Here is a 57,671-nt window from a genome sequence, read left to right as displayed (position 1 = left end):
ATAAAATCAGCTTTTTATAATGAAAAAATTACTTTTCTCACATAGTCCAATTTCGCAAAACTTTGCACTACTTATACTCAGACTAAGTGCTGCTGGTATGATGATGGTTCATGGCTGGTCTAAAATCGCAAATTTCAGCGAGTACCTAACCAAATTCTCTGACCCTTTTGGCTTAGGCCCTGCCGTTTCTTTACAATTGGCTATTTTTGCAGAATTTTTCTGCGCCATCCTTTTAGCTCTTGGTTTCATGAGCAGATGGGTTTTGGTTCCATTGATCTTCACCATGACTACCGCAGCATTTATTGTGCATGGAGCTGATCCATTTAGTGTAAAAGAGAAATCACTGCTTTTCCTGGTAATGTATGTGGTATTGCTTTTTACAGGTCCTGGAAAAATCTCTATGGACGCTCAGATCAACAAGAAAAGCAGGTATCGATAATAAAAAAAAGTCCCGGTGATCACCGGGACTTTTTTTTATTATCATTATTTTTCACTCGACCTAGTGGATGAATTTAGGTTCATTAGCCGCTTATGATACCATTTCGTTTGCCTTTTTCTTGAAGCACTCCCTAAGATTTAATCCTGCCAAACCCGTCCGTCTTCAATGATATACCAGTTTTTATCTGAGACGATGGAAGGGCTCGAAATTTTAAACCTCGTTTTGCTTACCTCAAAATCAAATTGCTTTCCTTCAAGTTCATCTTGAAGAGACAGCTCTTTTAGTGTTTTAGCATAATGGCCATTTTTCTTGAAATAAGCTCTTTGTGAAAAATAAATCTTCCTCAAATCGTGCTTGACCTTTTCATCTTTATGTAGTTTGAACTCCGCTTTGCCTGAACCTACTGTCTTTTCAGAAAACTGTAAGTAGCCCCATTCCTCTGGCATATGCATGCTGATTTTCCCTTGCGGGGACCAGACCCAATTATTTTCCGGGAATGGCTTACCTGTTGCTGGATTGATTTTTTTGCTGTATGCTCCATCCTTTACTTCTAATTGCCACTGAACCCTGGAAAAGTTGATGCGCATTTGTTCACCATCTTTAGGAGCAGAATAGGAAGGACCCGCTTGAGATAAGGCTTTCCATGGTATGGCCAACTCCACGGTCCAGGATTCATCGATGTCCTCAGGATTGTTGAGCGTACCATTAAGCTGAATACCTTTTTCAAGTCCATTTATATTCCAACCATTTAAGGGGAGTCCACCATCTCTATAAGGTTTGGTCAGCATCAAGTCCCATTCGGTACCAAGGGCATTGATTTCCAATTCATAGTAATTATGTGTATCTCCCTTGGTATCAATAAATAGTTCAATGTCATTTTCATTGAAAATAACCGATTCCCTTTCTGTATAGGTTGCCCAAAGGTGCGGCTCTTCCATCCAGAAAGCGATATAAAGATGCTCTTCATCCCAAAGCATTTTCATTTTGCTACCATATAATGGCGCTGGCTTTTTATCTCCTTCAATGTCAACAAATAGATCAGACCATACTGCTGCTTGCCAATCACCCTCATTCAATTTGCCATCCATAACCAAATCCCCACCAGCTCGGTAGGCGATATAATGCTTTCTATCTGCTGCTTCTTGAGCAAAAAGATGTGCACTTGACAAAAAAGTCAATAGAAGGATTAAAAGCTTCTTCATTATTTAAATATTTTATAAATCAGTAAATTCTTTGCTAAGATATTTAATTATGTTTTGTCAGCCACAGCTTTTGCCCAAATTGTGTTGAATGGGAAATGCCTCTTTGGTTTTTTGGTCCATGTGATTTTATACTTAAATATCGCAAGATTTTTATTAGGGATCATTAATTTTGGACATGATGAACTGGGAACAGCTGCTCAGGGCTGGCAGATCAGACCTTAAAAAGAGGACTGCATCTAGCCCTGAACAATATAGAAGTGAATTTGAAAGGGATTATGATCGAATTATTTTTTCGGCTCCCTTTAGAAACTTACAGGATAAAACACAAGTATTTCCATTGCCAGAACTTGATTTTGTACACACCAGGCTTACGCATAGCTTGGAAGTCTCAAGCGTGGGGAGGTCTTTGGGAAAATCCGCTGGTAAATACTTATTACAAAAATATCCTGAACTTGAATCAAAGGGCATAACGTCCAGTGATATTGGGGCAATTGTGGCTGCTGCGGCCTTGACCCATGATATTGGCAATCCACCTTTTGGGCATTCTGGGGAAGATGCCATTTCTGACTTTTTCAAGTTCCATCCATGTGGACAGATGTGGAAACCCCATTTACACGAGGAGGAATGGGCTGATATGATCAGCTTTGAAGGAAATGCGCAGGGCTTTAGGATGCTTTTGGAGAAGGACAACGGGCTTCAGCTTTCCTTTGCCACTTTGGCAGCATTTACAAAATACCCCAGGCCTGCAAAGATCGAAAAGAAGGACAAAAATAGAAGAAGCCAAAAGAAATATGGTTTCTTCGCGGACCAAATTGGTCAGTATCATAATTTAGCAAAACTGTTAGGCATACCTGCTTCGGGCAAGGACACTTGGTACAGGCACCCCTTGGCATTTTTGGTGGAGGCTGCAGATGATATTTGTTATAGCATTATCGACTTAGAAGATGGCTGTACCCTGGGCCTGGTGCAGTTGGAAGAGGTGGTGACCTTATTGGCAGAGATTATTGGAGATCGCTTTAATGAAGAAAAGCTCAATTCCCTAAATTCCAAGTCCCAGAAATTGGCCATTTTGAGGGCCATGGCCATTGGTAGGCTGATTGAGGAATCAGTAGATTGCTTCAAAAAATATGAAGAGCAAATGCTCTCAGGTGAGTTTGATAGCGCATTAACAGACATGATCGATTCTGCGCATGTCTTGGAAAAGATTAGCAGGCTCTCTATCAATAAAATCTACAGGTCACAACCTGTTTTGGAGAAAGAAGCAGCAGGTTTCCAGGTTTTGGAAGGTTTGCTGGAAGTTTTCTCTAAAGCCCTGTACCATAAATATTACGATAGTGATAGGTTCTCTGGACAGGACAGAAGTATTTTGAGACTGTTGCCAGAAGAATTTAGAACTGATAAAGAGGCACTAATGCCTTATTTGCTACTGAGAAACCTCGTAGACTTTATCTCCGGGATGACCGATAAATACGCTCTTTCGCTATACAGAAAAGTAAAAGGGATTTCATTGCCAGGAGCTTAAAAATAAGCCAGGGGATTGACAAACTGTCAATGCACCCTGGCTATCTGCGGTTGATTTAACTCTACTATTTTTACAGCTATTTGCGTGCCAAACTTTTTATTTTCAAAATAAAATATAATTAATTTGCCTATAATAGTTTAGAAATGGAATAATCTTTACAGTTTTTATGTTTTTGTAAAATATATTATTTCAACAAGCCCTCACAAGTAAAAGTATAAACTCAATTGTTAGTCGCTTAGTTCCATATGGCCCTCCTAAACCTTCAGCCAAATATAAATTAGGCAGCAAAAGTTAAACTGACATCATTCTTAAACCATAGTAAATGAACCATAGATTTTCAGCAATAATGGTTTGCATCATTTACTTAATATTAAAATTAGGCAAATTTGATTTGGCTCCAGCAACTTGACCTTGTAAATCGCAGAAAAAAATTAGTTTTTACTATCGGTTTTCCAGACAAAATATCACCTAAGTTTAGCATATAAAATAGGCGAAAATGCACTATTGAGCTGTTTTTAAACGTTTATATCTCCTCTTAATACTAAGTCAAATTATAGTGGGCAAATCTATTCAGTCTCTATTTGCCAATAAAATTATTGACACAAAAATGAGCCAAATCCGTATTGGATAATAGGTCAAACAAAGCTAATCTCATGGCATACGTGGAGTCTGAGGTGTTTTGTCAATGCCTATAGATTTAATTGAAGTAGAATGGCTTTTCGTCAAAAAGCGAGTTTTTCTATTTTCTACATACATAAACCCTACTTTTCTATTAACTTTGTGCCTGCTTTTGAAAGGATTACAGGAATGCTGAATTGTTTCAGTCTACCGAAGTCCTTTGCAGCCAAATAATTGAATAAGAAGTAATAATATAGATATCGTGAAAAAATATCAGGAGTTCAAACAAGTAGATTATCCCGGAATAGGAGAAAGTGTACTGAGTTACTGGCAGGAGAACAAAATTTTTGAAAAGTCTGTAGAGAACCGTGAAGGAGCGGAGACCTTTACATTCTTCGAAGGACCACCATCTGCAAATGGTACTCCTGGCATTCACCATGTAATGGCCAGAACTCTAAAAGATATTTTTTGTAGGTATAAAACCCTAAAAGGCTTTCAGGTAAAAAGAAAAGGTGGTTGGGACACCCATGGCTTGCCTGTGGAATTACAGGTGGAAAAGGAATTGGGCATTACCAAAGAAGACATCGGTAAGAAGATCACGGTAGAGGAATACAATAAAAAATGCCGTGAGACGGTCATGCGCTTTAAGAATGAGTGGGATGACCTTACTGAAAAAATTGGCTACTGGGTAGATTTGGATGATCCATATATCACCTTTGACCCTAAATATATTGAATCACTATGGAGCTTGTTAAAGCGCCTATTTGAGAAAGACCTTCTTTATAAAGGCTATACCATTCAACCTTTTTCTCCTGCTGCTGGAACAGGGCTTTCTTCCCACGAACTTAACCAGCCAGGTTGTTACAGGGATGTGAAAGACACTTCTATTACTGCCCAGTTTAAAGTGAAAGGCCGAGAAAATGAGTATATCATTGCGTGGACCACTACACCATGGACCTTGCCTTCCAACTCAGCATTGGCCATTGGAGAAAAACTGGATTATGTAAAAGTAAAAACTTTTAACCCTTACACCTATCAGGAGCAAACGGTGATTTTGGCCAAAGCCAGAATGGGAGCTTTATTCAATAAAAAAGCAGAGGGATTAAAAATAGAGGACTATAAGCCAGGAGACAAATTGATTCCTTTTGAAATCGTTGAGGAATTCAAAGGGAAAGATATGCTAGGAATGGAATATGAGCCATTATTCCCAATTGAAGGAATAGCGCTCCCAAGTCCTGCATTCACCGTTATCTCTGCAGATTATGTAACCACAGAAGATGGTACTGGTATCGTACACCTTGCCAAGGCTTTTGGTGCGGATGACTTTAGAGCATTGGTTCAGGCTGGTGTCCCTGGCGTATTTGTAAAAGATGAGCAGGGAAATGAAATTCCTGTGGTAGATAAGCGTGGTAGATTCCTTCCAGTGATAGGAGAGTATTTGCAGGCTAAAATGAAAGAACATGAAATCACCGCCCATAAAGAATATGGTGTGGATGATTTCTATGTGAAGAATTACCTTAAGGAAGATGAGAACGCAGCGGATTATAAAAATACCGATGTGATCATCTCCATCATCCTAAAAAATGAAAACAAGGCCTTCAAGGTAGAAAAATACGAGCACAGTTATCCACATTGTTGGAGAACGGATATGCCAGTACTTTACTATCCTTTGGAAAGCTGGTTTATCAAAACCACTGCATGCAAGGATCGTTTGGTAGAATTAAACAAAACCATCAACTGGAAGCCAGAAGCAACCGGTACAGGTCGTTTTGGCAACTGGTTGGAAAACTTGGTGGACTGGAACCTGAGCCGTTCTCGTTTCTGGGGTACTCCACTGCCAGTTTGGAGAAATGAGGATGCTACCGAAACCAAATGCATTGGTTCTATAGCAGAGTTGAATGAAGAGATAGGAAAATCCATAGAAAAAGGTTTTATGACCGAATCACCTTTCAAGGGTGAAGAGGTGGACCTGCACAGACCTTATGTGGATGATGTCATCTTGGTAGATTCCAAGGGACAGAAAATGTTCCGTGAGCCAGATCTTATCGATGTTTGGTTTGACTCAGGAGCTATGCCTTATGCACAATGGCATTATCCATTTGAGAATGAAGAAATCTTCAAGGCCAATTATCCAGCTGATTATATTGCTGAAGGTGTTGACCAAACCAGAGGCTGGTTCTTTACTCTTCATGCCATTGCAGTTATGTTATTTGATAGCGTTGCTTTCAAAAACGTGATTGCCAATGGTCTTGTGCTGGATAAAAATGGCAACAAAATGTCCAAGCGACTGGGCAATGCTGTTGATCCATTCAAAACCTTGAAAGAATATGGACCGGATGCCTTGCGCTGGTACATGCTTTCCAATGCCAACCCTTGGGACAATTTGAAGTTTAACCTAGAAGGTGTTGCAGAAGTACAACGTAGGTTCTTCGGCACCCTTCAAAATACTTATAACTTTTTTGCGTTATATGCCAACCTCGATCACTTCACCTATGATGCCAGCAAGATGGTGTCTGTCAGTGAAAGACCTGAGTTGGATCGCTGGATCATTTCAAAGCTGCAGTCTCTAATTGGAGAAGTGGAAAACTCCATGGACAGTTACGATGCCACTAGAGCAACTAGGGCCATTATGAACTTTACCGTGGACCAATTGTCCAACTGGTATGTGAGATTGGCCAGGAAACGTTTCTGGAGAGGTGATATGAATGAAGACAAGCAGGCTGCTTACGAAACCCTGTATGAATGTCTTACAACTATCTGCCAGTTGATGTCTTCTTTTGCTCCATTCTATGCGGATTGGATGTACAAGAATTTGACAGATGGAGCCAAGGAAGCAGGCCAAGAAATAGCCGAGTCTGTTCACTTGACTGACTGGAATGCTGCTGATGAGACTCTGATCAACAAGGACTTAGAAACTAGCATGCAGTTGGCACAGGACATTTCTTCTTTGGTGCACAGTTTGAGGAAAAAGGACAAACTAAAAGTGCGCCAGCCATTGCAGAAAATCTTGATCCCTATCCTCAGTGAAAAGACCAGGGAGCAAATCCAACACGTAGAGGAATTGATCAAATCGGAAGTGAATATCAAAGGAGTAGAATATATTGATGATGCTTCAGGTATTTTGGTAAAAAGTGCCAAACCGAACTTCCCGCTATTAGGAAAGCGCTTTGGACCAAAAATGAAGTTGGTAGCAGCTGCTATTAACCAGTGGGGCCAGGAAGAAATTGCCAATATCGAAAGAAACGGATCAGTTGAAATTGATCTAGATGGGGAGAAGGCAGCACTTTCATTGGAGGAAGTACTGATTACTTCACAAGATATCCCAGGATGGTCAGTGGCCAGTGACAACGGAATCACTGTCGCCTTGGATGTTACTTTAACGAATGAGTTGAAGCAAGAGGGGATTGCCCGTGACTTAGTTAACAGAATCCAGAACCTTAGAAAAGATATGGGACTGGAGGTTCAGGATAAGATCACCATTAAAGTGGCCAAGTTGAATGAACAAGTAGATCAAGCATTGGTTAATTTCTCTGAATATATCCAATCCGAAACACAAGCCCTATCACTATCCGTGAACGGTGATGTGGCAGAGGGAACCGTATTGGATATGGATGATTTTGAACTTAAAGTAAAGGTGGAAAAAGTTTAAATGGCGCTCTTAGCACCATGCTTCTGCTGAAAATATAGCTATGAAATATTTAAAGTATTTTGGTATTACCTTACTGGTCATCATTATCGACCAAATAGTCAAATTGGTCGTAGATGCTAATATGCAGATGGGATCGGTTGGTCAGATCAAAATTATTGGGGACTGGTTTAAGTTGCATTATACCACCAACCCAGGCATGGCCTTTGGGATGGAACTGGGCTCAGAGTATGGCAAATTGATCCTGACCAGTTTCCGCTTGGTAGCCATGGTAGGTATAGGCTACTACCTTTACCATCTTATCGAAAAGAAAGTACATACAGGCTATATTGTCTGCATTGCCATGATCCTGGGAGGAGCCATCGGAAACTTGGTGGACAGTGTGTTTTATGGTGTTTGGTTAAACAACGCCCCTGCCAATGCCAGTACACCATGGTTTCATGGTCAAGTGGTAGACATGTTCTATTTTGACATTTGGGAGGGATGGATCCCTGAATGGGTGCCGCTGTGGGGCGGAAATTATACCGCGCTATGGCCTATATTCAATGTAGCAGATGCGTCCATATTTATAGGCGTAGTTATCATTTTACTTTTCCAAAAAAAATTCTTTGCAGAGACGGAGGATGAAATCCAAAAACAATTTATAGAAGAGCAATAAATGAAAGGCCCTGATTTAATCAGGGCCTTTTTTATGTAATACATTTCCCCCTACGTCATTTAATACAATTTCATTTTGTAGAATATGCATTTTCGCAGTATTATTGTTTGAGATTAACCCTACCTACCTTTTTACTATTTAATTCTTTAGGAATGCGTTATACCTTTCTAATCAGTCTGGCAATTATTGCATTTAGTTTGTTTTCATGTGAGCAGAAAAAACAACAAGCACCCAATATTGTATTTATTCTAGTAGATGATCTGGGCTGGGCTGATCTATCCTGTTATGGCAGCGAATTTTATGAAAGCCCCAATATAGATGCACTGGCCAAGGAGGGAATGCGATTTACCGCTGCCTATTCAGCATCTCCGGTTTGTTCTCCTACAAGAGCCTCTATCATGACTGGTAAATACCCAAGTAGTCTAAATATTACTGATTGGATTCCAGGGCAAAATCCTAAGGGACGGAAATTGTTGGGACCTCAGGACAGGAATGAATTGCCTTTGGAGGAACAGACCATAGCAGAGCTTTTGAAAGCTGAAGGCTACAGGACATTCTTTGCGGGCAAGTGGCATTTGGGAGACAAAGGCTTCTTTCCTGAAGATCAGGGTTTTGATGTCAATATTGGCGGAAACCATAAGGGAAGTCCAGCGAGCTATTACTCCCCATACCATAATCCCCAATTGGAGGACGGTCCCGAGGGAGAGTACTTGACTGATAGGCTTGTAGATGAGTCCATTGAGTTTTTGAAAGCTGCAAAGGAAGACCCATTCCTGCTTTATTTATCATTTTATAATGTGCACACCCCAATTCAGGCCAACAAAAAACATGTGGATCATTTTAGAGAGAAAGCTATAAAAATGGAAGAAATAGGCGATCAAGGATATAGAAATGAGCATGATGGCCTCACCAAGCTTAGACAGGACAACTTCGAATATGCTTCTATGATTGCGGCGATGGATGAAAATGTGGGCAGGTTAATGAGTAAATTAGAAGAACTTGGGTTGGATGAAAATACTTTGGTGGTATTTACTTCTGACAATGGCGGACTATCCACCTTGCAAAATAACCGAAAGGCCCCTACCTCCAATGAACCATTGAGAGCGGGGAAGGGCTGGTGTTACGAGGGAGGGATTAGGGTTCCCTTGATCATAAAAGGTCCAGATATTCAAGCTAATACTGAATCTGATGAACCTGTGATCAGTGTGGATTTTTATAATACCATTGCTGAGGCTGTGAAAGTATCCAAAAACAAAATACCCGAAAATGATGGGACTTCCTTGATGCCACTGTTGAAAGGTGGTACATCACTTGATCGTGAAGCACTTTATTTCCATTACCCCCATTATCATGGAAGTGCCTGGGAGCCAGGCGCAGCAGTTAGGAAAAGGGAATATGTGTATATAGAGTTTTATGATGATGAAAAAGTAGAATTGTACAATATAAAGGAGGACATTCAGGAAAAGATGAACTTGGCGCCCGAAATGCCAGAAAAGGTAGCAGAAATGAAAGGTGTTTTAAATGGATTCCATGAAAAAACAGGAGCTCATTTCCCAAAAAACAACCCCAAATTTGAAAAAGCAAGCCCTTGAGAGATCACCAATAAAAGAAAAAAGCAGCTAAATCAATAGCTGCTTTTTAATTGGTTGTTTGTGGTTAGATATTATTCTTCGATTATTTCATTGCCCTCAGCATCATATTTTTTTGTTACGGCATCTTCTTCCATTCCGAATTTAACTTCATAGGTCACAGTACCATCAATATTTAGCATTTTATATGCTTTTGTAATAGTAAGTGACTGGGTCTCCTCACTTTCTGTAATGGTATCTTTGACAGCTTGAGGAAGATCTTCTGCTTTAATTTCTTCCTTGTCTTGGAACGATTGTACTAGGTTAAATTCAGGATCGGTTGGGATGTTTGAAGCTTGAACTCCTGCAAATGTGAAGGTTCCTAGGGCTAATACTAATGCTAACTTTTTCATGGTTGTTAAATTTTAAATTGGTTAATTTAGTTTGTTTTAGATGGATTACTTTCTTGTAATCACTTGTCTACATTTGTTCAGCAATTATGCCAATACAGAAATGGCTTTAAAACCAATTTTAACAGGGTTGATGTATTTTTAATTGTGATATTAATGGTCAACCTGTAGAAATTATAGCGCTATATTTTATTTGGTATTAATATTGATTTGAAAAATAGTATTATTTATGGAGAACCTTCTTTATGATATAAAAGCGTGTACTCTTTGCAAGGAACATCTTCCCTTAGGACCAAATCCAGTTGTCCAAGGAAGTTTGGAGAGTAAAATAATGATAGTTGGTCAAGCGCCTGGAAAGATAGTTCATGAGACCGGAATACCTTGGAATGATAAAAGTGGGGATAACCTTAGACAGTGGTTAGGAATAGAAAAAGAAACTTTTTATGATGCATCCAAAATAGCATTGGTTCCCATGGGGTTTTGTTACCCTGGGAGGGGGAAGTCAGGAGATTTACCTCCACGGCCTGAATGCGCGCCGCTTTGGCACCCCAAACTTTTGGACTTTATGAATAAAGTAGCGTTCACTATTTTGGTAGGGAATTATGCACAGGCATATTACTTACAAGAAAAGCGAAAATTGACAGATACTGTAAGAGATTATAATAAGTATTTGCCAGATTATTTTCCTCTCCCACATCCATCACCAAGGAACAATATTTGGCAAGCGAAAAACCCTTGGTTTAAACAAGAAGTGCTGCCTGCTCTTCAAGAAAAAGTTGCTAAAATATTGGGCTAAAACAAATATTTATTTTATTTCCTTAGAAAGGATTCAGGCAATAAATCAATAATCATATCCCTTTTATACATTTTTTTCCTTATTTCGGGCATGGATTGGCAATGGATCATAGAAGGTTTTGTGGCAGGTCTGCAACAAATGACCTGGTTAGAAGGTGTTGCGGTATTTTTTGGTGTCGCTAGTGTGTATTTTTCCATGCGGGAAAATATCTGGGTCTATCCTACTGGAATCATCAGTACCCTGATTTATGTTTGGATTTGCTTGGAAGTGAAGCTCTATGCGGATATGGGGATCAATGCCTACTATTTTTCTATGTCTATATTTGGCTGGTACGTCTGGACCCACCCTAAGGAGGGCAAAGAAGTACTGCCAGTGACTTGGCTGAAATGGAAAGGCTGGCTATTCTCTATACTCCTTTTACTGGCTTCTTATGGGGTACTGTATTCTGTTCTTTCCAATTTTACGGACAGTGATGTCCCCTATTGGGACTCCTTTACCACATCTTCTGCCTTTGTGGGTATGTATTTGATGGCAAAGAAGAAGGTAGAAAACTGGATTGCATGGATCATCACTGATTTGGTGTCGGTGCCTTTATATTTTTATAAAGGACTGATTCTAACTTCTTTTCAGTTTTTATTTTTCACTGTTCTTGCTATTATTGGCTTAATAGCATGGATAAGATCAGCTAAACATTATGCAGGGGAAGCTTAAAAAAGTAGTCATTATTGGTCCTGAATCTACGGGAAAAAGCACGCTCTCAGAAGCCTTGGCAAAACATTATGGGGTGCCTTGGGTGCCGGAGTATGCCCGAGAGTATATTGAGAGCTTGGATCGAACATATCATTATGAGGATTTACTGGAAATTGCTCGCGGTCAGGTACAATTGGAAGATACCAAAGCCCAAGAGGCCAAAGAGCTACTTTTTTGTGACACAGATCTACATGTAATCCAAGTATGGAGTGAACACAAATTTAGAAAAACTTCTCCCTGGGTTATTGAGGAAATCCAAAAAAGAAATTATGATTTATACCTTTTGACGGATATCGATATTCCTTGGCAGGAAGATCCACAGCGTGAACATCCTGAACCTGATATGAGGCAATTTTTTTATGATTGGTATGAACGTTTGTTATTGGGCACAGGTGTTCCAGTAGTAAAGATTTCTGGTGATCTGGAGGAAAGATTGGACAAGTCTATAGTGGCAATAGAAGATGATTTCCTTAAAATTCGTTAAATATTTTCACCGCACCTTGTTTCAGAATTTTTAAAAAGTCCTTCAGTTCACCAATTAAAGTGGTTTTACGCCCGATGGCCTATAGAGTTGCAAAAATCGAAGTGGGGACTAATAATAATAGCAGTATCATTCCGTTTAAATTAATGTATCTTTGATAAAAGGTGTCTTGACTTGTCCCTCCTGAGGTTCCCGTTCAATTTCCCCTCATTAATTACCTATTTAATACCATTTTATGGCTACGCCAAAATTCTCAAGACCTGATATTTCATTTCACTTAGAATTGAAAAAAAGGATCAGTTCCTACTTCAAAGAGGTAGGCTATTCTCAAACAGGCAACTCTCAATTATTCATCAAAGCAAGCATTTTGGTGCTTGCCTTTCTATTGATATATATACACTTACTATTCTTTACTCCTCATTGGGCCATCGCCCTGCTTGAATGCGTAATCCTTGGAGCGTTAACAGCGTCCATAGGTTTCAACGTCATGCATGATGGTGCTCATGGAAGTTTTAGCAAATACCAGTGGCTCAATAAAGCTGCCGGCATGTCCATCAATTTCCTTGGAGCCAATGTCTTTATGTGGAAAACCAAACATAACGTGGTCCACCACTCCTATACCAATGTGGAGGGAGTGGACGATGATATGAATGCAAGGCCTTTTTTGCGGCTCTGTCCAGCACAGAAGCGGTATAAATTCCACCGTTTTCAGCATTATTACTTTATTCTAACTTATTCACTTTTGTATTTGTATTGGGTGTTTTTTACGGATTATAAAAAATATGTAACCAAGAAAGTAGGCCCCGTGCCAATTCAAAAAATGAAAACAATGGACCATTTATCTTTCTGGGGATTTAAATTGATCCATGCAGCTTTGTTTATTGCCCTGCCCATTTACTTATTAGGATTTTTGCCTTGGGTAATTGGTTTTACAGTATATGGCTTATTCGCTGGACTGATGTTAACAGTAGTTTTTCAGTTAGCACACAGTTTAGAAGAAACATCCTTCCCGATCCCCGATGTGCAAACCAATAAAATGGAGGATGAATGGGCTATTCATCAGTTGAAAACCACTGCCAACTTTGCCACCAATAATAAGGTGATTTCTTGGGTTTTGGGCGGTTTGAATTTTCAGGTTGAACACCACCTGTTCCCAAAAATTTCCCATATACATTATCCAGCAATAAGCAAGATCATCAAACAGGCATGTTTGGAATATAATATCCCATATTTGGAACATCCTAAAATGAGATTGGCCTTTGTTTCCCATGTTAAGCACCTGAGGGTTTTAGGAAGGGCATAAGGAACAATCAATATTTTTCAGAAAAAGCCGCAAGTTCTAATCATCTTTCGGCTTTTTTTATTCTCCTTAATAATTAACTGAAACAACCGTTATAACGGCCTTATCTTCAGCCATATTTAACCCAAGCTAAAGCCGTGTTTAACCCGTGTTTTAACCGTGTTTCTCTTATTTTAAAGCCCCTTGCTGATCTACAGTTTTTCAACATTACCAATGGTTTGCCATGTATCAGCTTACCTTGATATTCGGAAGGTGATTCAACATAACTCTTTACTAAACTTGACTGCTTGAAAAGTCTCGACTTCTTGGTAGTCATGGCTGCAAGTTTTTCTTTCTGCAATAAACCTTCTAACTTTGCCCTTGCAAATAGATCTAATAAGGGGTGCCCTAAATTAACGGGCTGAGATCATACCCATAATACCTGATTCGGGTAATGCCGACGAAGGGAAATGAGATTTCCACAGAGAGTGGATATTATGGTGAACATTTAAGGTAGCAGTCTCCCCTGGACTGCTTCGAAGTTTAACCAAATTAAAAATCAAAGATTATTATGAAACGCGTCTTTTTGACCACACTATGTTTGTTGGTCGGGCTTAGTGCTATGGCACAAAATCATGTTACCGGCCATATTGTGGATGTAGAAACCGGTGAGGAGCTCATAGGAGCCAATGTGATTTTAGAAGGAACAGGTAGAGGAAGCACTTCCGATTTGGAGGGAAACTTCTCTATTGAAAAGGTGCCCGCAGGAAAGTATCAACTAAGGGTCTCTTTTGTTGGCTACGAGACCCTAATTCGGGATATTGAAGCGCCAGTGACTGGTTTGAAGATTCTGTTAGAAAGGAATTCTCTACTTACTGAAGAATTTATTGTTTCTGCTACCCGTGCTTCAGCTACTACACCCACTACCTTTCAGACGATTGACAAGGAAGAATTGGCCAAAAATAATTTGGGGCAGGATATTCCTATCATGTTGAACTATACACCATCGGTGGTTACCCATTCTGATGCCGGTGCAGGTATTGGATATACCGGATTGAGAATTCGTGGATCTGATCAAAGCAGGATCAATGTAACCGTAAATGGTATCCCCATGAATGATGCAGAATCCCATGGTGTCTTTTGGGTAAATATGCCTGATTTTGCCAGTTCGGTGGACAATATTCAGATTCAGCGTGGGGTAGGAACTTCCACCAATGGAGCTGCCACCTTTGGTGCCAGCATGAATATTCAAACGGATACAAAAAAGGAGGAAGCCTATGCAGAAGTCGGTAATTCCTTCGGGTCTTTTAATTCTTGGAAACATACTGTCAAGGCGGGAACAGGATTATTGAATAACCGCTGGGCAGTGGATGCCAGGCTTTCAAAAATCACCTCTGATGGATATGTGGACAGGGCTTTCTCAGACTTAAAATCATATTTTGTATCTGGTGGATACTATGGAGATGACCATGTTTTTAAGATAAATATATTCTCAGGAAAAGAGCAAACTTATCAGTCTTGGTATGGCCTGCCTGAATCCAAATTGGAGAATGACAGGACCTTTAATTATTATACTTATGATAATGAGACTGATAATTATCAGCAGGATCATTATCAATTCATCTATACCGGTAAATTTGGCCAGAACTGGAAAGCCAATGGCGCCTTGCATTATACTTATGGCCGTGGCTATTATGAACAGTTTAGAGAGGAGGATAATTTTGCCAGCTATGGTTTGGAACCGATCATGATCGGTGGTGAGCTAATTGAAAGTACCGATATTATTAGAAGAAGATGGCTAGATAATGATTTCTATGGAGGGGTATTCTCCTTAAATTATGTATCTGACAATGGCCATTTGGACTTTTTGTTTGGTGGTGGAGCCAACCGTTATGACGGAGATCATTTTGGTGAAATCATCTGGGCAAGAATAGCAGGAAATACTGAAATTCGGGACCGCTATTATGATAATAATGCGGTAAAAGATGATAGAAATATTTATGCTAAAGCTACCTATGAAGTGGCTGATAGACTGTATTTGTTCGGAGACTTGCAATTCAGACAAATAGATTATCAATTCCAAGGTGTCAACGATGATCAAAGGGTGGTAGATGGAAACCAGCATTATGATTTCTTTAACCCTAAAATGGGTATCAGCTATGAAACAGGAAAAGGAGAAACTTGGTATGCTTCTTATGCTGTGGCCAACAGAGAACCCGTAAGAAGTGATTTCATAGATAATCCCATCACGGAAATACCAAAACCAGAAAGACTGAATAATCTGGAGGCCGGTATCAGGGCGCAAAAAGGAAACTTTAGCTATAATGCCAACTTCTATTATATGGACTATAAGGACCAGCTGATACTGACAGGGCAAATCAATGATGTAGGAGCTTATATCCGTGAGAATGTGGATAAGTCCTATAGAGCTGGGATTGAACTGGACGGAGCGGTTAGGCTTTCTCCAATGTGGACCTTGGGAGGAAATGTCGCCTTCAGCAGAAATAAGATAGAAGCATTTACAGAGTATATAGACGATTACGCTTCTGAACAGTTTCAGCAGATAGACTTTACCTATACGGATACTGATATTGCTTTTTCTCCAAATATTGTAGGTTCCGCCATTATCGATTTCAGACCAGTGAAAAACATGGAGATCAGTTGGATGACCAAGTATGTGGATGATCAGTATTTGGACAATACCCAAAATGAAGGTCGCAAGCTGGATGCTTACCTAACCAATGATATCCAATTAACCTATTCGGTCCGTCCTAGATTTGTAAAGGCTTTGGAGTTTAATATGAAAGTGAATAATGTTTTCAACGAAATGTATGAGCCAAATGGATATACCTTCAGCTATTTCGTTCCAGGGGAAACTGACCCTGAACTGGTAACAGAAAATTATTACTACCCAATGGCAGGAACCAATTTCATGCTTGGCGTAAATGTGAAGTTTTAGTTTGGATAATCATGGATAACAAAAAGGCCTTGGAAACATATTTCCAAGGCCTTTTTTATTTAATGCTGAAATTAGAAATTAAATCTTAAGCCTTTAAAAACTCCTTGACCAATCCTATGCTTTCCTTTTCTGCTTCAAACATACCCATATGGCCAGCATCTGAAAGTTCATGATAATAATCAACATATTCTTGATGTTGTCGGCTTGCATCGATTTTTACTGCACCATCCAACACCCCTGCTATCATTAACTTTTTGCCTTTGAAGTCCCTGAGGATATCCATTCGGTCTTTGCGGTCCCGCATGGCTTTGGTAAAGGAAATCAGCCCTTCAAAGCTAGTCGTTCGGGCAATTTCAACCACTTCTTGTATGCTGCTTTTCATACTTTCCCTATGTTCCTCAGTGAATAATGGTGGCACGAAGGAGTCTACAAATTTCCTGACCCCATGTTTTTTTACAAAAGTGATGGTGCGGTTTCTGACACCAATTTTCTCTTCATCATCAGCAAATGCTGTGGAATGAAAAAGCCCAATTCCTTCAAGCTCTTCTCCCATCATTTCTGCCAAAGCTAAGGTGACATATCCACCCAATGAATGGCCAATCACAGTGGGTTTTTCCAAATTTAGGTCTTTGATCCATGCTCGAAGCATTTCAGCAGCTTTTTCCAAGTTGATATTTTCCTCATACCAGCGAGTTTCTCCAAAACCAGGTAAATCTGGGCAAAGGATCCTATAATGGGAAGAAAGTTCTTCCTCAAACCTTTTCCACATTTCCTTGGCCTCACAAAATCCGTGAATAAATATTACTGGATTACCATGCCCTTGGTCAGTATATTCTATTTGATTGGTCATAAGAGAAAATTAATCAATGAATAGGATAAAAACAATGAAACCTACGTCGAACCCAACGGTTCCAAATACATTGAAAAAAGAAAGCAGGCGCAGATTAAGAAATCCTTAGAGTTCCTGCGTGGGCTCGGTAGTTCGAAAAAAATTGTCTTGTTTCTCAAACTTCAATCATCAAATTACCTGTGGCATAAAAAAATGCTAGCTCAAGTTTAATAATGCCGTTCCCAAAAATTCTCGTAATAAAAAAGAGCGGCCGACATTCTAAAGTCGGCCGCTCTTTTTTATACCATTCTCGCTGTCTCTATCAGATGGATTATTTCTTCGTAATTAATGTCCTTATAGTTTTGAGTAATTCGTGGATCACTCATTACCTTATCCATGATTTCATTCTGAAGCCGCCCTTGAGCATAGGCATCTGAATACTTCATATCTGAAAAGGTCACCATTGTGTAAAGAGGAACCCATTCATGAGGGTATAACTCATGAAGCTTTGCCTCTATTTTCTTACGGATGATGAACTTAGGATTAGCTACGCTGTCCCTCATTTCCACAAAATTATCCCTTGCCATCTGACTTATTGCGTCTGTATCGGGTTTTCTGATTTTTTGAAATTTCTCAAATACCAACTCCCAAGAAGTAGTACCGAATTTCTCAATGAGCTCATCCAAGATAAAACAATCTTCAAATCCACAATTCATTCCCTGACCGAAGAACGGAACCATAGCATGACAGGCATCCCCTATCAATAAAGACTTATTTTTCTGCCATGGAAAGCACTCTACATTGATCAATGAACTTGTGGGATTATTAAAAAACTCATCAGTAAGATTAGGCATCAATTCAAAAGCATCATTAAAGAAAGTCCTGAAAACACTTTCCAAGTCACTTTTATCATTGATTTTATCAAAACAGACCTTTTCACCCTCAAAGGGCAAAAACAAAGTACAAGTAAATGTCTTATCAGGATTGGGCAAAGCAATGAGCATAAACATACCTCTCGGCCAAATGTGCAAGGCTTTTGGATCCATCGCAAATTCCCCATCAGCAGTAGCAGGTATGGTCAATTCCTTATAACCATGAGAAATATATTCTTGCTTATAATTTAACCTTGTTTGTTTCTGCATGGCATCACGCAATGAAGAGTAAGCGCCATCAGCCCCAATGATCACATCGGACTCCTTCGAAAACTTTTGCCCATCTGCATAAGAAAAGCGCAAAGATGTTTTTGAAATATCTATTTCTTCACAGAGATGATCAAAAAATACATTTACCCCGGCACTTTCTGCTTCATTGATCAGCAATTCATTAAAGTCCCTTCGGGAAATAGAATAGATAGCTTGGTTTTCCTTGCCATAAGGCAAAAAGGATGTTTCCCCATGTTCATCATGGATACTTCTTCCATACATGGGCAAAGCCATAGGGGACACCTTTTCTCTCAGGCCAATTCTATCCAAGGCCTTCCAGCCACGGTCGCTCAAGGCCATATTGATGGACCTCCCTTCTGGAACATTATTTTTATCCCTGAGATCAGAGCGCTTTTCATATAAGCCGACTTCCAGTCCTTTTTTTCTCAGGTAAATTCCCAAAAGAGAACCAATCAATCCAGCCCCAATAATGCTTACATTATTATTCCTCATCGGTTCAAAATCAGTTTAATAGGTTTAGTAATATAGGTTCAATATTTATCTTCTTAAGCAAATTTTGCTAAAGATCGTTCCAATATCTGGGCAAAGCGAAAGACATCCTCAAAGCTATTATATAATGGTGCGGGAGCAAGTCTGATCACATTTGGATTTCTCCAATCTCCAACAATTCCATTTCTATAAAACTCATCAAAAACAGCCTTTCCTCCTTTATGGATCAGCAAGGACAGTTGGCTCCCTCTTGCTGTCGGGTCCTGCGGAGTAATAATCTCCAAAATGCCACTTTCTCCATTGATTCTTTGAATCAGGTACTCCAAATAGCCAGTCAACAGAAGACTCTTGGTTCTAAGGCGATCTATTCCAGCCTGCTCAAAAACATCCAAAGATGCTTGATGGGCAGCCATCCCCAGAACATTGCCGTTGGAGGTTTGCCAACCATCAGCACCATACATGGGTTTAAAACCCTTTTCCATCATGAACCGCTCTTTTTCATCATGTCCCCACCATCCAGCAAAACGATTCAAATCATTATTATTCGCATACTTTTTGTGAACATAGATCCCAGCCACATTACCAGGGCCAGAGTTCAAGTACTTATAGCTGCACCAAGCTGCAAAATCAACCTCCCAATCATGCAAAGCCAATGGATAATTGCCCGCTGCGTGCGCCAGATCAAAGCCCACCAAGGCACCAACACCATGCCCTGCTTCGGTTATGCGCTTCATATCAAAGACCTGACCGGTATAATATTGCAGACCTGCCATCATCACCAACGCAAGCTCATCTGCATGATCCGATATAGTGGCTAAAATATCCTCTGTTCTGAGCGTATGTTCTCCAGTTCTTGGTGCTATTTCTATAATTGCATCCTCTGGCGAATAGCCATGAAACTTTACTTGGCTCTCCAGCATATACATATCAGAAGGAAATGCACCGGCTTCCGTCAAAATTTTAAACCTTTTGCCTTCAGGTCGGTAAAAGGAAACCATTAAAGCATGAAGATTGCTGGTCAAACTATTCATGACCACGACTTCTTCTTCCTGCGCACCTACAATTTTGGCCAAAGTCTTTTTGGCGCGTGTATGAACAGAAAACCAAGGTTGGTCACCATCAAAATGTCCATCTACTGCCTTATCAGCCCAAGCATGAAGCTCTCTTTGCAAATATGCTTCGACCGTTTTAGGCTGCAAACCCAATGAGTTTCCACAGAAATATATAGCTGCTTGACCATCAATTTTTGGAAAAAGAAATTGGGATCGAAAATCCTTTAAAGGATCATCTGCATCCATCTTTTTGGCAAAGTCAAGGCTGTATTCGTAAGAAATCATGCTAATAGTCAATATTTCATATTATTTGGCTGTGGAACAAATCTTCCGACAAGCTACTTTTCCATCTTAGTCCCACACTGAGAACAAGTGGTGTGCTCCGGATTGCTCCAGAAACGCTCCATGATTGGGGGCAGCTGGTTGACGATATCAGTTACCTCGTGGTACTCTTCATAAAGCTTATTTCCACAATTTTCGCAATGCCAAATAAAGCCGTCCTTTTCGCCTTCTCTCCTGTATCTCTCTATTACCAAACCGATGGTATTGGCAGGTCTCCTTGGGCTATGAGGCACCTTTGGAGGAAGAAGAAAAATCTCCCCTTCTTTGATATGGATATCCTTTGGCTTGCCATCTTCTATCACCTTCAGAACGATATCCCCTTCCAGCTGATAGAAAAACTCTTCGCCTTCATTATAGTGATAGTCTTTACGGGAATTAGGACCACCCACTACCATCACAATAAAATCCTCATTGCCCTTATAAACTTGCTGATTACCGATTGGCGGTTTCAAAAGATGTCTATTATCGTCAATCCACTTTTTGAAGTTAAATGGCTTTGCTAATTTCATGGTAATTATGGTCTTTATTATTTATCAGAAATATAAACACTTCCTGAGTATCAATGTTTTTTATCAAAGGTGCTTTTGATGTCTTAAAAGTAAAAAAAAACTACCAGTTTATTGATTATTTCGCAAAATGGCTTTGCCTCTAAAAGACAATAATTATTAAGCTATAGCTGGTTGATTAAGTTTTGAGGAGAAGTGGTCTTTTCAAATAATTATTTTCTCCCAAACTGAAGTCAGGTTGTCAAAACAATATTGCGGTAATATTTTCCTATTTTAGCCCCATATTAGACGAAATATAAGTTTATCCATCTCTGCAACTAAATAATACATGTCTTCCCATCACTTTGTAAAAGAACAGCAAGAACCTGCCTTACTGATCCTAGACACGCAAGATTATAGATTTACTCAACTGTCCTCCTTATTGGAATGGGTGCCAACAGTTATAATTGCACAAGATGCCATTGAAACCGTTATTTCTTGGGGGATAAAAATTGATATTATTTTAGCTTCTCCTGAATACCAAAGAGAAAACCTGCATCTATTAGAGGAGCAGTATCCCATTAAATTTCTTACCGTTAAAAACGGTGATTTTCTAGACGAAGGTCTCCAATATTTAATAGCCTCTAAACATTCGGCAGTAAATATTATTGGCTATGACCATAAAAAAGCATTTGATCTCGAAGAAAAACTGGATTTTCTGAATATGGTCATCTTTGATGGTCCTATCCGGTATTTTCCTGTTAAGGAAAAGTCTTTTAAAAAATGGTTTCCAGTAAGCTCCTTGCAAATCCATGCTCCAGAAGACAGTTTGGTAGAAATGAAAACCACCAATGAAAGTCAATTGATAAAAATCAGCCATGCCACCTTTGTCGAAACAGAAGAAGGCATAGTGACCTTTAACGCTATGAAACCTTTTTGGATTGGGGAAATGATCTGAACGATACAGGGACTACAATTTCTTGACCACTTCTTTTTTGGGAATAGAGATGCTCCACATACCTCTCAGATCACCTACTTGATGATCCTTGGCCTTATCCTCAGGGTATAGTTCATCCAACTTGGACATAGTTTCTGCTGCAATGTCTGTGCCCGGTTCGCCATGACAGTTCAAGCAGAGTTTACCTGGGATCTTTATGGCTTTGGTGTATAAAAGCACTTCCCCGCCTGGCAATTCCTGTACATTTGGCTTACTTTCTATTTCGTGTTCTTCATTGTATTCATAAGCCTGCAAGAGCATTTCTTCCATCTCATCTGGCTGGTCTGTAGGATTTCTGTAATCATGGGATACTCTCCTAATTTTTACACCATATTCATCACTTACTTTTTTAAGGCTAGGCAGCGCCTCTACATTACAGAATGCCACTGCTTCAGCTGCTCCCTTTTCTTCAAGAGCCCTTGTCAGTTTGGTCATCAATTCTTCCTGTGCGCTGGCACTGATTTCTCCACCCCACTCCATGGCCTTATTGAGAATATCCACATCGCTTACCTTTTTGATCTCCATGGATTGATTTACTTCATCCAAAACCTGCTTGTCCACATGTTTTTCGGTATTACAGGCCGAGAAGCCCAATGCACATAAACCAAGTATCAAAAGTCTCTTCATCGTTTCTGCTAATTTATACTTAAAGTTAATTGATTTTTTTCTTCAATTAAATCTGAGCGCTGCTAACAGAAGAAAAACTAAAGCCCTATGGATAATAGATAGCCGCTTATCGATACTGGAATCCCACTTATTTTCTTAATTTTGGTGGTTGAAAAGATATTGAAACTATGCTTGATAAGTTAGAGCACATAAAAGACCGTTTTGAGGAAGTTGGACAGCTGATCATCCAGCCCGATGCCATGGCGGATATGAGCAAATACACTAAGCTCACCAAAGAATATAAGGACCTGGAAAAAATAGTCGCAGTTTATGACGAGTATAAATTGGTCCTAGAAAATATAGAAAGTTCAAAGGAGATACTAGAGAATGAAAAGGATCCTGACTTTAGGGACATGGCCAAGGCTGAACTGGATGAATTAAAAGACAGACAAGTAGTATTGGAAAAGGACCTTAAGCAAATGCTTATCCCTAAAGACCCCAATGACTCTAAAGATTGTATCCTTGAGATCAGGAGTGGTACAGGAGGAGATGAAGCTGCTATTTTTGCAGGCGACCTTTTCAGAATGTACCAGCGATTTGCTGAAAAACAAAACTGGAATCTGACCATTCTCGATTTGACCTTCGGTTCAGCTGGAGGGTATAAGGAAATTATCAGTACCGTGTCTGGGGCAGACGTATATGGAATGCTCAAATATGAATCAGGTGTTCATCGTGTACAAAGGGTGCCGGCCACAGAGACTCAGGGTAGGGTACACACCTCTGCAGCTACTGTTGCTGTCTTACCTGAAATGGAAGATGTAGATGTGCAGATAGACATGAATGATGTACGTAAGGACACTTACTGTTCCTCTGGGCCAGGAGGTCAGTCTGTAAACACTACCTATTCTGCAGTTAGGCTAACACACGAGCCAACTGGAATAGTTGTAACTTGCCAAGATCAAAAATCCCAGATCAAAAACTTTGAAAAGGCCTTGAAGGTACTAAGATCAAGGATTTATGAAATTGAGCTGGCCAAGCACAATGAGGCCGTTGGTGCTCAAAGAAAATCTATGGTAGGCAGCGGTGACCGTTCTGACAAGATTAGAACGTATAACTATCCGCAAAGCAGAGTTACCGATCATAGGATCAACAAAACTGTTTACAATCTTCCCGATGTGGTAGAAGGAAATATCGAGGAATTTATCAGTGCGCTGCGATTTGCAGAAAACGCTGAAAGACTCAAAAATAGTGGCATGGAGGATTGATCTCCATGCCTTTTTTTTGCTTTAACACCCCTTTTTTTCATCGATAGTTATTATTTTCTAGTCTCTACTTGATTTTCAGTCCAATTAATCATTTTTGGGTATGATATATGTGGTGTTTCCCAATTATTCTGAACACTATATAATCTACTATTCACCTAATATGAAAATTGAAGGAGACAAAGGCATAGCATTAGTATCCTGGGGAGGACAGCATTTCCACAAACTGTACCCCATGGCCAACAATCCTGCGATTGCCAAAAATTTGAAGGACAGTTTCCCACAACCATATACCATTCATGATGCCAGAGCATGGATAGAACACAATATAAAATTCAATCCTCCACAAAATTTCGCCATTGAAAGGAATGGAGAGTTGGTAGGAGCAATTGGTGCTGAAAAAGGCCAGAATGAATTACGTACTAATATGGAAATTGGTTTTTGGATAGGCGAAGCCTATTGGGGCCAAGGAATTGCTACGGAAGCGACAAAACTTTTTGTCAAGCACCTCTTTGAAAAATTCCCTGTTTACAGGCTCTTTGCTACTGTTTATGATTTTAATATCCCCTGCATGCGTGTGATCCAGAAAGCAGGCTTTCTGGAAGAAGCAATCTTAAAAAATGCTTTTATCAAAAATGATAAAGTAGGAGATATTTATCAGTATGTAATGCTCAAAGAAGAATAGGCAAACAGTTATATAGAGTTGATGTATTGCTTAAAAAAGGTAATCAACGACCAAATTCTTAAAATTGGTCTGATTATTGATTTTCAAGGTGTATGAAAAAATTAATCAGACATATCGGATTTCCTTTAGCTATATTCTTCCTAATTTCAATAGGGACAAGTTCTTGCATGGTATATGATCATCATCATGGCCATCATTATAAAAGGAGTTATAAAAAAGTACCTCCTGGCCATATTAAAAACCATAATGGCTATCATCCCAAATATCACAAAAAGGGAAAAAAGAGAGGTAAATGGTAATCATCAAGACAGGGTTAATCCTGTCTTTTTCCTTTTCTCATCTTAAATCCAAATCTATTTCTTGCTAAAAACTTTTACCTTTGCCCAAAGCAATTAAAACCATGGAAGCTGCAAGGCAACTTTATAATTCTTTTCATTCTAAAATTCTAAGTATTTACCCAGATCCTGAGGCTCAGCAACTGGTATTTTGGCTCTTTGAGCATTTTCTTGGAATTAGCCGGGCAGATATCATTAGAAATAAAGAAATTTCTGAAGTCCCTGAGGCACTTTTTCTTGCCCTAAAGGATTTAGAATCCGGAAAACCCATTCAATATATTCTTGGGCTCGCTCCTTTTTACGGTCGTGAATTTAAAGTATCTCCTGAAGTTTTAATTCCCCGAAATGAGACAGAAGAGTTAGTTTACCTAATTATTCGGGAAAATCAACAGCCTAATTTAAAGATATTGGATATTGGAACAGGCTCTGGCTGTATTCCGATTTCTCTATATCTTGAAATGCGGCAACCAGAAATCCACGCTTTAGACATTAGCACTGAAGCTTTGGATATAGCCAAAACAAATGCATCACAACTTCAAGCAAAAATAAACTTCCACAAAACCGACATTTTAAAGGAAGAAATACCGCTCGGTGAGTTGGATATTTTGGTCAGCAACCCTCCCTATGTGCGAATGCTGGAAAAAGCATTGATGCGTAGCAACGTTCTGGACCATGAACCTGATTTGGCTCTTTTTGTGACTGATGATGATCCGCTGATTTTTTATAGGGCCATAGCCCAGAAAGGACTAAAATCCCTAAAACCAGGGGGTAGGCTTTATTTTGAAATCAATGAGGCCTTGGGAAAGGAAATGATTGATTTACTAAAAAATCTTGGGTATCGAAATATTTCTCTGCATAAGGACCTAATGGACAAGGACCGAATGATAAGTGCGAGCAGAGCTTAAATACTCATATAAATCAAGAAAAAGAAACACTTCGGCCTTTAAGCCTCCTATTGATCCACCAAGCCACTGCTAAATTCGGGACCCAACAAAGCCAAGCCACAATAGTATATGCTACGATAAACTCCTGAAAAATCATATTCAAAAAGGGTAAGTAAATCCTTAAGGTCACCGCAGCCCAACAAAAGGCATAACTGTAGATCATCATCTTTTGATGACGAAAAACTTCTTTTCTCAAAATATGAAAATAGGCTGCAAAAGTGCTTGAAAACCAACAAATCCCCAGCAGCACAAACCCCGTCTTGGTCAGCCACGTCCCTGTAGCATAAAAGCCTAGATAAAACCCAGCCGAAGCGCCAAGCAGACCGCACATTACATAAAATCGCCCAATGGTTCTATGAACTTTTATATATTGGTTTCTAATTTTTGCACTAAACTGAATCCAACCGATCAACAAGGCTATACCTGAAAAAACTATATGGATATAAAAGCCCAAATTCCAGGCAAAACTATTGAGTAGAACCAAGCTTTTTGTTCCCAAAAAACCTATATCCCGATCCTCCATGAAAATATAAACAAGAGGATAAACTCCTATCATTATGGATAGAAGAGCAAAAACGAACCACCAGATTTTTTTCACAATCGAAAGGGAGCTATTTAGTTTCAAATTAAGGAAATTGGACCATAAAAAAAATCCCCTGATCGGAACCTTCCGAACAGGGGACAAGTCAAACAACCGCAAATAATTAGAACAAAACTAAATATTTAAGGTGCCTTAGTAAATACATAAATTCATGTAATTCAGGATATTTGTCATCCTGATTTATCCGTAATGGACCAGTTTTATTACAAATTTTGCTTTTTCAACTCCTTAACTGCATAATCAGCTGCCCTAGCAGTAAAGGCCATATAAGTCAAGGATGGATTTTGACAGGCAGAAGATGTCATAAAAGAACCATCTGTGATAAACACATTTGGTACTTCATGCATCTGGTTAAAGCCATTCAAGACAGAGGTCTTAGGGTCCCTGCCCATTCTGGCAGTTCCCATTTCATGAATACAGTGGCCTGGAGGTGGAGCACTGTCATAAGAGCTAATATCTCTCGCTCCAGCCGCCTCAAGTATATCAATAGCGCTCTGACGCATATCTTTTCTCATGGCTTTCTCATTATCTTTGAACTCACAATCGATATCCAAAGTAGGTAAGCCATTAGCATCCAATTTATCATGATTAAGGGTAGCCTTGTTTTCGTAATATGGCAAGTGTTCTCCCCATGAACCAATACCAAAGCTCCATTCATCTCTTGGCTCGGTCTTGGACATTTTGAATTCTGCACCAATTCCTTCTGCTCCACCGTTTCCTCTGCCTCTTCCTGCACCACCCTGGTAACCAAATCCACGAACATAATCATCCCTCATAGTGGAATCACTGATGTTTCGGAATCTTGGAACATAAATTCCATTTGGTCTACGACCATAGAAATACTTATCATTGAATCCATCAAACTTACCTGACGCTCCCACACCAAAGTGGTGGTCCATAAGGTTATGTCCCACTTGCTCACTACCATTTCCCAGTCCATTAGGGAAGGCATCTGAAACTGAGTTCAACAATACCCAGCTGGTACCCAATGTAGAAGCATTTAGGAAAATGATCTTAGCATAATATTCAATATACTCCTTGGTTTCGGCATCCATGATCCTTACGCCAGTGGCCTTTCCAGACTCTTTATCATAAAGTACCTCTGTTACAATAGAGAAAGGTCTCAAGGTCATATTACCTGTCTTCATAGCTGCAGGCAAAGTGGCCGAGTTACTACTGAAATAACCTCCAAAAGGACAACCTCTAGAACACATATTTCTATATTGACAAGGTCCACGGCCATTATGTGGCTGGGTAACATGAGCAGCCCTTCCTATAGTGATGATCCTATCATCGAATTTTTCTTTTACTCTCTTTGCAACATGCTTCTCCACGCAATTCATTTCCATTGCAGGTAGGAAATGACTATCAGGAAGCTGAGGAAGTCCTTCTGCCTGACCAGAGATTCCTGCAAATTTCTCCACATACTCATACCATGGAGCAATGTCCTTATACCTAACTGGCCAATCCACTCCAAAACCATCTTTAGCATTGGCGGAGAAATCAATATCACTTAATCGATAACACTGCCTACCCCACATCAAAGATCTACCACCTACATGGTACCCTCTCAACCAGTTGAACGGTTTTACCTCATTATAAGGATTTTCATTATCGTTTACCCAAAAATGCTCAGTAGCTTCGCCAAAGGCATAGCACTTACTTTGAATAGGATGCTTTTCCCGCATCTCATTAGTAGTCCAACCATGATGGTCCATTTCCCATGGGTTAAGGTTGGTTGTAGGATAATCTTTGATATGCTCTACATTTCTACCTCGTTCAAGCACCAATGTCTTCAGTCCTTTTTCGGCCAATTCCTTTGCTGCCCATCCACCACTTATTCCTGATCCTACAACAATCGCATCGTAGGTATTCTCTTTATTTGCTTTAATATTTAAATTCATGATTTTGTTATTTTAGGCCCAAGCTTTGTCTCCAGGATTATAATCCACACATCCGTCATATCTACCAGGTACTAGCTTGTACCTTAAAGCTTGTGTTGCTCCGATTTCAGAACTGAAGTATCCAAAAAGTGTTAATTCTTTTACAATTTTATATCCTCTGGTCAAACCTTCCTCAAGGTCATTTTCCTTTGCATATACCTTCCCATCAATATCAGCGACAAGCGACACTTGCTTGTCTGCAGCCAAAGATGAAAAATCCTTTTCATTTTCTATATGGGCTAAAAATGCAGAAACTTTTTCCCTGTCTTCCTGAGAATAGCAATCCTCTAATACGATAACCATAAAGGTTCCAACACCTGCGGCCTTGGCACCTGGAGAATCTGGGGTATCTGGGATAATGATGTCACCGATTTCCGACAATAACTTGGCATCTTCAGGAGTAAAAACTCCAGCTGCGGCATCTTTGGATCGGGTACACCCTTGTTGAAAAACGGTTAATGTAGACACTGATAAAGCACTACCAAATATCAGCGCGACATTCTTCATCGCTTCACGTCTTTTCATGTTAATTTATGTTTAGGATTAGTTTTTGCAAGCAATACAATCCTTGAAAATATTGAAAACCAAAATGATAAAAAACTTTTTTCTTACAAAAGGCAATCCATTGAGGACATGACCAGCATCATTCAAACTCGGAGCTACAGCAAGATTATAGTCAATAATTTTGAAGAGATTTGAAAATCCATTTTAAAATTCTATTGACAATCATAATAGGAAGCATATCAGTATTTCCTATGGTAACAAAATTGCTAAAAACCCTAAGGATATTTAACGGTATGTGGAGATAAAGACGGTAAAAACCTAAAGATAGGAGGCAGATATTTTTATTCTTATCCAAATAAAACAGCTCCGAATGACTTTACTTCAGAACTGCCTTTATTAAAAGTTAAACTAAGTTTCTTGTACTTATATCTTCCTTATGCCCAATTTCAATCCTTCAGCATTTCCACTACTTTCTCTATAGGCAATGCTTTGATCTCATGCCCCCGATATCCTTCAGTGCTTTCCGCTGCAAAAAGAGAATTGATGATGGCTTCCTCAGTAGCCTCGATAGTGGCCAAAAACAGTCCACTCATATCATCATTTCTCAATACGCTCATCTCCCTCTTTTCTAATGGCTTTGCCTGATAGGGAATCCTAAAATTTTCTGCAGTGGAAAATGCTAAAACATAATCACCAGAACCATTAGAAGCAATCCCTCCTGTCTTGGCCAAGCCCAAAATCGCCCTCTTTGCAATGCGCTTAAGGTTTCTCTCATGCACTGGTGCATCTGTTGCCACTACGATCATACAAGAACCATCTGCAGATTCCAATTGGTTTTTAAAAGCATATTGCTCCAAATCCTTTCCAACTGGCAATCCATCAATTTGAAGCACTCCGCCAAAATTGGATTGCACAAGCACTCCGACAGTATATCCGCCCATTTCTTCGGGAAGCCTTCTAGAAGCAGTTCCTATCCCCCCTTTGAAACCAAAGCAAACCGTACCAGTACCCGCTCCCACATTGCCTTCCTCTACTGCTCCTGCATGGGCTTGGTCTATTGCTTCCAATACGTCTGAGGCCTTTACATGCCTTCCACGGATATCGTTCAAATAGCCATCATTGGTTTCCCCAACTACGGCATTTACTGAGCGGACATTTTCATTCTCTGGAAAGGAAAAAGTGTAATCAATCAGTCCTTCTATACCAGCTGCTACACTAAGTGTATTGGTCAGTACGATAGGGGTTTCAATATTTCCCAATTCCTCCACTTGGCTGCTTCCAGCCAATTTCCCAAAGCCATTACCCACATAAACAGCTGCAGGCACTTTTTCTTGAAATATATTTCCTCCGTGTGGAAGAATCGCAGTAACTCCAGTCCTTACACTATCCCCAATAATAAGGGTTTTATGCCCTACCAACACGCCAGCCACATCTGTAATGGCATTAAGTTGACCACTGGGCATCACCCCAAATTCAAAGCCATAATCGCTGGCCCTTTCTTGAGCCTTGACTTGATAAAAGGGTAAAATCATTAAAGTAAGTAGGCAATTGACTTTGGTAAAAATATTCATACACAGGAGATATTAAATTCACATTATTTGAATAAAACAATACAGCTCTCAAAGCTAACCCTCTATAATTTATTGACTAAACACAAAACCACAAGATTTCAGGGTCTCTTGTGGTTCTGAGGAGGAAATATTATTTCCATTGAAATTATATTTGGATCCTTTCAGTCTCCTAATATTCCCTTAAGATTAGCAGGAGAATAATTCACGGATTTTAATGTCTTACGGTCTTCCTTTCTGAAAACCAAATACAAGTCTCCTTCCTTTTCATAAAAACAATCAACCCCTTGACCTTGGTAATGGGCCATTGTGGCCTCAGCTTCCTCAATTGACTTACAGGCCTTGCTCATATTAGACCTTTGCACCTCGTCAAAGAGCGCTTTGAACTTATCAGCCAATCCAAACTCCAATACGGCCCCAGCCAGTACATATTGTAAGTCACATAAAGCATCTGCCACCTCTACTATATCTTCGTTTTTTATCCCTTCTTCCAGCTCTTTTAGCTCTTCAGCCAAGAGTGAAACCCTTAACTTCGATCTGTTCTCATGAGGCAGGGTCGGCGCTTCCAATACTGGGTGCTTAAAGGTTTGATGAAATTCAGCGACGGCACTTAAAGTCTTAGGATCTTTCATAATGTATATCAGTAAATAATTTGCTACGAAAAAAATCAAAAAGAGACCAAATACAAAAAAAGGCCAGAAAATTTTCTGACCTTATTTATTCATTGAAAAGACTTCTATTGCTTGCTGAGCAATACAGCACTTTCAAGATTGTTTTCTACCTGTCCATACAAGACACTGTTACCATCCACATTTCCGGGACCAATCTCCACTGTTCCATCCGAATTCCCATCCATAGCGGTACTCAAATTCACTCCCTCAAATATGGCCTCCATATCAAACACAACAGTCATATCTGTATTCCCTTCTACTTCATAGCCCTGCGAAGATTCAGCAACAGCTCTTAACTCCTTTTCTGCCGAAAGCCATACCTTGGTTGGCTTGTCTTCTATTTCACCCATGACCAACATAGATTTGTTTTCCATTTCACTCGCGTTGCCTTCGGAATGCTGATACAACTTAAAAATGACTTCAGTATAATTTCCATTGGGAGTTTCGCCTTCTCCAATCACTTCCACTCTGCTTTTTCCATCTGCTATCAATGAAAGACTTTTCTCCTGAGCCACTTCTGAACCAAGTTCTGCACCTAGGTTCGTCAAAATTGTACCATTTCCAATACTGATACCTGCATTTATTTCGGCCTTAGACACATATTTCATTTCCACCTCCTTGGTACCTACTTGAAAAGAAGTCACCGACATCGCCCCTACATTCATTCGAGAAATATCTGATGAAGAACTCGACCCACTCTTTGCTGTGGATTTTAAAGTAACTTGACTATAACCTTCCTTTGGCGTCTCATCATCTTCAGAGCATGCCATCATCATTAGGCCTAAGCTCAAAGCTGTCACCCATTTTGAAATGTTCTTTGTTGAATTATTCATAGCGTTAATACTGTTGGTTTATTTTTCCCAGGCACCTCAAACAAACAAAGTGCCAAAAACGTATATAAAATTTCAATAAACAGTGTCAACACGTAATATTCCGTCAACAAAATTCCCTAACACCGAAGTAAATAACATTTTAATCAACAGGAATACTACTGAAAAAAGAAATGCCACCGTATATCTGCCCTGTTTTAGCCTCTCCTTTTATTACCCTGAAGTATACTTCCGTTTATAATGTCGATGAATGGAAAAAATTCTTATGTAAAATGTCAATTTTAATTAATGAACCGTTGATAAATGTAAATGACATATACAAAAACCACCTTGAATATGGTGAAGGCTATGGTTATTTCCGCAATTGTAAAGCCTTTTGAAGGTTTTGTTCAAAGGCTAAAAATATAGTATGATTTCCGTCCTCATTATTTGGACCTATCTCTATTAATCCATCATTATTCCCATCTTTGGCAGAGGAAATTTCAATGTTTTCAAATAATTTTTCTACTTCAAAAACCAGAGTTAAGACTGAATTTGAATAAATAGTGTAGGCATGGGTGTTAGTTGCCTTTGCCTTAAGCCAATCTTCATTCCCAGTCCATAGCATCACTTCTTTCCCTTCGAAAATTCCCTCTAGTTTTAATGAATGGGAAGTGTTAGCACTAGACGTCTTTTCTAAATGAAAAGCAACTTCTTGATACAGACCATTTGGCGTATTTTCTTTTCCCAGCAAATTTGATCTTGGTTTCCCATCTTCCACTAATTTCAAGGATCCATCAGATTTTACATTTTGATCATTAAAGGCAAAAGATTCCATTCTGTCCATACCAGCATTTATTCCAGCCTCTGATAGATAGCTAACACTGAGATCGCTCAAGGCAATTTCGAAATCGTCAATTTGTAGTCCTCCGACGTAAACAGCATCTTCTAGGTCACCGCTTGAAGCTGCTGCAGTTAGATTGATTTTCAATTCACTGTAGGCACCTTCATTGTTTTCATCCAATTCCACACATGAAAACATCAAAAAACCTGGCAATAAGCTAAAAGATACTATGAATAATATATTGAAAATATTTCTCATGCTGTTCAATGAATTGGCACACATCCATTTATTCAATGGACAAATCCAATACCAGCAATGGTCTAGCCCCTATTTGGGCATAGTCTAAGCTAAAAAATGGAGTTAAAAAACAAATAAAGCCGGATAAACTAAATTTACCCGGCTTTATAAAAATATCCTAAACTGTGTATTAAATGATAGAATTGTAGCGATTTTCCACAACTGACCAATCTACAACATTCCACCAATTAGACACATACTTGCCTCTTTCGTTTTGGTAATTAAGGTAATAAGCGTGTTCCCAAACGTCTATACCCATCAAAGGAATGCCTTGAAAATCAGAAACGTCCATCAATGGATTGTCCTGATTTGGGGTAGAACCAATTTGGAGTTTTTTGTTTTCATCTAACACTAACCATGCCCAGCCAGAGCCAAATCGCCCTTTGGCAGCAGCTTCAAATTGCTCCGCCATACTATCAAAACTTCCAAATGCTCCATCAATAGCGGCAGCTAAATCTCCTGAAGGTTTACCACCACCATTTGGAGACATGATGCTCCAAAACAGCTCATGGTTATAATGTCCACCTCCATTATTTCTGATAGCAGTGCTGAATTTAGAAACCTCCATCAACACTTCTTCCAGTGGTTTTTCCATATCAACACCTTCAGCTTCACAGGCAGCCTTTAATTTTCTGGCATAACCAGCGGCATGTTTTGTATAATGGATTTCCATGGTCATGGCATCGATATTCGGCTCTAATGCTGCATAGTCATAATTCAGTCCTGCTTGGGAAAAGCCTGTACTTAGACTTACGGCTTCTTCCTCTTCTTTGGCAGCACCACATGCAGTTAAGAAAGCAGATCCTATAGCACTACTTCCTATGCCAACTGCCAAAGTGGCCTTAGTACTTTGTGTTATAAAAGTCCTTCTGGAAGGATTAAATGAAACTTTTTTCATTACAAATAAAATTTTATTTCGAAAACAGATTAACACTTCAGGTTATTCTTCTCAATAATTCCATTATTGAATCCGAGCAAGTTAACTAATTCACTTTTAAAATAAAACCATTATTCGGACATTGCGTCCGAATTAATGACAAGTTGGTTATGTTTGTAATTCTATATTAGAATGGATTGGTTTTTGAACCGTCATTTTACTTTAAAATACTTCAAACAAGGATATGGAAATATCATTTTATAAATATCAAGGAACGGGTAATGACTTTGTCATGATCGATGATCGATCAGAGCAGTTTGATGACCAAAACCTTGAACTGGTCAGTCAGCTTTGTGACCGAAAATTCGGAATAGGTGCAGACGGTCTTATTCTGATCCGTAATAAAGAAGGCTATGATTTCGAAATGGTGTATTTTAACTCTGATGGCTCGCAAAGTATGTGTGGCAACGGAGCGAGGTGCGCAGTAGCCTTTTCGAAATTTTTGGGCATCGTGGAAGAAAACACCAAATTCCTTGCCATAGATGGGCCTCATGAAGCACGTATTGCCAATGGCTTAGTAGAGTTGGGCATGAGCGAGGTAAGCCAGCTTTCAAGTGTTCAGCAGGATTATTTTGTCAATACAGGATCTCCCCACCATGTACGTTTTGTAGATGATGTGGAAACTTATCCTGTGGTGGATACTGGAGCAGAAATCAGGTACAGCAATACCTATAAGCCTGATGGCACAAATGTGAATTTTATTTCTTCACTCTCTGAAGATGAGATTTTCGTTAGAACCTATGAACGTGGAGTAGAAAATGAAACACTATCCTGTGGGACTGGAGTGACGGCCTGCGCATTGGTCTATGGGCAACAAAACAAGCTCAACCATGTTCGCATCAAATCCCTTGGAGGCCATCTAGCTGTTAAATTCACTGCCTCATCAGATGGTAGTTTTAAGGATATTTTATTAATTGGCCCTGCTGAGCAGGTCTTCAGCGGAAAGGTAAAAATATAAGCCAATACCACAATCCAAATTTATGCCCGATTGCTGGGTAAAAACTACCGATTGTAACAAAAAGAAAGTAATTTTAAACGCTATTACAATTTTCAATATAATATGTTAGACGTTATTGCTAAAGGTCTGGCCAAAATCTTCGGAACCAAGTCAGATCGTGATATAAAAGAATTGCTCCCCATAGTGGATAAGATCAATGCTGAATTCAAGCAACTCTCATCCATTACCGACGAAGAGTTAAGGGCAAAAACCATTGAGATCAAAGAAGTCATCAATACAGAATTAAAATCCTTTGATGATAATATTGCTTCTCTGAAGACAGAAATCGAAGCTTTGGCTCCAGATAAGGTGCACGAAAAGGATGCGCTTTTCAACCAAATCGATGGTGTCGAAAAAGATCGTAACGAGGCCTTGGAAGTGGTACTAGAAAAAGTGCTTCCCAAGGCTTTTGCTGTTGTTAAAGAAACCGCTAGAAGGTTTAAGGAGAACAGTAAAATCGTGGTTAAGGCCAATGACTATGACCGTGAACTTTCCACAAGAAAAGACAATGTAGAGATCAGCGGCGACGAGGCCATTTGGCATAACAAATGGATGGCTGCTGGTACTGAGATTACCTGGGACATGCTCCATTATGATGTTCAGTTGATTGGTGGTATGGTGCTTCATAAGGGTAAAATCTCTGAGATGGCCACCGGGGAGGGTAAAACCTTGGTATCTACTCTGCCTGCTTACCTCAATGCCTTGGCCGGTCGTGGAGTACACATCGTTACTGTAAACGACTACTTGGCAAAAAGGGATAGTGAGTGGAATGCACCTTTATTCGAATTCCATGGTCTTACGGTAGATTGTATCGATAAATACCAACCTAATTCTGCAGGTAGAAGAAAAGCTTATAATTCCGATATCGTTTATGGTACCAATAATGAATTCGGCTTCGATTATCTAAGGGACAATATGTCCAGAGAAGCCAATGACCTGGTTCAGGGCAGACACCACTTTGCCATGATCGATGAGGTCGATTCAGTATTGATCGATGATGCGAGAACGCCGTTGATCATCTCCGGACCAATTCCAAGAGGAGACGAGCACGAATTTTATGATATGAAACCAAGGGTCGCTACCTTGGTGGACGAACAAAGAAAATTGGTTCAGGGTTACCTGACCGAGGGTAAAAAGCTGATCGCAGCAGGCAACCAAAAAGAAGGTGGTTTAGCCTTGTTCAGAGCTTACCGTGGTATGCCTAAGTACAAGCCTTTGATCAAATACCTTTCTGAGCCTGGGATCAGGGTAATCCTTCAAAAAACAGAGAACTACTACCTTCAAGACAATAAAAGGATGATGCCAGAGGCGGACGAACCGCTTTTGTTTACCATTGAAGAAAAGTCCAATACTGTGGACCTTACGGATAATGGTATTGAGGTAATCACCAAGAAAAATGAGGATACCAACTTCTTTATCCTTCCGGACATCGGTACTGAAATTGCCGAAATGGAAAAGGATGAAAGTCTGGATGACAAAGAGAAGTTGATCCGTAAGGAAGAAATCATCAAGGATTATGGTGTCAAGGCCCAAAGAATCCACACGGTAAACCAACTATTGAAGGCTTACTGTATGTTCGAAAAGGACACCGAGTATATCTTGGTAGACGGTAAGGTGAAAATCGTCGATGAACAAACAGGTCGTGTGATGGAAGGCAGAAGATATTCTGATGGACTTCACCAAGCCATAGAAGCAAAGGAAAATGTGAAGGTAGAAGATGCTACACAGACCTATGCGACCATCACCTTGCAGAACTATTTCAGAATGTACCATAAGTTGTCAGGTATGACCGGTACAGCCGAAACAGAAGCTGGAGAATTCTGGGAAATCTATAAGTTGGATGTGGTAGTCATCCCTACCAACAAACCAATCCAGCGTGATGATAGGGATGACAAAGTCTATAAAACTGTCCGGGAGAAGTTCAATGCAGTAGTTGATGAAATTAATGAACTGACTGATGCAGGAAGACCAGTACTGGTAGGTACTACTTCTGTGGAAATTTCTGAGGTACTCAGCAGAATGTTGACCTTGAAAAAGATCAAGCATCAGGTATTGAATGCCAAGCAACACGCCAAGGAAGCGGAAGTAGTTGCGGAAGCAGGTAAACCAGGAACAGTGACCATTGCCACCAACATGGCCGGTCGTGGTACCGATATTAAATTGACCCCAGAATCCAAGAAAGCCGGAGGTTTAGCCATCATTGGTACCGAGCGCCACGAATCCAGAAGGGTCGACAGACAGTTGAGAGGTCGTGCAGGTCGTCAAGGGGATGTGGGATCTTCTCAATTCTTTGTTTCTCTAGAGGATAATTTAATGCGTTTGTTTGGCTCTGAGCGTATTGCCAAGCTGATGGATCGCATGGGCCTTGAAGAAGGTGAGGTGATCCAGCATTCCATGATTTCCAAATCCATCGAACGTGCCCAGAGAAAAGTTGAAGAAAACAACTTCGGTGTGCGTAAGCGTTTGTTGGAGTACGATGATGTAATGAACTCCCAGAGAGAGGTAGTTTACAAACGTAGGAAAAACGCCTTGATGGGTGAGAGACTTGAGTTGGATATCTTGAATATCATGTATGATGTCTGCGAGGGAATCATCGAAATGGCCAAGTCTACTGAGGATATTGAAAACCTAAGAATGAATATCTATAGTTCTCTGGGCATAGATCATAAATTCAGTGAAGAGGATATTAAATCCAAAGATCTAGCTGTTCTGACACAAGAACTCTTTGATGCATCTTACCAGAATTATGTGACCAAAAACCAAAGAGTCCTTGAACGCGCCATGCCAGTACTAAAGGATGTCTATGAGAACAGAGGGGCAACCGTAAAGGAAATCATGGTACCAATTACTGATGGCATCAAGCAAATTGGTGTGGTGATCAATTTGGAATCTACCCTTGCTAATGAAGGTAGGGATTTGATCAGGGCCTTGGAGAAAAATGTAACCTTGGCCATTATCGATCAAAATTGGAAAGAACACTTAAGGGACATGGATGACCTTAAGCAATCTGTACAAAATGCTGTTTACGAACAAAAAGATCCATTATTGATCTACAAATTCGAAGCATTTGAAATGTTCAAGCGTTTTGTGGGTAAGCTGAATGAAGACATTATTTCTTTCTTGGCCAAAGCAGAATTGCCTCAGCAAAACCCAGATCAAGTAAAAGCTGCCCAAGCACAGCGTCAGCCAGAACCTGCAGTACAGGCTTCTAAGGAAGATGCCAGCAGTTCTTTGAATCCACATGCCAACAGAGCAGCTGCAGCAGCCGTGGCCGCTAACCGTGGCGCACAAAAACAAGTTGTCGCTCCAAGGAAATCAGAAAAGGCCTATGGAAGAAATGACCGTGTTTCTGTCCAATATCCTGATGGCAATGTCAAAAAGGATGTTAAATACAAAAGTGTTGAGCAGGATATCATTTCTGGCAAGTGTATTGTTATAGAAGATTAAAAAACACCATGACTAAGCAAGCATTTTCCCTTTTGATGTCCTTCGTCTTATTGGCGGGTTGTGCCGGAGGCAGTAAGATCAGTCGCTCTGCTGCCGCCTATAACAACTATCAGGAAGACCTTAGCTATAATCGGATCACTTACCCTGACTTACCAAAAGAAAATAGTATAGCTCCGGAGAGCAATGGTCCGATCAGTGCTGAGGCTGGCGACCCAGTGGATGCGGATCTTGAGCAAGCACTGACTAGTTTTTCTATTGAAAATGAAGAAAGGGGCACTTATAATGGCTTCACCATTTTAGTGTATAGCGGTGTAGACAGAGAGCAGGCCTTTAGTGTAAGAAATGATCTTTATAATACGCTGCCTAGTGAGGTCAAAGCTGAAATGGAATACGAGCAGCCAAGATACTTGGTAAAAGTAGGTCAATACCTTTACAGAATTGAGGCCCATTCCTTATTCCATACTATTAAAAAGGATTTTCCAACAGCAAGAATCATAAGACAAAGATTTGGCAAAGCCCCCGAAGAAGAAGAGCCTGAAGAAGGGGAAATTATTGAAGGAGAAGATATTTAAGCATGTTAAAAGATAAAGTGAAAGCCCTGGCCGGGGAATACCTGGATCAGATCACCAATACTAGAAGATATATCCACGCCAACCCTGAACTTTCCTTCGAGGAATACAAAACAAGTGCTTTTGTAGCTTCCCAGTTGAAAGAAATGGGGATTACCAATATCGAAAAAAAAGCCAATACTGGATTGGTAGCACTCATTGAAGGTAAAAACCCTTCAAAAAAAATCATTGCCCTAAGGGCAGATATGGATGCGCTACCAATTGTAGAGCAAAATGATGTTCCTTATAAGTCGACTAATGAAGGCGTAATGCATGCCTGTGGGCATGATGTTCACACTGCTTCTTTATTGGGGGCCGCAAAAATCCTTAATGGGGTAAAAGACGAATTTGAAGGTACAATAAAATTGATTTTTCAGCCTGGAGAAGAAAAAATCCCAGGGGGTGCTTCTTTGATGATTAAGGACAAAGCCCTAGAGAATCCAAAGCCGGAAGCTATTGTAGGCCAACATGTGATGCCATTGATCGATGCGGGCAAAGTGGGCTTCCGTAAAGGAATGTACATGGCCAGTGCTGATGAACTTTACCTTACCGTAAAAGGTAAAGGTGGTCATGGTGCCATGCCAGAAACCTTGGTAGACCCTATACTTATTGCTTCTCACATCATCGTAGCTTTACAGCAAGTAGTCAGCCGTAATGCCAGTCCAAAGATTCCTACGGTACTTTCCTTTGGACATATCGAGGCTAAAGGAGCTACTAATGTCATCCCTAATGAAGTCAAGATTCAGGGAACATTCAGGACCTTAAATGAAGAATGGAGAGCTGAGGCCCACAAAAAAATGGTGAAAATTGCCGAAGGTCTAGCTGAAGGCATGGGAGGTGCTGTGGACTTTGAAGTTCGTAAAGGTTACCCATTTTTAAAAAATGCTCCTGAGCTTACCGATCGTGCATATAAAGCTGCCCAGGAATTTCTAGGTGAGGAAAATGTTGAAGATTTGGATGTTTGGATGGCCGCAGAGGATTTCTCCTACTATACCCAAGAGATGGATGGTTGTTTTTATCGTTTGGGCATCAGGAATGAAGAAAAGGGCATCACAAGCGGAGTGCATACTCCTACCTTTGATATAGATGAAAGCGCATTGGAAGTAGGTGCCGGATTGATGGCATGGATAGCTATCAATGAACTTTCACAAGGTTGATGATAGGCTAAATAAGCGGTTCCCAACAAGCTCATTTTTAAAAGGATTACTAATATGAAGAAGAGTATTGCAGCATTTTTTTTGAGTACAGTAATTATTTTCCAGTCTTTTGGATGGGGACAAAATGGCCACAGGGTGGTCGGTCAAATAGCAGCTTGGCACCTTAGTAAAAAGGCAAAAAGGAATATTGCTGCGGTTTTGGAAAATGAATCAATTCCCATGGTGGCCAATTGGATGGACCAAATTAGATCAGATCGTGCATACGATTATGCCTATTCCTGGCATTTCCTAACTGTCCACAAGGGTAAAGGGTATGAGCCTCATTTACAAGATGAGAGGGGAGATGCCTATCAGACATTGCTTAGGCTTATAGAGGAGCTCAAAAATAAGCCCTTATCCTTCAAGAAAAAGCAGGAAAACCTGAAAATGCTTATTCATATTGTAGGAGACCTGCATCAGCCCCTACATGTGGGGACAGGTGAAGATATGGGAGGAAATAAGGTGGATGTCTATTACTTCAACCAAAAAACCAACCTCCATACCGTCTGGGATACCAAAATGATCGAAAGGCAGCACCTTAGCTATACGGAGTTGGCCAAGCATTTGAATAATAGGGCAAGTAAAGATAAAATCAAAAAGCTACAAGCTGCCCCCATTGAAAGTTGGCTGGAGGAAGCTGTTTCACTTAGGAAATATGTTTATGATCTTCCTGAGAATAAGAAATTGTCCTATGAATACGATTATAAATGCTTTCCCATTATAGAAAATCAACTGTTGGCGGGTGGAATCCGCCTAGCTGGAATCCTAAATGATATTTACGGATGATTTATTCAAAAAAAACTAAAAGCCTCCTAATTAGTCTTTAGGAGGCTTTTTTATGTTTATATCGAAGAGATTGGACTAATCCTTCAATTTCAAAATCCCATCAATATACTCCCGATTATTCGCTAGTCTGGGCACCTTATTTTGACCACCTAACTTACCTCTCGACTTCATCCAGGTTTCGAATAAACCTTGCTGGGCAAAATGAATTTTGGGTTTGTCCAATGCCATGTCTTTATAGCGCTTAGCGTCATAATCAGAGTTGATTGCTCTCAAAGTAGCGTCCAGCTTCTCCTTAAACAAGTTTTCATCATCGGGCATTTTACTAAACTCAATAACCCATTCATGGGCTCCTTTGCTGCCTGCCCCTTCAAAATATACTGGTGCTGCAGTAAAGTTTACAATGGTTGCATCAGTGGCCTTACAGGCTTCTTCTATGGCTTTCTCAGCATTTTCAACAATTACTTCTTCCCCAAAAGCATTGATAAAATGCTTGGTTCTACCAGAAATTTTTATTCTATATGGACTTATAGAAGTGAATTTTACCGTATCTCCAATCTTATAGCGCCAAAGTCCTCCATTAGTACTAATTAATAAGGCATAATTCTTTCCGAGTTCTACTTCTTCTAAAGGAATGACTTTTGGATCCTCGGCATCCCATTCTTCCATTGGGATGAATTCATAGTAAATTCCATAATCCAACATCAATAGTAATTCATCAGAATTCTTTTGATCTTGGATACCAAAGAAGCCTTCGGAAGCATTATAAGTCTCCATATAGTGCATCCCATTGGATGGGATAAGTTCTTGGAACAACCTTCTGTAAGGTCCAAAAGCAACCGCTCCATGAAAAAACACTTCCAAATTTGGCCATACCTCCAGAATATTTTTTGAACCTGTAATTTCCATTATTCTTTCCAAGAGAACTATGGTCCAGGTAGGCACTCCAGATATGCTGACCACATTTTCCTTCATCGTTTCATAAGCCATTCTCTCTATCTTCTCCTCCCATTCACTCATTAATGCAGTCTCCAAACTCGGGGTCCTCGCTAGTTGGGCCCAAACAGGCAGGTTTCTCATAATAACGGCGGAGATGTCTCCATAATGGCTGTTTTTATTTGCATCAAAGCTATTGACCTGATGACTGCCCCCTATGGCCAAGCTCTTGCCGGAAAAGAGTTTGCTCTCAGGATAATTATTCACATACAATGAAAGCATATCTTTGCCTCCCTTAAAGTGGCAATCCTCTAAAGATTCCTGTGAAACTGGGATAAACTTACTTCTACTCCCTGTAGTCCCGGATGACTTGGAAAACCAGGTGATTTCTGTTGGCCAAATCACATTTTGTTCGCCTTTCATGGTTTTTTCTATATAAGGCTGCATTTGCTCATAATTATGAACAGGGACATTATTGGCAAAATCCCGATGAGATTTGATATCTGAAAATCCGTATTGTTTTCCAAATTCGGTTTTCCTTGCCGTTTTAATAAGATCGAAAAAAATATCTTGTTGAACTTCAATAGGATTTTCTTTGAAGTTATCAATCTGACCTATTCGGATCTTAAAGATCCAGGTCATAAAAGTATTCAGTACGTCCATAAAATCAGATCTTACGTTTTAGTTCAAAATTCTTACCAAGGTATACTTTTCGAACCTGTTCATCAGCTGCAAGTTCTTCCGCAGTACCTGCCTTTAGTAATTTCCCCTCAAACATCAGATAAGCACGATCTGTAATGGATAGGGTTTCATTGACATTGTGATCTGTAATCAAAATACCGATGTTTTTATTTTTCAACTTGGCAACAATAGTTTGAATTTCCTCTACAGCAATGGGGTCGACTCCTGCAAAAGGTTCATCCAGTAGGACAAAATTAGGATCCACAGCCAAGGCCCTGGCGATTTCAGTCCTTCTTCGCTCCCCTCCTGAAAGTACCATGCCCAAGTTTTTTCGGACATGGGTCAGACTAAACTCCTCCAGTAATTCCTCCATTTTCTCCTTTTGGGCAGTTTTAGGCAGGTCGGTCATTTCTAATACCGCCATGATATTCTCCTCTACAGATAATTTCCTAAATACAGAAGCCTCCTGCGCAAGATAACCTATACCTCTTTTTGCACGGCGATACATGGGTAAAGGAGTAATTTCCTCTTGGTCTAAAAAAACTTTCCCGCTATTGGGCTTTATAAGACCTACAATCATATAAAAAGAAGTGGTTTTTCCAGCTCCATTTGGCCCTAAAAGTCCCACAATCTCGCCCTGCTCCACTTCCACGGAAATATTGTTCACCACCTTTCGACCCTTATAGATCTTAATCAGGTTGTCACCTCTAAGTTTCATTTCAATCGAATTTTATGTCCTTAACGTACAGTTGTAAACTACTGGTATTCCTGAAGGTATTTTCTCTTACCTCAAAGGCAATATTAAAACGCATCTTACTTCTCAGCATTTCATAATAAGTGGCAAAGCCAAAGGCAATACAAACGGGAGTAGTCACCTGTCCATCTTGTACAATTTCAAATTTCAAATGCTTGTCCTTAAGCACTTTTATATTCTGTGCATATACTTGATTGGCACAAAATAAAGGCTCAGGATTTCCCGGTCCAAAAGGAGCCATTTGACGCAATATATTATAAAATTTATAATTGATCTGGTCCAGTTCAAGCTCATCATCTACCTCCAAAACTGGCTTGGTATGAATATCGGAAATCCTGCGGCTGACCACCTCTTCAAATTTCTCTTGAAATGCTGGCACATTATCTAGTTCCATAGTCAAGCCTGCTGCATATTTATGCCCTCCAAATTGCTCTAATAAATCACTACACTCACTAATAGCTTCATAGATATTAAAATCAAATACCGAGCGTGCACTACCAGTGGCCTTATTATTGGATTCGGTCAATATGATGGTTGGTCTGTAGTATTGTTCAATACACCTGGAAGCTACGATTCCTATCACTCCCTTATGCCAATCCTCTTTATAGAGTACAGTGCTTTTATAGGGCTTTATCTGCTCCCTATCCTCGATCATTTGTATGGCTTCCTTGGTGATGTTCTCATCAAAGTTCTTTCTGGCAGCATTGACATCTTCCACCAACTCAGCACGTTCAAGGGCATCATGGATATCTTTGGAATTCAATAGTTCAACAGAGGCCTTTGCATGCTCCAACCTTCCAGAAGCATTGATTCGTGGACCAATCCTGAAAACTATATCCGATATCTCAATATCCTTATCTGATTTCAACTGAAGCATTTCCCTGTGAAGCAACTGCCTGTTTTCCTGCAGTTCCTTTAGGCTGCGCTGCCCTTTTCCGGCCAGGATCAAAGCCATTAGGCCCGGTCGGGGATTATTGTTCAATCTTTCCAGACCATAGTGGGCCAGAATTCTGTTCTCTCCAGAAATGGGCACAATATCAGCCGCAATACTCACAGCTACCAAATCCAAAAGACCAAAAAGGTGACTGGCATTTTTTCCAGTTCGCTCAGTAAAAGCTTGTATTAATTTAAATCCCACTCCACATCCACTTAATTCCTTATAAGGATATTCGCAATCTACTCTTTTCGGATCAAGTACCGCCAATGCTGGAGGCAATTCCTCTCCAGGCGTATGGTGATCACAGATAATAAAATCTATCCCCAAACTATTGGCTAAAGCTACTTTCTCTATTGCTTTGATTCCACAATCCAAGGATACAATTAATTTAAAATCATTTTCAGCAGCAAAACGAACGCCGCGCTCTGAAACACCATAACCCTCCTGATACCTGTCCGGAATATAGAAATCTACGTATGGATAAAACTCTTTCAAAAATCCATAAAACAATGCCACCGCAGTAGTCCCATCCACATCATAATCCCCATAGACAAGGATCTTCTCCTCATTATTTACCGCTTCCACCATCCTATTGACAGCCTTATCCATGTCTTTCATCAGAAATGGAGAGTGGATTTTATCCAAATCCGGCCTAAAAAAATCTTTAGCTTCCTGAAAATCAACTACTCCACGGTTGACCAGAAGATTGGCCAATGTCGGATTGACATTGATTTCACTGCTAAGGGATTGAACGGTTTCTTGATCTGCTTTACTTTTTATTTCCCACCTAAACTCCATGCCGCCTAAATTACTAAACTAAACTGCTTCTTTATTAAAAAAAATTGCAATTATTTCCATGCAAAAGCCTTTATACAAACTAAGTGCCTGTGCCTAAGTTAATGAGCTCGAAATATAATGGAAATTACTTTTAATTAATACAATGATATTTCAGCTCAGTATAAATTAAACTTTATGAATCTTTGGGCTAAAACTATTTTTGTTAAGTTTAAACTATCATTTTTTATCTCTTAATTGCTATGATATGGTCAAAACGAAAAACTTTTCCCTCTCAGAATGGGATTTTTTTGAAATCATCGCTACTAACCGGCTTAAAAAATTCTGGTGGCTTTATCTGATTTCCTTTATTTTAGGATTTTCACATCTTAACAGCTTTGGAGATGATAGGTTCTCTACTGCCATTGTAGTTTTTGGATTGACCTTTCCTCCGCTAATCTTTCTCTATTTACTATTTTGGGTTAAATCATCGAAAAATGCCAGCCTATTTCATGAAATGAGCATGACATTTTCAGAGGAAAAGATCAGTCTTTCCATGTCCAATGGAAATTATAGTGAAGTTCCTTGGGACCAAATCTTAGCAATTAAAAAGCGTCGCAATTATTGGTTATTTTATATTTCTAATAATCAGTTTCTATTTTTGAAAAAGGAAGCTTTTGACTCTAAAGAAGACCTTCAAAAATTTGAATTATTAACAACAGAAAAATTTACCAAATCATAAATTAGAACTAATGCGAAACGCCTTCACACTATTGTGCCTTTCACTGTTGGCACTGTCTTGTAGCTCAAAATCTTCCCAAACTTACCCCGTTGGTCAAGTTATCACTCCAAAAGGAGAAATGTTATTCTGGTTGTATGAGGAAACCCCTATTCATAAAGAAAGCTTCATAGAACTAGCCAATGCACAATATTGGGATTCACTAACCTTCAATAGGGTAATTGAAGGCTTTGTAATTCAGGGAGGTTGTCCTGATACGCCCGAAGGATTTGGGGATTCTCCTTATCTTTTGGAGCCAGAATTCGTCGATGGGATTAAACATGTATATGGTGCAGTAGGTGCTGGAAGGGATGATAATCCTGAAAAATTATCAGCAGGTTGCCAAATCTATATTGTCCATGACAAGGATGGCATAGAAAGACTGGATGGAAATTATACTGTTTTTGGTCAAGTCTTTAAGGGGCTGGATGTATTGGATGCTATAGCAACAGTCAAAACAGATTCCACAGACACCCCCTTGGTGGATATCAACATGGAGGTCAATGTCATCGAAATGACTGCTGAAGAACTTAAAGAAAATGGATATGACCTTGAATTAAAATCAGATCATTAATAATCAACAACCGTATCCAGGACTTCCTTTAATGTAACCCTTTCTCCATCTTTATAAGGAACGATCCAAGCAGTGCTAATTCCTAGCTTCCGCATAAGCTTCTTAAAAGTATTGGCTTCATCATAGTCCCTGTAATAGCCCAAAAGCATGCGCTTCAAATCCCCTTTTTCTTCCACGTCCATAACGAAGTCAGAGGGGATTTCTTTGTCATACTCTTTCTCGGTCAATGCTCCGATCTGCACCCTAAACACCACACCTTTGCTCCATTCTCCTTCCAGTGTGTCTGGAGCTCCATGCAGTTCTTCATGAGCATCCTCCATCATGGTACTGGTATATTTTTCCTCTAGTTCTTCATGTCTCTTTTGGAGAATGGTAAGGTCTTGGGATTTGCTGGAAAGTTCTTTCTTTAGGTCTTGATTTTCCTTTTCAAGCTCAAGAATATTAACCTTTTGCTGTTGTTGTAATTCCTGCATCTGCCGAAGCTGCTCCGGAGTCATTCGTTTCAACTCTTTCTTCAGTGCTTTTTTCTCATCTTTCGATAACTGGGCTAAAGCATTTGTAATATTTGACAACAAAAGTGCCAGCAATAAGCATGATCCTAAAAGGTATTTCGAAACCATATCCTCCAATAATAATTTAGTTTAAACAAAAAAGAAGAAGCATATTTCATGTAAAATACGAAATATACTTCCCCTTTTAAAATTTGGATAAAATAAAGTTATAATATCGGTCTTTTAAGATTTCCCAAAAGACGAATTACTTCATACTTCCTATCATATCTTCTGGTTTTACCCACTCATCAAACTGCTCATTGGTTAATAAGCCCAAGTCCAGAGCAGCCTCCCTTAGGCTAGTACCTTCTTTGTGGGCTTTCTTAGCTATGGCCGCTGCATTTTCATAACCGATATGTGTATTCAATGCTGTTACCAACATCAAAGAATTTTCAAGGTGCTTCTTGATAAATGGTCTGTTTGGTTCAATACCAATCACACAATTATCATGGAAAGATACACAAGCATCACCGATCAATCTGGCAGAAGTTAAAAGATTGTGGATCATCATTGGCTTGAACACGTTCAATTCAAAATGTCCATTGGAGCCACCCACAGATACAGCTGTATCATTTCCAATTACTTGGGCACAAACCATGGTCATGGCCTCCGCTTGGGTAGGGTTTACCTTTCCTGGCATGATAGAAGAGCCTGGTTCATTCTCAGGAATTAGGATTTCACCGATTCCCGAACGAGGACCTGATGATAACATTCTGATGTCATTGGCAATCTTCATCAAGCTAACCGCTAATTGTTTCAAAGCACCATGAGTTTCCACGATGGCATCATGAGCAGCCAAAGATTCGAATTTATTTGGTGCCGTGATAAATGGTTGACCAGAGAATTCTGCTATTTTCTTGGCTACCAACTCAGCATATCCTTTAGGAGTATTCAAGCCAGTTCCTACTGCAGTTCCACCTAAGGCTAATTCGGAAAGGTGGGCCAATGTGTTTTTCAAGGCTTTTACACCATGGTCTAGCTGGGCAACATAACCAGAAAACTCCTGTCCCAAAGTCAGTGGAGTAGCATCCATAAAATGGGTACGCCCAATCTTCACCACATCCATAAATTGCTCAGACTTGCTTTTAAGTGTGTCTCTCAATTTTTCCACACCAGGAATCGTTGTTTCCACTACCATTTTATAGGCCGCAATATGCATTGCTGTAGGGAAGGTGTCATTGGAAGACTGTGACTTGTTCACATCATCATTTGGGTGGATGGTCTTTTTCTCATCCTCCAAAGTACCTCCTTGTAAAACATGGCCCCTATAGGCAATCACCTCATTGGCATTCATATTGGATTGGGTACCAGAACCCGTCTGCCAGATCACCAATGGAAACTGATCATCTAATTTGCCTTCCAAAATCTCATCACAAACCTTGGCGATTGTCTCCGCCTTTTCAGGTGCCAAAACACCCAATTCAGCATTGGTCATGGCCGCCGACTTCTTAAGAATGGCAAAAGCATGGGTAATTTCTAAAGGCATTCGGTTACGCTCACCACCAATTTTAAAGTTGTTGATGGATCTTTGGGTCTGGGCACCCCAGTATTTGTCCGCAGGGACTTCCACTGGACCCATGGTGTCTTTTTCTATTCTATATTTCATGTGTTAATAATTTGTTTTAATGATCACATAGCCTTTTCCGAACTAGGTTCGGGAGAACCTCCCATTTTATGATCATCTTCTATATGACGATTTTACAATGCTCGGTTTAATCCAATAAATAATCTTGATTTTAGTCAAAATCTTGTTTACTGACAGTGCCTTATCTTTCAATATACAGCTGTCTAACAGGGCCACTAAATTACTATTTGAAGGCCACAATCCATAAATGAAGGGTGATTTTGTCCTTTAAAATTCAACTGTTTTTTTGCAAGCTCAGCATTTCATGAAAAATTTTCTGGGACTCTTTTACCTTACGCTTAAAATACGACCAGGCAAAAAGGACATTGCCTAAGCCTACGCCCAAACTCAGCATAGCAAAAATAGGCTGCCCGGCTGCAAATAAAAAGAAAATCCCCATGGCCAAGGTGATAACCGACCAAAATAGGATAAAGAAAGCAGAACTGGGAAATAAGCTAAAATCCAAAAAAATGATACATCCTGAGTGAGTAGATTCTATTTTGCCTTTGATCAGCGGAATAAAACTGTCTGCTTTTGTCAGTACTTTGGAGAGCCTGAAAGAATTCTCCTTAATACTGCCATTAAAAATTTGCCCATCCTTTGATCCCAATGAAGTCTGGGCTAGATAGTCCACCTCTTGGGTCACCGTATGCAAACGAGTGATGACTTCCTCACAAGTAAGAGAGGAAACCAACACTTCGGTATGATGGGGCAAGTACTGGAACATTTATTCCTGCCTCCACAGGTTATTATGATTTTATTGCTATACAGGAAATTTCTACCTGCACGTCTTTCGGTAATCTGCTTACCTCCACAGTCTCCCTCGCAGGTGGGTTGGACTTGAAGTATTGACCATAGGCTTCATTGATGGTGCCAAAATCATCCATACTCTTAATAAAAATAGAACATTTTACGACATCGCCAAAACTATAGCCTGATTCTGTCAATATTGCATCCAGATTTTTCATGACTGCATGCGTTTCTTCTGTGATGTTTTCGTTGATCAACTCACCAGTTGCAGCATCCAATGCTATTTGACCAGATACAAATAGTGTGTTACCAGCTTGAACTGCCTGACTGTAAGGCCCTATTGGAGCTGGAGCTTCTTTTGAATAAATAATCTTATTTGCCATATTCTAAAATTTTATCCCAAATGTAGGGAATTCTGATTGAATGCAATATTAGTCGTGAGTAATGAGTCCTGAGTATTGAGAACAATTAAAACTGTCTCCATACTCAAGACCCAATACTGTTGACTAGCTACTAAATTGCTCTACCCATTAAAGGATCAGAAATACTATCCTTGCCAGTCTCCAATCTTCCTGCGTATCGGATTCCGAAATTATCCAAGCCCGGTACTTCCAGTTTAAAGTCATACCACCCCTGATTTTTGGAGGTATCCAAAGTGAAACTTTCTGATGAGTCAGGCTGAACAGTAAAGGTCTTCTCCAGTTTCTGATAGGTATCATCTGCCAACCTCAAGTTCAGGGATTGTAGCCCACTAATATTATTTACAGTGATTTTAAGACTGTCAGTGATTTCCTTCCGTTTCTTGATAGGTTCACAACTGATGCTCACTCTTGGTCCTTGGGCATTGCCCATAAACTCTCGGTAATATCCATTTGGCCCATAAACCCTTAAATGATATTCCCCTCCTTCAAATGCCTCCAATGGCCAATGATATTCCAATTCATCACCCGATTTCACCGCAAATGCCCAGGTCTTTACTGGCTCAAAGGCTGCTTTTTCCTTATCCCAATAATTTCCAGGAGCATAAACATTAAATGGAGCACCTAAAGCTTCCTCTCCAAACAACTCTTGGGCAGCTTTAAATCGAATGATAAAATGCTTCCCATCATTGCTCAATTTCCCATCAGCATATAGCTCATATTTTAGGGCATTGGAAGGTTTTGTTCCTTGCTCTTGCTTTGGCAAAATATCACTGCCCTCAGGATTTTGCCCAATTTCTCTAGCCTCTTCTTCTGAAAGGGCAGTGAAGTTTTTGGGTAAGTCCTTAAACTGGGCATTGTAAATTTGCTGTACATGCTGGTTTCTATCCACCCACTCTGGCAAATTGATTTCCTCTCCATTATAAGGCCTAAACACTGATGTTAAGTCACCACTGATTTCCCTTCTCCATGCACTGATATTAGGTTCTTCCACCTTCTTACCGGTTTTTTTGGATAACCATTTCTCCATAAACTTAATGGTAGAAGTAATATCACAAACCTGCGAATTCACCCAACCTCCACGACTCCATGGAGAAGCGATAACCAAAGGAACCCTATATCCAAGACCTACTGGACTGGTCCTGGCATCTCTTTCCTTGAAGCCCACTGCCATCTCTTCCTCTTTGGTCACAAACTCACCAGTTACATCCAAACCTTCGGATGCTTTTCCACTTTCAGCATCTTTGGGATTAGGAGCAACAAATGGTGGCACATGATCAAAATAACCATCATTTTCATCATAGTTCAGAATAAAAATGGTCTTTTTCCAAACCTCCGGATTTTGGGTAAGGATATCCATTACCTCAGACACATACCAAGCACCATACCAAGGGGCACTTGGGTGATCTGAGAATTTCTGAGGAGCTACTACCCAAGAGACTGTTGGTAGCTTTCCTTCTTTAACATCTTTCCTGAATTGATGTAAAATATCCCCTTTGGGTACCTTGGTCTCTCTCTGCTCTCCATTGTCCATATGGGACAGGGTTTCTATTTTATGGTAATTGGGATCACCAATATTGGTCATAAAAGCCTTCTCATGTAGGCTCTTCTCCCTTGCACTAAGCTTTTCAAACTGCTTAGGATTCCACTTTTTAAGATATTCTTTAACCTGAACAAGGTCTTCCTTCTTCTCTGCTAACTTCTTTGCCAAATCCTCTTGATCTTCGTTAGGAAGCTTTAATTGCTTTTCTAACTCCTTGATCTCTTTTGGCAGGCTCTTTTCCCTTTTCTTCAGGTAATCATAATGCCCTGGACTAAAACGAACCCCAAACTGTGAGAACCATTCCAGGTTATTATCGGTAAAATTGGAAAGCAAAGAATAATCCTCCACATCAGCACCAACACTCACTTCATTTTGGTACACCTTCCAGGATATCCCATTATCCTCTAGACGCTCTGGGAAAGTTGGCCAATGAACCTCATTATTATATCCTAATTCATGATTTCGAACCTTTGCTTTTTCCCCATCTGGATGTGTTCTTCCAGTCCAAAAATAATTCCTGTTGGTAGTTGTCCCAGTGAGGGAAGCACAAAAATGCTGGTCACAAACTGTAAAAGCATCAGCTAAGGCATAGTAAAAAGGTATGTCTTCACGGCTGTAATAGCCCATGGTCATAGGAACATCCCTGAATTCTTTCCGTCCTGACCTTTTTGCCTCTATCCAACCATTATATTTTCCCTCATTACGGGCATCCACCTGGTTTTCCCAAGAATGGGGAATATCCCGCATCCAAGTAGCTTTTGTATCCTTGATATCAAATCTAAAGGGGGCAAATCGGTTACCTTGTTTATCTGGTTGGAGCCAAACGGGATTCTTATCTGGCAAATTAATGGCCCTTGGGTCATTAAAGCCGCGTACCCCTTTTAGAGTACCAAAGCAATGATCGAACGATCTGTTCTCCTGCATCAACAATACCACATGTTCTGCATCATAAAATGTCGTACCGGGATCGGGAGAAATGGCCATGGCTTTTTCAATGGATGCCGGCAAAGCACTCCAAATCCCGGCTCCACCCGTTAGAAGTGCCGCTTTTTTAAGAAATTCTCTTCTTGAATCCTTCATATTTAATATTCTTTAAGAACTTAAATTCAATAATATCACAATGTATTTAGGTATCAAATAAAAAAAGTGGAACAATTATCGTCCATCACGATAATTGTTCCACCTAATCACTAAGGATATGGATTATTTTACTCCAACCACCAAGTCATTTTATTGATCTGGTCATTACCATCTCCAAATTGTCTGCTGATCGCATCAGTAACATTGCTGGAATTATAGTTGTATTCTGATTGTGGATAAATCCATCTGTATGGAATCTCCACACCAGCCGGTCTTCTGAATGAGGGATATCCTCCCGTTCTATGGTGATCGTAAAAAGAAGTCCATCCCAACTGGAAGAAAGACTGCAAATACTTCTGCATGATGATCAACTGTAATTGCTCTTCCTCACCGGTAGCCATATTGAAATCATTGATTGGCTTAGCTAAATAAGCCATGGCATCTTCTTCTCCTACCCAAGAGGAATAATTCTCCGCATACATTTCATAAAACTTAAAGGAAGCTTTTACTGCCGATTCATAAAGCATAGCTGCATCAGCAGAAATCCATCCTTTAATAGCTGCTTCAGCCAAGATCAATTGCTGCTCAGAATATCCCAAAAGCATATAAGGCTCATTTACCGGGTCCCTATGGTAACGGTCATTCACTTTGGAAACATTACCTTGAGTAGCTTTTTCATTCACCTCAGCATAAGGCGCTGCAGGATCTCCACCCTCATAAGCTGTAAAGTCATCAATGGCCTTTCCGGCTTCTTTCGCGGATTTGGTTTGGGTACAGTAAATGAACAATCTTGGGTCTTCGCGGTCTTGCAATCTTTTTACAAAAGTAGAGTCCATATACATCCCGGAACTGAAGCCACTGGAGTTAAAGCTAGGATAACGGTTGTCCTGCTGATCCAAGAATACCAACTTTCCGCTTTCCTCTACATTCTCCATTAAAGGCCCATTTTGATAGATGCTCGCAAACTCACTCAAGTTTACTTCTCCCTCTTTTTCAGATAGGGTCATCATCACCTTTAGGCGGAAACCATTTACCAGCTTTCTCCAACTCATCATATCACCAGCATAAATGATATCACCGGCTATGATGGTATTGTTGGCAGCAAGGATCTCACTGGCTTCTTTTAACTCAGACAAAATTCCTTCAAAAACTGCTTTTTGGCTATCGTAGGCAGGCTGGTAATTTTGCTCTACTTCACCTTTCAGTGCTGCTGAATAAGGAATATCCCCAAAAGTTAATGTCAGGTTATAGAAATAATAAGCTCTGAAAAACTTTCCAAGTGCCACATAAGAAGGTTCTCCAATTCTTTCTCCTTCTTCGATCATCTTAGACACATCTCTTAGCACACCATAGGCTCCATAACTCCCACGGTCCCATTTGTAATACTGATTGACATTTTCACCATCAGTTTGTACCAACATCTTCAAAGCATATAAAGGGGAGGTACCACGGTATGCCCTAAAAGCATCCCATTCAATTTTGGTCAACAACAACTGAGGGTGAGTCTCTGTTGGCAAATTTGGGTTAATATTCATTTCCTCCAGGTTTTGACAAGAGGAAAGCCCTATCAACAACAAACATATTACTAATATATTCTTCATTTTTTCTCTTTTTTCTTAGTGTGGAAATCAATTAAAAGGTTGCACGAAGGGTGAAACCAACATACCTGGAAGATGGATCCTGCAAGTTGTTATCGTTACCATAATCAGGATCTAGCAAAGGCATCTTTTTCCACATGGCCAGGTTATACCCATACACAGACAGATCAAGCTTTTTGATTTTTTCTGAAGTCATGATATTCATCAAGTCATAAGTCACAGAAAGCCTTCTCAACTTGAAATAAGAACGATCATATACATTTGCAAAAAGCTCATTTTCTTCCTCGGTTACCTGGGCACGGTAAGGATAGATCTGAGACCAAGTTTGCCAGCTCACTGCGGTGGTGTTTTGGGTGTATTCACGGGTGTCAGAAATAATGTTTCCGTTTACATCCCTAACCAATTCACCGCCAGTAACCACTACGCCTTCCGGTACATAAACAGGTTCGCCAGCAGCGTATTCCTCATCTCTGTACAATACTGAGTTAGGATGCTTTCCTCCCCACCACATCTTCTCAATGGTCAAGGAACGGATCAAACCTCCCCAAGCGCCGTCTATATCCATATCCACTCTAAAGTCACCTACTCTAAATCTATTCTGAAGACCTAATCTCCAAGATGGATCCAAGTGACCGATTTTGTTTGGATAAGGATCTCTTGTAGGCAATCCTGTATTGGCATCTAAGATCACTTGACCATCTGCGCTTTTTTGCCAAACTGTAGCATAGTAAGCATCAGCTCTGTCTCCAACACTTAGGTTGCCGAATTTCTCATTGTCCCCATAGATATCTGTGATCTTTTTCACGTATCTGGTCCAGTTCATACCGATATTCCAACCAAATTTATTGTGATCTATGGCATTGAAATTTACCATGGCCTCAAAACCATTGGTTGTATACTGGTTACCATTAACCTTTCTTGAGGAAAAGCCAGATGCTTCTGAAATATTCAAGTCAATAATCTGGTTCTCATCCAAAATCCTATAATAAGTACCTTCAAAAGTCAGCCTTTTCTGAGCAAAAGAAGTAGAGAAGCCTGCCTCAAAAGACGTAGACTTCTCAGGCATAATTTGCGAATTCACCAATCCTGAAGGGTAGTATACTGATGGTGTAGATCCATAAGTAACTCCCTTTTGGTAGGTAGCATAAATACTGTAAGGACTTAAATCACTGGATACTTGAGACCAAGAACTATACACCTTTAAGTAGTCCATTGCCTTTGGCAATCTGATAAATTCAGAAAGCATGGCACTCAATGAAGCTGATGGATAGAAATAGGAGTTGGTGGAAGTCGGTAAGGTAGATGACCAGTCATTTCTTCCTGAGATATTCAAGAACACTGAATTCCACATATCAAAGTTCACAGAACCATAAGCACTTCTAATCGCTTTTTCATTAAAAGAATTTCTGGCTTGAACCGGCCCTTGGGTATTGCTTAAACTATAAATTCCAGGAACGATCAATCCATCTGAAGAAGCAAATTCCTGCTGGTAGCTTCTATAGAAGCTGGATCCACCTGCATTTACCGTGAAGGCAAAATTATCACTGATGCTTTTATTATAAGAGGCCAAGATATCTGTATCCAAATTCAATCTGCTATCATTCCACATCTTATAATCACCATTTCTGGAATCACCATAGTTCATATAAGATTTTGGACTTTCCATATCGGAAAATACCCTGTACTCCCTAGCGGAAACCCTACCTTGAACATATAAATCAGGTGTAATCTGGTATTTCAGTTTCAACTTTCCATCTAAGGTGTTCTGGTTGTGCTTTTGGTTTAGCTCATGAGCAGCAAAGTACACATTATTATACCATGCATAGTTATAGTTGGCCTGACGGTAGCCCTCAAGGCCTGGTACATACATATGGTCTCTTAAATCCTGTCCATTGACATCATCTCCCATCCAAATCAAAATGGTGTACATATGGTTTTTAGGTCCATAGCCATATCTTGGATAGTTTGGAGAAAGCACCTTATTATAACTCAAAGTAGCATCCAACTGTAAGTTGTCGGTCAGATCAAATGAACTGTTGAAATTCAAGCCACCAGTATTCAGAGAGGTATTGGGTACCTGACCTTTTTGATAGGAATAATTTCCAGAAAAGTAAAATCTAGATTTTTCGCCTTGATAAGCAATAGAAAAATCATTTTTGGAAACCACACCCGTCTTCAAGAAGTCTTTTAAGTTATCATGTCTCTCCCAGGGAATTGGAACTCTTTCATAACGAGATTTATCATCATATACCGTTCCTTTTACATTACCATACCATTCTATCACCTCTCCAGTTTGTAAATCCCTAATTGGGCTATTCCACTGCGGTATCATCACTCCGGGCTCAAATTTTGGTCCCCAGATCATATCACCATCCGAGATACCACCATCAGCACCATCCCAGAATTCATATTTTCCATTTGATCCGTTACCATATTCAGTCTGTGTTTCAGGGAAAACTGTAAAACCCGCCGTCACCATATTACTGGTAGAAGCAGTGACGGTCAAACCTTCTTTGGAAGCATTTTTTCGTGTAATCAGGATAGCTCCATTTTTACCTCTTGCACCATAAAGAGCTGATGCCGCGCCACCTTTAAGCACATTGATACTTTCAATATCCTCAGGCGAAATATCAAACAAATCCGTCTCTACTGGAATACCATCCAATACAATCAATGGCGTCTTACCTCTCAATTTGAAAGAAGGAGACTGAAAAATACCTGTAGGGTTGGTCACGGTCAAACCCGCAACTTGGCCCGAAAGGGCATTACCAAGGTTCATGGTTCTGGACTCTCCCAAAACCTCAGTGTTCACTTCTTGGGTAGCATAACCCAATTTTTTCTTTTGTTGCTTGATACCGATAGCCGTAACCACAACTTCATCCAAGCTTTTCTGATCCTCCTCCAAAACCACATTGATAAGAGAACGGCCATTTACGGCTTCTTCTTTTGAAGTGAATCCGATAAAGCTGAATTGTAGCACAGCATTTCTGTCAGCATTGATTTTGTAATTTCCATCAAAATCCGCCACAGTACCATTAGTAGTTCCTTTGATCATAACTGTAACGCCAGGAAGCCCTGCTCCTGAAGCATCTGTTACCTGACCTTTCACTAAATCCTGCCCTGATACCAGAAAAGGAAAGCCCGTTAGTAAGAAAATAAAAATTGTAAAAACGTGTTTCATAAGTTAGTGCACATTATAAATTTAAATAATTGATTTACAGGTGAATAATTAATATTAAGTGGCTATTTGGGGATAATTTGCTCGCAAAATTAGAAGTCTAATTATAGGGGAGGATATAAGCGCAATTATGAATTCTTTAAAAGCTTTCGGATATCCTTAAGTAAAAATTAATACGAAAGAAATGGTCTTGGATAACTGTAAGCACCTATCACTTAAAATGAATATTTATCATTAAAAAAAATCAATAAAATCCGATAGCTGACATCATAAAATAATATTTTAATATCGATAAAAATATTATCCTAAAGTTAAAGCGGTGACATCTAAATTAGGATTATCCATACACATAGTTGGTTCAAAGTGGGAAAAGATCATCACATGGGTTTAAAAGATAGTATTTAGAAAAAAGATGCCTGGATAATCCGCTAGACGTCTATGGAAAAGGATTTGACAGATCAGTTAAAAAATGGATCAAGTGGGAAAGTTGCAGATGGAGAAATAGTATTATCAGATATAAATTAATAAGTATATCCGCAATTGCACCAGTAAGTTTTACCATTCAAAACATTCCCTATTAAGAGAATACATATCTCTAAGAAATACTAATTTAAAATCTGACCCGTCCTGAAAATGGTTGACACTATTCTTCTTTAAATATAGCTAGCATTTTACTATCAAGGAAGTTTACTCTAACTTACAATACCACGATGAAGCGGAGTCAAGCTCTGCTGAGGAGCAACTTGCCAAGGAATAGTCGTTTGGTCCGATA

General features: G+C 39.8%; 46 protein-coding genes and 1 riboswitch. Of the genes, 21 read left to right on the top strand and 25 right to left on the bottom strand.

The window, feature by feature from the left end:
* The first annotated feature begins 19 nt into the window (after window positions 1-19).
* Window positions 20-439, top strand: a complete 420-nt coding sequence (locus H7U17_RS06065) for a DoxX family protein (protein ID WP_186755775.1) — start codon at window positions 20-22, stop codon at window positions 437-439.
* A 137-nt stretch (window positions 440-576) separates the two neighbouring features.
* On the opposite strand, the gene H7U17_RS06060 is transcribed toward H7U17_RS06065, so the two are convergent.
* Window positions 577-1,641, bottom strand: coding sequence for a carbohydrate-binding family 9-like protein (locus tag H7U17_RS06060; protein WP_186755774.1), 1,065 nt, complete (start codon window positions 1,639-1,641; stop codon window positions 577-579).
* A gap of 175 nt (window positions 1,642-1,816) precedes the next feature.
* On the opposite strand from H7U17_RS06060, the gene H7U17_RS06055 reads away from it, so the two are divergent.
* The 4 genes from H7U17_RS06055 (at window position 1,817) to H7U17_RS06040 (ending at window position 9,677) form a co-directional block, all read left to right on the top strand.
* Window positions 1,817-3,163 carry a deoxyguanosinetriphosphate triphosphohydrolase gene (locus H7U17_RS06055; protein ID WP_186755773.1) on the top strand — a complete coding sequence of 449 codons (1,347 nt, stop codon included), beginning with the start codon at window positions 1,817-1,819 and terminating at the stop codon, window positions 3,161-3,163.
* An 880-nt stretch (window positions 3,164-4,043) separates the two neighbouring features.
* Window positions 4,044-7,430: an isoleucine--tRNA ligase gene (gene ileS / locus H7U17_RS06050; RefSeq protein WP_186755772.1), complete on the top strand. Its 3,387-nt coding sequence runs from the start codon at window positions 4,044-4,046 to the stop codon at window positions 7,428-7,430.
* A 40-nt stretch (window positions 7,431-7,470) separates the two neighbouring features.
* Window positions 7,471-8,085 (top strand): lipoprotein signal peptidase, encoded by a 615-nt coding sequence (locus tag H7U17_RS06045; protein ID WP_186755771.1) that lies wholly within the window; start codon window positions 7,471-7,473, stop codon window positions 8,083-8,085.
* Window positions 8,086-8,237: 152 nt separating this feature from the next.
* Window positions 8,238-9,677: a sulfatase gene (locus H7U17_RS06040; protein WP_186755770.1), complete on the top strand. Its 1,440-nt coding sequence runs from the start codon at window positions 8,238-8,240 to the stop codon at window positions 9,675-9,677.
* 71 nt (window positions 9,678-9,748) lie between these two features.
* On the opposite strand, the gene H7U17_RS06035 is transcribed toward H7U17_RS06040, so the two are convergent.
* The gene (locus H7U17_RS06035) at window positions 9,749-10,066 is read right to left on the bottom strand and encodes a hypothetical protein (RefSeq protein ID WP_186755769.1); all 318 of its coding nucleotides are present in this window, start codon (window positions 10,064-10,066) and stop codon (window positions 9,749-9,751) included.
* A gap of 226 nt (window positions 10,067-10,292) precedes the next feature.
* Here H7U17_RS06035 and H7U17_RS06030 point away from each other — a divergent pair, with 226 nt between their 5' ends.
* The 5 genes from H7U17_RS06030 (at window position 10,293) to H7U17_RS06010 (ending at window position 16,328) form a co-directional block, all read left to right on the top strand.
* A complete protein-coding gene (locus tag H7U17_RS06030; protein ID WP_186755768.1) occupies window positions 10,293-10,859 on the top strand; it encodes a uracil-DNA glycosylase family protein in 567 nt (188 codons plus the stop codon).
* Between the two features lie 90 nt (window positions 10,860-10,949).
* On the top strand, window positions 10,950-11,570 hold the full coding sequence (pnuC, locus tag H7U17_RS06025) for a nicotinamide riboside transporter PnuC (RefSeq protein WP_186755767.1): 621 nt from the start codon (window positions 10,950-10,952) through the stop codon (window positions 11,568-11,570).
* Window positions 11,554-12,093 (top strand): AAA family ATPase, encoded by a 540-nt coding sequence (locus H7U17_RS06020; RefSeq protein WP_186755766.1) that lies wholly within the window; start codon window positions 11,554-11,556, stop codon window positions 12,091-12,093. Before pnuC ends, H7U17_RS06020 begins: the two co-directional genes overlap by 17 nt.
* A 232-nt stretch (window positions 12,094-12,325) precedes the next feature.
* Window positions 12,326-13,393 carry a fatty acid desaturase family protein gene (locus tag H7U17_RS06015; protein ID WP_186755765.1) on the top strand — a complete coding sequence of 356 codons (1,068 nt, stop codon included), beginning with the start codon at window positions 12,326-12,328 and terminating at the stop codon, window positions 13,391-13,393.
* 365 nt (window positions 13,394-13,758) lie between these two features.
* A riboswitch (TPP riboswitch) is annotated at window positions 13,759-13,855 on the top strand.
* An 85-nt stretch (window positions 13,856-13,940) separates the two neighbouring features.
* Window positions 13,941-16,328 carry a TonB-dependent receptor gene (locus tag H7U17_RS06010; RefSeq protein ID WP_186755764.1) on the top strand — a complete coding sequence of 796 codons (2,388 nt, stop codon included), beginning with the start codon at window positions 13,941-13,943 and terminating at the stop codon, window positions 16,326-16,328.
* An 85-nt stretch (window positions 16,329-16,413) separates the two neighbouring features.
* Here H7U17_RS06010 and H7U17_RS06005 read toward each other — a convergent pair whose 3' ends face one another.
* From H7U17_RS06005 to H7U17_RS05990, 4 genes are all read right to left on the bottom strand, one after another.
* Entirely contained in the window at window positions 16,414-17,178 is a 765-nt protein-coding gene (locus H7U17_RS06005; protein WP_186755763.1) for an alpha/beta fold hydrolase, read from the bottom strand.
* Between the two features lie 278 nt (window positions 17,179-17,456).
* Window positions 17,457-18,812, bottom strand: coding sequence for an FAD-dependent oxidoreductase (locus tag H7U17_RS06000; RefSeq protein ID WP_186755762.1), 1,356 nt, complete (start codon window positions 18,810-18,812; stop codon window positions 17,457-17,459).
* Between the two features lie 53 nt (window positions 18,813-18,865).
* A complete protein-coding gene (gene kynU / locus H7U17_RS05995) occupies window positions 18,866-20,146 on the bottom strand; it encodes a kynureninase (RefSeq protein WP_186755761.1) in 1,281 nt (426 codons plus the stop codon).
* A gap of 53 nt (window positions 20,147-20,199) precedes the next feature.
* Window positions 20,200-20,712 carry a 3-hydroxyanthranilate 3,4-dioxygenase gene (locus H7U17_RS05990; protein WP_186755760.1) on the bottom strand — a complete coding sequence of 171 codons (513 nt, stop codon included), beginning with the start codon at window positions 20,710-20,712 and terminating at the stop codon, window positions 20,200-20,202.
* Window positions 20,713-21,037: 325 nt separating this feature from the next.
* On the opposite strand from H7U17_RS05990, the gene H7U17_RS05985 reads away from it, so the two are divergent.
* A complete protein-coding gene (locus H7U17_RS05985) occupies window positions 21,038-21,646 on the top strand; it encodes a thiamine pyrophosphokinase (RefSeq protein ID WP_186755759.1) in 609 nt (202 codons plus the stop codon).
* Window positions 21,647-21,658: 12 nt separating this feature from the next.
* Here the strand turns inward: H7U17_RS05985 and H7U17_RS05980 are convergent, their stop codons facing one another.
* Window positions 21,659-22,312, bottom strand: coding sequence for a Tll0287-like domain-containing protein (locus tag H7U17_RS05980; RefSeq protein WP_186755758.1), 654 nt, complete (start codon window positions 22,310-22,312; stop codon window positions 21,659-21,661).
* Window positions 22,313-22,479: 167 nt separating this feature from the next.
* On the opposite strand from H7U17_RS05980, the gene prfA reads away from it, so the two are divergent.
* The 3 genes from prfA to prmC all read left to right on the top strand — a co-directional run bounded on the left by prfA (window position 22,480) and on the right by prmC (window position 25,478).
* On the top strand, window positions 22,480-23,556 hold the full coding sequence (gene prfA / locus H7U17_RS05975; protein WP_186755757.1) for a peptide chain release factor 1: 1,077 nt from the start codon (window positions 22,480-22,482) through the stop codon (window positions 23,554-23,556).
* Window positions 23,557-23,716: 160 nt separating this feature from the next.
* Window positions 23,717-24,238 (top strand): GNAT family N-acetyltransferase, encoded by a 522-nt coding sequence (locus H7U17_RS05970; protein ID WP_186755756.1) that lies wholly within the window; start codon window positions 23,717-23,719, stop codon window positions 24,236-24,238.
* Window positions 24,239-24,617: 379 nt separating this feature from the next.
* Window positions 24,618-25,478, top strand: coding sequence for a peptide chain release factor N(5)-glutamine methyltransferase (gene prmC / locus H7U17_RS05965; RefSeq protein WP_317172698.1), 861 nt, complete (start codon window positions 24,618-24,620; stop codon window positions 25,476-25,478).
* Between the two features lie 13 nt (window positions 25,479-25,491).
* Here prmC and H7U17_RS05960 read toward each other — a convergent pair whose 3' ends face one another.
* The 8 genes from H7U17_RS05960 to H7U17_RS05925 all read right to left on the bottom strand — a co-directional run bounded on the left by H7U17_RS05960 (window position 25,492) and on the right by H7U17_RS05925 (window position 33,652).
* Entirely contained in the window at window positions 25,492-26,040 is a 549-nt protein-coding gene (locus H7U17_RS05960; protein ID WP_230981286.1) for a DUF2306 domain-containing protein, read from the bottom strand.
* 281 nt (window positions 26,041-26,321) lie between these two features.
* Window positions 26,322-28,022 (bottom strand): GMC oxidoreductase, encoded by a 1,701-nt coding sequence (locus H7U17_RS05955; RefSeq protein ID WP_186755755.1) that lies wholly within the window; start codon window positions 28,020-28,022, stop codon window positions 26,322-26,324.
* Between the two features lie 12 nt (window positions 28,023-28,034).
* The gene (locus H7U17_RS05950) at window positions 28,035-28,586 is read right to left on the bottom strand and encodes a gluconate 2-dehydrogenase subunit 3 family protein (RefSeq protein ID WP_186755754.1); all 552 of its coding nucleotides are present in this window, start codon (window positions 28,584-28,586) and stop codon (window positions 28,035-28,037) included.
* 425 nt (window positions 28,587-29,011) lie between these two features.
* Window positions 29,012-30,136 (bottom strand): P1 family peptidase, encoded by a 1,125-nt coding sequence (locus H7U17_RS05945; RefSeq protein WP_186755753.1) that lies wholly within the window; start codon window positions 30,134-30,136, stop codon window positions 29,012-29,014.
* A gap of 161 nt (window positions 30,137-30,297) precedes the next feature.
* Window positions 30,298-30,765 (bottom strand): pyrophosphohydrolase domain-containing protein, encoded by a 468-nt coding sequence (locus H7U17_RS05940; RefSeq protein ID WP_186755752.1) that lies wholly within the window; start codon window positions 30,763-30,765, stop codon window positions 30,298-30,300.
* Window positions 30,766-30,869: 104 nt separating this feature from the next.
* Complete coding sequence (locus tag H7U17_RS05935) at window positions 30,870-31,637, bottom strand: hypothetical protein (protein ID WP_186755751.1); 768 nt, start codon at window positions 31,635-31,637, stop codon at window positions 30,870-30,872.
* 349 nt (window positions 31,638-31,986) lie between these two features.
* A complete protein-coding gene (locus H7U17_RS05930) occupies window positions 31,987-32,715 on the bottom strand; it encodes a hypothetical protein (RefSeq protein WP_186755750.1) in 729 nt (242 codons plus the stop codon).
* A gap of 169 nt (window positions 32,716-32,884) precedes the next feature.
* Window positions 32,885-33,652 (bottom strand): superoxide dismutase, encoded by a 768-nt coding sequence (locus tag H7U17_RS05925; protein ID WP_186755749.1) that lies wholly within the window; start codon window positions 33,650-33,652, stop codon window positions 32,885-32,887.
* Between the two features lie 223 nt (window positions 33,653-33,875).
* On the opposite strand from H7U17_RS05925, the gene dapF reads away from it, so the two are divergent.
* The 5 genes from dapF to H7U17_RS05900 all read left to right on the top strand — a co-directional run bounded on the left by dapF (window position 33,876) and on the right by H7U17_RS05900 (window position 40,725).
* On the top strand, window positions 33,876-34,649 hold the full coding sequence (dapF, locus tag H7U17_RS05920; RefSeq protein WP_186755748.1) for a diaminopimelate epimerase: 774 nt from the start codon (window positions 33,876-33,878) through the stop codon (window positions 34,647-34,649).
* A gap of 102 nt (window positions 34,650-34,751) precedes the next feature.
* The gene (gene secA, locus H7U17_RS05915; RefSeq protein ID WP_186755747.1) at window positions 34,752-38,135 is read left to right on the top strand and encodes a preprotein translocase subunit SecA; all 3,384 of its coding nucleotides are present in this window, start codon (window positions 34,752-34,754) and stop codon (window positions 38,133-38,135) included.
* Between the two features lie 8 nt (window positions 38,136-38,143).
* Complete coding sequence (locus H7U17_RS05910) at window positions 38,144-38,707, top strand: hypothetical protein (RefSeq protein WP_186755746.1); 564 nt, start codon at window positions 38,144-38,146, stop codon at window positions 38,705-38,707.
* A 2-nt stretch (window positions 38,708-38,709) separates the two neighbouring features.
* Complete coding sequence (locus H7U17_RS05905; RefSeq protein WP_186755745.1) at window positions 38,710-39,900, top strand: M20 metallopeptidase family protein; 1,191 nt, start codon at window positions 38,710-38,712, stop codon at window positions 39,898-39,900.
* A gap of 54 nt (window positions 39,901-39,954) precedes the next feature.
* Window positions 39,955-40,725: a S1/P1 nuclease gene (locus tag H7U17_RS05900; protein ID WP_186755744.1), complete on the top strand. Its 771-nt coding sequence runs from the start codon at window positions 39,955-39,957 to the stop codon at window positions 40,723-40,725.
* 75 nt (window positions 40,726-40,800) lie between these two features.
* Here the strand turns inward: H7U17_RS05900 and H7U17_RS05895 are convergent, their stop codons facing one another.
* Genes H7U17_RS05895 through H7U17_RS05885 form a run of 3 tightly spaced genes read right to left on the bottom strand, consistent with a single transcriptional unit; the run spans window position 40,801 to window position 44,828 of the window.
* The gene (locus H7U17_RS05895; RefSeq protein WP_186755743.1) at window positions 40,801-42,321 is read right to left on the bottom strand and encodes a GH3 auxin-responsive promoter family protein; all 1,521 of its coding nucleotides are present in this window, start codon (window positions 42,319-42,321) and stop codon (window positions 40,801-40,803) included.
* A gap of 4 nt (window positions 42,322-42,325) precedes the next feature.
* On the bottom strand, window positions 42,326-43,057 hold the full coding sequence (gene lptB / locus H7U17_RS05890) for an LPS export ABC transporter ATP-binding protein (protein ID WP_186755742.1): 732 nt from the start codon (window positions 43,055-43,057) through the stop codon (window positions 42,326-42,328).
* A gap of 1 nt (window position 43,058) precedes the next feature.
* Complete coding sequence (locus H7U17_RS05885) at window positions 43,059-44,828, bottom strand: single-stranded-DNA-specific exonuclease RecJ (protein ID WP_186755741.1); 1,770 nt, start codon at window positions 44,826-44,828, stop codon at window positions 43,059-43,061.
* Window positions 44,829-45,072: 244 nt separating this feature from the next.
* Between H7U17_RS05885 and H7U17_RS05880 the strand changes: the two genes are divergently transcribed.
* A complete protein-coding gene (locus H7U17_RS05880) occupies window positions 45,073-45,546 on the top strand; it encodes a YcxB family protein (protein WP_186755740.1) in 474 nt (157 codons plus the stop codon).
* Window positions 45,547-45,556: 10 nt separating this feature from the next.
* Window positions 45,557-46,156 carry a peptidylprolyl isomerase gene (locus H7U17_RS05875; RefSeq protein ID WP_186755739.1) on the top strand — a complete coding sequence of 200 codons (600 nt, stop codon included), beginning with the start codon at window positions 45,557-45,559 and terminating at the stop codon, window positions 46,154-46,156.
* Here the strand turns inward: H7U17_RS05875 and H7U17_RS05870 are convergent.
* The 7 genes from H7U17_RS05870 to H7U17_RS05840 form a co-directional block, all read right to left on the bottom strand.
* Window positions 46,153-46,776, bottom strand: coding sequence for an SPOR domain-containing protein (locus H7U17_RS05870; RefSeq protein WP_186756154.1), 624 nt, complete (start codon window positions 46,774-46,776; stop codon window positions 46,153-46,155). The genes H7U17_RS05875 and H7U17_RS05870 overlap by 4 nt on opposite strands.
* Window positions 46,777-46,912: 136 nt before the next feature.
* Window positions 46,913-48,313, bottom strand: coding sequence for a class II fumarate hydratase (gene fumC, locus H7U17_RS05865; protein WP_186755738.1), 1,401 nt, complete (start codon window positions 48,311-48,313; stop codon window positions 46,913-46,915).
* Between the two features lie 253 nt (window positions 48,314-48,566).
* Window positions 48,567-49,058 (bottom strand): hypothetical protein, encoded by a 492-nt coding sequence (locus H7U17_RS05860; RefSeq protein WP_186755737.1) that lies wholly within the window; start codon window positions 49,056-49,058, stop codon window positions 48,567-48,569.
* A 22-nt stretch (window positions 49,059-49,080) separates the two neighbouring features.
* Complete coding sequence (locus tag H7U17_RS05855; protein WP_186755736.1) at window positions 49,081-49,464, bottom strand: RidA family protein; 384 nt, start codon at window positions 49,462-49,464, stop codon at window positions 49,081-49,083.
* 130 nt (window positions 49,465-49,594) lie between these two features.
* On the bottom strand, window positions 49,595-52,123 hold the full coding sequence (locus H7U17_RS05850) for a phosphocholine-specific phospholipase C (RefSeq protein ID WP_186755735.1): 2,529 nt from the start codon (window positions 52,121-52,123) through the stop codon (window positions 49,595-49,597).
* Between the two features lie 128 nt (window positions 52,124-52,251).
* Window positions 52,252-53,724, bottom strand: a complete 1,473-nt coding sequence (locus tag H7U17_RS05845; protein ID WP_186755734.1) for a SusD/RagB family nutrient-binding outer membrane lipoprotein — start codon at window positions 53,722-53,724, stop codon at window positions 52,252-52,254.
* A gap of 31 nt (window positions 53,725-53,755) precedes the next feature.
* On the bottom strand, window positions 53,756-56,902 hold the full coding sequence (locus tag H7U17_RS05840; protein WP_186755733.1) for a SusC/RagA family TonB-linked outer membrane protein: 3,147 nt from the start codon (window positions 56,900-56,902) through the stop codon (window positions 53,756-53,758).
* Window positions 56,903-57,671: the final 769 nt, after the last annotated feature.

Source organism: Echinicola salinicaeni (genome assembly GCF_014280965.1).
Classification (GTDB): Bacteria; Bacteroidota; Bacteroidia; order Cytophagales; family Cyclobacteriaceae; genus Echinicola; species Echinicola salinicaeni.
The sequence above is the reverse complement of the archived record's forward strand: the minus strand, read 5'-3'. Positions and strand labels throughout refer to the sequence as shown.

Bases quoted from the DNA above. Each gene is read 5' to 3' on its own strand.
- H7U17_RS06065 (WP_186755775.1), top strand. From the start codon at position 20: ATGAAAAAATTACTTTTCTCACATAGTCCAATTTCGCAAAACTTTGCA.
- H7U17_RS06060 (WP_186755774.1), bottom strand. From the start codon at position 1,641: ATGAAGAAGCTTTTAATCCTTCTATTGACTTTTTTGTCAAGTGCACAT.
- H7U17_RS06055 (WP_186755773.1), top strand. From the start codon at position 1,817: ATGATGAACTGGGAACAGCTGCTCAGGGCTGGCAGATCAGACCTTAAA.
- H7U17_RS06045 (WP_186755771.1), top strand. From the start codon at position 7,471: ATGAAATATTTAAAGTATTTTGGTATTACCTTACTGGTCATCATTATC.
- H7U17_RS06040 (WP_186755770.1), top strand. From the start codon at position 8,238: ATGCGTTATACCTTTCTAATCAGTCTGGCAATTATTGCATTTAGTTTG.
- H7U17_RS06035 (WP_186755769.1), bottom strand. From the start codon at position 10,066: ATGAAAAAGTTAGCATTAGTATTAGCCCTAGGAACCTTCACATTTGCA.
- H7U17_RS06030 (WP_186755768.1), top strand. From the start codon at position 10,293: ATGGAGAACCTTCTTTATGATATAAAAGCGTGTACTCTTTGCAAGGAA.
- pnuC (WP_186755767.1), top strand. From the start codon at position 10,950: ATGGATTGGCAATGGATCATAGAAGGTTTTGTGGCAGGTCTGCAACAA.
- H7U17_RS06020 (WP_186755766.1), top strand. From the start codon at position 11,554: ATGCAGGGGAAGCTTAAAAAAGTAGTCATTATTGGTCCTGAATCTACG.
- H7U17_RS06015 (WP_186755765.1), top strand. From the start codon at position 12,326: ATGGCTACGCCAAAATTCTCAAGACCTGATATTTCATTTCACTTAGAA.
- H7U17_RS06010 (WP_186755764.1), top strand. From the start codon at position 13,941: ATGAAACGCGTCTTTTTGACCACACTATGTTTGTTGGTCGGGCTTAGT.
- H7U17_RS06005 (WP_186755763.1), bottom strand. From the start codon at position 17,178: ATGACCAATCAAATAGAATATACTGACCAAGGGCATGGTAATCCAGTA.
- H7U17_RS06000 (WP_186755762.1), bottom strand. From the start codon at position 18,812: ATGAGGAATAATAATGTAAGCATTATTGGGGCTGGATTGATTGGTTCT.
- kynU (WP_186755761.1), bottom strand. From the start codon at position 20,146: ATGATTTCTTACGAATACAGCCTTGACTTTGCCAAAAAGATGGATGCA.
- H7U17_RS05990 (WP_186755760.1), bottom strand. From the start codon at position 20,712: ATGAAATTAGCAAAGCCATTTAACTTCAAAAAGTGGATTGACGATAAT.
- H7U17_RS05985 (WP_186755759.1), top strand. From the start codon at position 21,038: ATGTCTTCCCATCACTTTGTAAAAGAACAGCAAGAACCTGCCTTACTG.
- H7U17_RS05980 (WP_186755758.1), bottom strand. From the start codon at position 22,312: ATGAAGAGACTTTTGATACTTGGTTTATGTGCATTGGGCTTCTCGGCC.
- prfA (WP_186755757.1), top strand. From the start codon at position 22,480: ATGCTTGATAAGTTAGAGCACATAAAAGACCGTTTTGAGGAAGTTGGA.
- H7U17_RS05970 (WP_186755756.1), top strand. From the start codon at position 23,717: ATGAAAATTGAAGGAGACAAAGGCATAGCATTAGTATCCTGGGGAGGA.
- H7U17_RS05960 (WP_230981286.1), bottom strand. From the start codon at position 26,040: ATGGAGGATCGGGATATAGGTTTTTTGGGAACAAAAAGCTTGGTTCTA.
- H7U17_RS05955 (WP_186755755.1), bottom strand. From the start codon at position 28,022: ATGAATTTAAATATTAAAGCAAATAAAGAGAATACCTACGATGCGATT.
- H7U17_RS05950 (WP_186755754.1), bottom strand. From the start codon at position 28,586: ATGAAAAGACGTGAAGCGATGAAGAATGTCGCGCTGATATTTGGTAGT.
- H7U17_RS05945 (WP_186755753.1), bottom strand. From the start codon at position 30,136: ATGAATATTTTTACCAAAGTCAATTGCCTACTTACTTTAATGATTTTA.
- H7U17_RS05940 (WP_186755752.1), bottom strand. From the start codon at position 30,765: ATGAAAGATCCTAAGACTTTAAGTGCCGTCGCTGAATTTCATCAAACC.
- H7U17_RS05935 (WP_186755751.1), bottom strand. From the start codon at position 31,637: ATGAATAATTCAACAAAGAACATTTCAAAATGGGTGACAGCTTTGAGC.
- H7U17_RS05930 (WP_186755750.1), bottom strand. From the start codon at position 32,715: ATGAGAAATATTTTCAATATATTATTCATAGTATCTTTTAGCTTATTG.
- H7U17_RS05925 (WP_186755749.1), bottom strand. From the start codon at position 33,652: ATGAAAAAAGTTTCATTTAATCCTTCCAGAAGGACTTTTATAACACAA.
- dapF (WP_186755748.1), top strand. From the start codon at position 33,876: ATGGAAATATCATTTTATAAATATCAAGGAACGGGTAATGACTTTGTC.
- secA (WP_186755747.1), top strand. From the start codon at position 34,752: ATGTTAGACGTTATTGCTAAAGGTCTGGCCAAAATCTTCGGAACCAAG.
- H7U17_RS05910 (WP_186755746.1), top strand. From the start codon at position 38,144: ATGACTAAGCAAGCATTTTCCCTTTTGATGTCCTTCGTCTTATTGGCG.
- H7U17_RS05905 (WP_186755745.1), top strand. From the start codon at position 38,710: ATGTTAAAAGATAAAGTGAAAGCCCTGGCCGGGGAATACCTGGATCAG.
- H7U17_RS05900 (WP_186755744.1), top strand. From the start codon at position 39,955: ATGAAGAAGAGTATTGCAGCATTTTTTTTGAGTACAGTAATTATTTTC.
- H7U17_RS05895 (WP_186755743.1), bottom strand. From the start codon at position 42,321: ATGGACGTACTGAATACTTTTATGACCTGGATCTTTAAGATCCGAATA.
- lptB (WP_186755742.1), bottom strand. From the start codon at position 43,057: ATGAAACTTAGAGGTGACAACCTGATTAAGATCTATAAGGGTCGAAAG.
- H7U17_RS05885 (WP_186755741.1), bottom strand. From the start codon at position 44,828: ATGGAGTTTAGGTGGGAAATAAAAAGTAAAGCAGATCAAGAAACCGTT.
- H7U17_RS05880 (WP_186755740.1), top strand. From the start codon at position 45,073: ATGGTCAAAACGAAAAACTTTTCCCTCTCAGAATGGGATTTTTTTGAA.
- H7U17_RS05875 (WP_186755739.1), top strand. From the start codon at position 45,557: ATGCGAAACGCCTTCACACTATTGTGCCTTTCACTGTTGGCACTGTCT.
- H7U17_RS05870 (WP_186756154.1), bottom strand. From the start codon at position 46,776: ATGGTTTCGAAATACCTTTTAGGATCATGCTTATTGCTGGCACTTTTG.
- fumC (WP_186755738.1), bottom strand. From the start codon at position 48,313: ATGAAATATAGAATAGAAAAAGACACCATGGGTCCAGTGGAAGTCCCT.
- H7U17_RS05860 (WP_186755737.1), bottom strand. From the start codon at position 49,058: ATGTTCCAGTACTTGCCCCATCATACCGAAGTGTTGGTTTCCTCTCTT.
- H7U17_RS05855 (WP_186755736.1), bottom strand. From the start codon at position 49,464: ATGGCAAATAAGATTATTTATTCAAAAGAAGCTCCAGCTCCAATAGGG.
- H7U17_RS05850 (WP_186755735.1), bottom strand. From the start codon at position 52,123: ATGAAGGATTCAAGAAGAGAATTTCTTAAAAAAGCGGCACTTCTAACG.
- H7U17_RS05845 (WP_186755734.1), bottom strand. From the start codon at position 53,724: ATGAAGAATATATTAGTAATATGTTTGTTGTTGATAGGGCTTTCCTCT.
- H7U17_RS05840 (WP_186755733.1), bottom strand. From the start codon at position 56,902: ATGAAACACGTTTTTACAATTTTTATTTTCTTACTAACGGGCTTTCCT.